A 57,671-nucleotide genomic window follows, 5' to 3' on the forward strand; every position below is an offset into this window, starting at 1 on the left:
GGTAGTGGGCTTTGGCTCTTCGGCACCAGGCATATCGCTCGTGGGCGGTGTTATTGATGCTACGTTGCTCACCAACTTCGCGTTCGTCGCACCACGCGCCGGGACCATCACATCGCTCTCCGGCTTCTTTAGCAATACAGTAGGCCTGGCACTTATAGGCACATCGCTCAATATACAGGCTCAATTGTTTTCAGCACCGGTAGGAAGTAATTCATTTTCGCCTGTGCCCGGTGCGGTTGTAAACCTTGCACCGGCACTTTCAGGTATTTTGTCAGTTGGCTTTACTGCCAGCGGAACGACAAGCGGGCTCAGTATCCCCGTAACCGCAGGTCAGAGGTTTTTGCTGGTATATTCCGCTACAGCAACCGGAATTGGCCTTATCAATACCGTGACAGGTTACGCGAGTGCAGGTGTCGGCATCGATTAACAGAACGGCCAACGAAACATGGAAAAGGCCCGAAACCGATTGGTTCCGGGCCTTTTCCATGTTTTCGAACAGATTTCTTGCGCATTCACAAATTTCCGTACCGCCAGCTTACGCCCACCTGCCAGCCGATCCAGGACGTAACTTTGTCACTGCCCAGGCTGATAGATGGGTAGCCGCTAATAGGAAAAGATTTGTATCCTGCCTTCTGCTCTACGCCGTCACTATCATAAATGGTGTATGAAGGCCCTCCGAACAGCAGGAAACGTTTGCCAAGCTTGTAAGTGGCCGCAATTTGCAGACGATAAGTGGAAGGCATCTCCTCCCAATTACCCTGATAAATATTCTGGTTCAGGATTTCTACGAAAAAGCCTGCTTTTTTAAATGGATAAAACTCCCGCCCGATCCCGGCACCGAATGTTTGCACCTTCTTTTCACCATTGAAACCTGTTCCTGCTACCAATATGCTGTAAAATTGATGTGTACCCATTTTCCAGGCCACATTGAGTGATGCTATTTCTGTAGCATACACCGAGATATTGGAAGTACTTTTCCGAATGAGATTGAAAAGGCCGATGCTTACACCGGAAGAACTATCGGCGATATTGACGATTCCAATCTGTACGCCCCGCATTCGCCTGGCATAATTGAATGGTGCGAGCTGCAATCCTTTGATGTTTCTCGCCATATTAAGGCCACCAGCGATCTGTGTTGCCTTGACCGAGTCGCGGGCGTTATTGGCCGCACCGGCAATCTGTACGCCTTCATACGTCCCGCGCACCTGGTTGTAGCCACCTGATATCTGCGCACCATGTCCGCCGTTACGGATCAGCCCGATTGCACCGGATACCTGAGCGCCTGCCATGACACCGCCTGTCCTGCTCAGAAAACCGCTCACCTGTACACCGTCTACCCGTTTCCGGACCATTCCGCTAAACCCGGAGACCTGCACGCCATTCAGGGAATCGAGCACATTGTTGCTGAAACCCGCCACCTGCACGCCGCTGACATGCCCCGATACCACATTAAATGCCCCCGCCAGTTGCACGTAGCGCACATTTTCTTTGGAAATATTAAAACCACCCGCAATTTCGACACCATTGACACCGGCGGTATAACCTCCTGCGAGGTTAAGGGAAAACTTGTTCACCACCTGCCCGCTCATGCGTCCGTGCGTGCCCAACCCGGGCGTCAGCGAAGCCTGGTAAGGCAATGCCACAAAAAAGCGGCCGATATTCCGGCTTTGCGCACGCAAGCGTCGGGAAAGGAAAAGACGACCCAGCCAGGTCGTTTCGCCTTCCGCATAACGGACGATCAGCGGGTCGAGGTCCACGGCTTTTTGCTGGATGCGCATGATGCGGTCTGCTTCGTCGGCCTCACCGATGACCATCGTGGTATCGCCATACCCGACTTTACTGATGGTCAGGTGAACAGGAAATGCACGGTCTTTGATCCGCAGCCTGAAAGCACCATCGTCCGCCGAAAGTGTCGACACCAGCAACTGCTGCGAATACACGCTGACATAATCTACCGGCTGGCCGGTTTCATCGTCCAAAATGTGGCCGGTAACGTGAAATGACCTTTCTTTTGCGACCGGCAGGATAATCAGATAATCCCCTTTTTCCTTGTACTGAAATTGATGGTTAAATAGTTGTTCGAGCACCTGCCTCACCGGCTGCCGGCTTACATTTAAAGTAACCAGACTATCGCCGGAAATCAGATTGCTGTTATAGGAAAAATAGAACTTCCCCTGCTCGCTCATCGACTTCAAAACGCCGGAAACCGGTTGTCCCTTTACAGAGATATCAACCGGTTTGTTCAGGATCTGCTGCGCAAAACACCCCCAAGGGACCATTATCCAAATCACAGCAAGCCTTATTACACTACGGAATATAGAATTCTGATTCATCCCGAAAGATAAGGCTATTTCAAAATGATTTGCCCGCCATGGCGTTCGACTTTGAGTGAAAGGGTTTCGCTGATGACGCCCAAAATACTTTCCAGAGAACTCTGGTGGAATGTCGTATTGATCGGCAGCTCCGCTAATCGTTCGTTTCCGATGACGATGTCGGCCTCATATGCTTCGTTGAGGATTTCGACCAACCGCCATAGCGGCGTTCCATCACAAAACAGTCGCCGGGTCCTGTAATAGTTATAAAATTCGTCTCCTGTCCTGCCCTTCTGCATTTCCGAGCTTGCTTTTACAACCGTTGCTTCTTCATGTGGTGTAATGCGCACCTTCTGATCCGCTCTTGAAACCTCGACAATGCCTGTCTCCACGATCACCTCCGTTTTACTCGCATTGTCCTTTACATTAAATGACGTACCCACTACTTTCACCGTCACGTCATTGACCGAGATCAGAAACGGCTTGGTTTTATCAGGCTTTACATCAAAAAACGCCTCACCTGTAAGCTGTACCGGACGTACCTTCCCTTTAAATTCCTCCGGATAGGTGATACTTGATTTTTTGTTAAGCGTAACCACTGAGCCATCCGGCAATGTGTCGGTCAGCGTCTGCATGCCCGAGTACACGGTCAGCATTTCCGGAGAAGCGTTTCGCGTCGCGGCGAGGTAACCCAGCCAGCCCACACCGGCCGTCATGAGCACCATCGCTACCATACGCAATATCCTGAACACAGGTTTCGGATACATCGGAATAATTTCCGGTTCAGTAATCCTTGTTCTGGCTTTAAAACGCTCCCAGGCTGCATTTTCATCCACGGTACTCACCTGCGCAAAGTGTTTGCTTTCATTCCAGATCAGTTCGAAATGCTCGTAATACTGCTGGTGATCATCGTCGTCGAGGAGCCATTGTTTGACTTCGATCTGCTCCGCAATGCTGGCTTCGTCGAGCATCGACTTTACCAGTAATTCATCTATGTTGGGATTGTGTTCTGTTTTCATGACTGATCAGCTGAGGAAAAAAAGTAAAATGGACGCCGGAAGGAAATCGACCAGTTTGACCCTGAGAAGCCGCAATGCCTTTCCCATCTGATTTTCGACCGTTTTGACCGGCAATTGGAGGCGATCGGCGATTTCCTGGTATTTCAATTCTTCGAACCGGCTCATCTGGAATATCGTACGGCATTTTTCGGGCAGCTCCCGCAATGCGATATCCAGGCGGGTTTCGAGCTCCGACAGTTCGAGGGCATGCGAAGCGTGGGCGCTCTGCTGCTCCTGGTGCATCACATAAGTCTGGTGCGCCTCCCGAACTTTCAGATGTTTGAGATAATTCAGACTTTCGTGGTAAACCGACCGATAGAGATACCCGCTGACTGACTCCCGGATATCGATATGGTCCGTCTTTTCCCACAACCTGCAAAACACATTCTGGACCATTTCTTCGGCCATGATATCGTCTTTCAAGATCGTACAGGCATAGGCATGCAGCCCTTTGAAATGTTTCTTGAAAACGTTCTCGAACTCCGATTCTCTGTCCCTGCTCAAAACCGTTACGTGGTTATCCGCTAAGGCTGCATTCATTGCACCGACTAGTTTATGTAAAAAATAAGCGCCCGACTCGGGTTGTACAATGAATTGACAACCGGTCGGGCGCTTACCCTAAACTTTTCCTAAAAATATTCGGAGCTATGTTCCTGACAACTACTTCTTCTTGGGAGCTTTTGTGGTGTCGGCTTTTGTTGCATCAGCCTTGTTCGCTTTGTAACGCTTGTCAGGCGTGCCGTCTTTTTTGAGGTGTTTGTTCTCTTTATAGCGCTTGTCGGGCGTGCCATCCTTTTTCACTTTGGCCTCCGTCTTCTGTTTTTCCGCCGCAGTCTGCGCAAAGATCGGCGTTGCCACAGCCATCAAAGCCAGGAGCATCCATGCTTTCAGGTTCTTCATAGTTGATAAAATTAATGTGAGTGATAGTTTAAAGTAAGGCTAAGTTACAATTCCTGAGGGAAATGCAATAGCCAGAATCTTTGAAGAAGGAAGTTTAATGATGATTTAATGCTACTACAAGTTGTTACCTGTTTCAAGGAGCTTCGTATAAGAGGAATGTATCACGCAAAAACATTCTTCAAGCACGCAAAAATCAGAAGCTTTTTGTTAACGAACAGGAGATTAGCGTCCTAAGCCGCGATAATGGGGAATTTATCTCATTGACGGACATTGCACGCCAGAAAAATGCCGCCACCGGCCTTGTGATCTCTCACTGGCTGAGCACCAGATTCACCATCGAATTCAACGGGCTCTGGGAGCAACTGCACAATCCTGATTTTAATCTTACCGAATTCGGTAACATTAAAAATGAAGCCGGACATAACAGCTATGTTCTCACATCCAAGCAATGGATAGAAAAAACCAATGCAATCGGTCTGATAGCAAAAACAGGGCGATATAATGGCGGCACATTTACGCACCGGGACATCGCCTTTGAATTTGCTTCCTGGATATCAGCGTCTTTCAAACTTTATCTGATTAAAGAATTCCAGCGACTAAAAGATGAGGAAAACAAGCGATTAGAACTGGATTGGGATTTACGACGCAGTTTATCCAAAATCAACTATACCATCCACACCGATGCCATCAAGGAAAATCTGATTCCTAAAGAGCTGGACCCGATTGCAGTAAACAGAATTTACGCAGAAGAGGCTGACATTTTAAACGTGGCACTATTTGGTCTGACTGCCCGGGACTGGAATAAAAACAACGAAAACCGAGGCAATCTTCGCGATTCCGCGACCATGGAACAGCTCGTTGTCCTTTCCAACCTTGAAAGTATCAATGCCATGCTGATCGGGCGCGGGTTGCTGGCATCCGAGCGGATATTTGAACTGAATAGGATTGCAATCATTCAGATGAAGTCCCTGCTTAATGGTCAGGTCTTAATGAAAGGTTCAATAGGAATAGATCAATCAAAATGATAATTTCTATTTTTGCATAAAGAAAATTTATTAACAGCATGAATATCCAGCAACTGGAATACATCGTCGCCGTCGACAACTACCGCCATTTCGTCCATGCGGCCGAGCATTGCAACGTCACCCAACCCACACTTTCTATGATGATCAGGAAACTGGAAGAAGAGCTTTCGGTGAAAATTTTCGACCGGACTAAGCAGCCTATCGTTCCCACGGGCGTCGGGCGGGAGATCATCGACCAAGCCAAAACCATTCTTCGGGAGACATCACGGATCAACGAGATCGCCAAGCATTTCAATGGCGACTTATCGGGGGAGCTACGCGTGGGAGTCATTCCAACCATCGCACCTTACCTGCTTCCGCATTTTGTAAACCCGTTTATTTCAAGCTATCCGGATATCAAACTGCACGTCTCGGAAATGATCACCGACAGGATCATTTCTGAGCTAAAAATAGGCAACCTGGATGTAGGTATTATCGCGTCGGTTTCGGAAGAAAACAGTTTGCAGGAGATACCATTGTACAAAGAGCGTTTCTATGCCTACGTCTCGGAAAAAACCGATCTGTACGCGAAGCAGTATATTCTGCCGACAGACATCGAACCCAACGAACTTTGGCTGCTGGAAGAAGGCCATTGCTTTCGCACGCAAATCCAACGCCTGTGCGAGTTGAGCCGCAACAGTCAGTTTGGAAGCAGTTTCAGTTACCGGTCGGGCAGCATCGAAACGCTCATCCGCATGGTCGAACGCAATGGTGGTATCACTATTCTTCCCGAAATGGCTGTGATGGAGCTTTCCGGAGAGCGGCAGAAGCATATCCGCCACTTCCGTTTCCCCGAACCTGCCCGTGAAGTATGCCTGGTCGTCAACCGCGAGCAAATGAAGGCCCGGCTGATCGATGCATTGCGGGAGGGCATTACAGCACATTTACCAGAGGGAATTTTGAATAAAGAGTTGGAGGTAAGGGTGTTTTAATTTTTTGTTGTTGAATTGATGAAGGGAGGTTATTGAAGAAAACCTCCCCAGATAAAGCCTTCGAATAACCTTACCGGGTGTCGGCCCACCACAAACGCTTCGGTAATTCCCAGATTCTTTGCCAACGATTCCGTCCCCTTCAAATCGGCCTCTGTTCCGGTCTCTTTTACTTCAAAACACCGCTTTTGGTTCACGATAAAGTCGATTTCCCTGCCGCTCTTTAATTGATAGTAGGCAACCTCGCCACCATGCATCAACTGATTAAAGACCGCATTTTCAAATTTTGATCCGCTGCTAAGTTCGCCCGCGAGCGAAGCAATGCCGTTATCCAGGAAGTATATTTTCTTTGCCTTAACTATTTCGCGATCCGGGCTATTTGAGAGTACCGGTATTGTCTTCACCAGATAGCTCTTTTCCAGCAGGTCCAGATAATTCTCAACAGTTTGACGCGCCATTCCCGTCAGGCTTGTAAGCTTGGAAATATCCAGCTTCGTACCGATTCGAACAGATAACAATTTGACAAGCTTATATAAATTGGTAGGATTGCGAATGTCCGACAGGAATGTCAGATCAAAATTGATATACGAACTCATAATATCACTAATCAGGTCGCGTTTGTCCTCCGCCGAATCTGCCAGCACAACTTCCGGAAAGCCGCCAAAATCAATGTACTCGTCATAGTAACCTTTGAGTCGCTCATATTCCGACGGGATAAACCTGGACGCCTCCCGAATGTCTGAACTCGTTGCCTTAATTCCTTTGAAAGCAAGCAGCTCTCCGAAGGTCAGAGGATGGATCTCAAAGATTTTCTTCCGGCCCGCTAATGATTCTGAAAACTGGTTCTTCATGTAATATGCACTCGAACCAGTGACGATAAATTTAATATCGTAACTATCATACAGGTATTTCAGTACGCTTGGCAGATTGGGTACCAGTTGGATTTCGTCGATGCATATCAATACCTTTTTCGAGAAGTCCGTTCCTTGCCGACTCAGCGCTTGCACGATAGTTTCGTAGTTCGGCTCGGAGAAAAGCACGCGCACATCGATCCGTTCAAGGTCAAAATAATGCTTCTGTGGAATGTCACATTGCGTCATCAATTGCTTCAACAACGTGGTTTTCCCCGTCCGTCTCATTCCGGTGAGTACGGTGATTTGCTTTTTGGTTGAATGCGCAAGCAGCTCTGGATAAATGTACCGCGAAACGAACATTGTTTACTATTTTATAAGTGCACTGTAAAAATAGCAATACTATTTTATAAGCACACTATAAAAATAGTAATACTATTTCATAACGACACTTTAAAAATCGTCATAAAGCCTTCGAAGCCCGCACTTTCAGATAATCCTCTATCTGCCCCAAATCCAATGCATTAAAGGTCATATCCTTCGTCAATCCGCCCTTCCTTGCATTGGCGACACCGTAATGCATGTCGAGATAACCTTCTTTGGCATGTGCGTCGGGATTGATGCTGAGCATGACGCCTTTTTCCATACAGTAGGAGATCCAGCGCCAGTCGAGGTCGAGGCGCCAGGGAGAGGCATTAATCTCGATGACAACCCCGTTGGCGGCACAGGCGTCGATAATGGCCTGGTGATCGATCGGGTACCCTTCGCGAGAGAGGAGCAAGCGGCCTGTGGGATGGCCTAATATGGTTGTGTAGGGATTTTCAATGGCTTTGAGCAAACGAGCTGTGGCCTTTTCGAGCGTCATCGATAAGTTGCTGTGCACTGAGGCTACGATATAGTCAAAAGAAGCCAGGACATCAGCCGGGTAGTCAAGCGATCCGTCGCCTAGAATGTCGGATTCGATGCCCTTCAGAATTTTGAATGGTTTTGCAGGGTTTTCAATCGCAAAACGCGCATTGAGCCTCGCGATTTCTTCATGCTGGCGGATAACCTCTTCTACTTTCAACCCTTGCGCATAAGTGGCGGTTTGCGAATGGTCGGCGATGCCGAGGTATTCAAAACCAAGATCGCGACAATGCACGGCCATCTGTTCGAGCGTGTGCTGGCCGTCGGAATAAGTACTGTGATTATGCAGAATGCCTTTGAGATCATCCCAGGTCACAAGCTGGTCGGGCGTGCGGGTTTCGGCCCAGGCAATCTCCCCCGCCCCTTCGCGCATTTCAGGGACGATGTAGGGCAGGCCGGCCTTTTCGTAAATGCTATGCTCGGTATTGGCCGTGTCATAATAGGCATGTCGCCAGATTGTGCTTCCTGATGTTCCGCTCAGTCCGAGGTGGTCGACGCCCGCGGTTTCAAGAAACAATTCATTCACCAGCCGCTCCGGCTTCACCGCCACGATCTCGATCGCAACGGCAACATCCTGTACATTCCCTCGCCAAACGAATGGCGACGATATCTTTTCATTCTGCACCAAAAGTTCGATTTCACCGACAGTGTTCTGTAAAAGCGCCGGAGAATCCGTCCCTACCAGAACGCGGATCGTCTCCACAACCTCCGATTTCCTGCGCACTTCTCCTGCTACTTCTACCTGATCGAAAGTCTTTTTCAATTCATTCGCAATCAGCTGCGCCACAGCCTCGGCCTTGTCCATGCGGAGCTTCCCGGCCTGGTCTTTCAGGAATGCCAGCGAATCAAGGATCTTTTGCTGCGTATTGCCGCCGAAGCCTTTTACTTTGGCAACCGTGCCATTGAGGCAAGCCAGTTCCAGTTCATGCAGGTTATCGATTCCAAGTTCCTGCCACAGCACAGCGATCTTCTTCGGACCAATACCTTTAATATTGAACATTTCCATCACACCCAGTGGTGTGTTGGCGATCAGTTCTTCCAATTCCGGAAATGTGCCCGTTTTGGCAATTAGCGCAATTTTGGTAGCTGTACTTTTCCCAACCCCCTGCAATTTGGTCAGTTCCTGCTCGGTCATGAATTGCAGTTCACCTTCCTTGTATTTATCCAGATAAAAAGCCGCTACCGAATAGCCTTTGATCTTAAAAGGGTCGGCATTGTGCAGTTCCAGCAGTTTGGCGGTCAGTTCGAGGACCTCTACGATTTCGGGATTGCTCATGGGATTGGGATTGATGAATTCTTCGCGAATTACGAAGTATGCGCCAGCATTTGCAAATCATCGGGACATGCCGGTATCTAAATCGCGTCAAGTAGTTATGTCCGTGCCCTGTCTTAACTAGAAAAAACCAAGCTATGGAACCCAAAATTATCACTCCTTTTTCACGCCGCGATTTCCTCGTTGGCAGTGCCGGAATGCTTACGGCATCGATATTTTCACCAAATGTCTTTGCGTTGTCTAAACCCAAAGACCGCCTCGGTGTCGCGTTGGTAGGGCTTGGCTATTACAGTACCGACCTGCTCGCGCCTGCATTGCAAAAGACCAAAAACTGCTTTCTGGCAGGCATCGTAACAGGCTCGCCCGAGAAAGCAGATACCTGGAAGAAAAAGTACAATATTCCAGATAAAAACATTTATAGTTATAAAACCTTCGATCAGATAGCCAATAACCCGGACATCGACGTAATATATGTGGTGCTGCCGCCTTCGATGCACAAGGAATACACGATACGGGCTGCCAAGGCGGGGAAGCATGTTTTTTGCGAAAAACCAATGGCCATGACGGTCCAGGAATGCGAGGATATGATCAAGGCCTGCAAGGACAACAAGCAAAGCCTTTCGATCGGTTACCGCTGCCAGCACGACCCTAATACCCAGGAATTTATGCGCATTGCGAAAGAGCAGACACTAGGGAAAGTACAGCTAATTTCCTGCGCGGCCGGTTACAAGGAAAGCCGGGCCGGAAACTGGAAAGTCCAGCGGGCAATGGGTGGGGGCGCGATGTACGATATGGGCGTGTACGCATTACAGGGTGCACGGCTGGCGGCCGGAGAAGAACCCTTGTCGCTTACGGCGCAGCATGTGGTGAACCGGCCGGAGATTTTCAAGGACGCCGATGAGATCACGCATTTCCAGCTGCATTTCCCGAGTGGCGCGGTGGCCAACTGCACCGGTAGCCATGGCATTAACACCAATTTTTTGAAAGTAAATTACGACAAGGGCTCATTGCATATGGATAATTTCTCTGCCTACAATAGTAACCGGGGATCAAGTACGCTGGGAGAGATCAACTTCCCGGTCGAGAACCAGCAGGCCAAACAAATGGACGAGGACGCATTGGCCATTATGCAAAACAAACCTCAACTCGTTCCCGGTGAGGAAGGCCTGCGTGATATCCGCATCGTGCAGGCGATTTACGAAGCCGCTAAAACGGGCAAAACCATTAAACTGACTTAGCTTTTAAATACATATCCTTTAACCATTTCAAAACTCTGACCATTTCTTAAACCAATGAATGTAGATCAATTGAAAAGCTACCGCGAGGAAATCCGCCAGCATTTAACAACCGAATTGCTTCCTTTCTGGGAAAATCGTTGTGTGGACAAGGAAAACGGCGGTTTTATCACCCATTTCGACAATGCAGGCAATGATTCGGGAGAAGACGAAAAGTCGCTGATCGCCCAGACGCGCACGGTTTTCACTTTCTCTTCCGCACATCGTGCGGGTTACGGCGAAGGGCGTTATGCCGACATTGCGAGGCACGGAGTGGATTTTCTGATCGACAAGATGTGGGACGATGAATATGGGGGGTTCTATTGGCTCATGGATCGCAAAGGCAACGTCAAAATCGACGAAAAGATCGTCTACGGGCTCAGTTTCGCGATTTATAGCCTTTCGGAATACACATTGGCCACCGGCGATCCACGCGGGTTGGAATATGCCGAAAAGGTCTTTGATCTATTACAAAAACATGGTGCGGATACTTATTACGGAGGTTATTTCGAAATGTTCCACCGTAATTGGGACCTGAAGGGTCCCGGTGCAGCAGGCGGCGATCGCAAGACGCTCGATGCCCATATGCACTTAATGGAGGCATTTACTACCTTATATGAAGCATCCGGAAAACAGGTTCACCGCCGTAAGCTTATTGAAATTATCCGGTTGCTGATTAACAAGATCATGCATCCGCAATATAAAACAGGCATACCGCAGTTCTGGGAAGACTGGACCGTGGCACCGCAGATCAAGTTCGACATTATCTGGGGCTGGGACCGGTTCACCGAAGATGGGCTGAAAAGCGCCGCTGAAGATAATACCAGCTACGGCCACAACGTCGAGTTCGCGTGGCTCCTCATGCACGCGCTCGACATCGCGGGCATTCCATATGACGAATACCACGACCAGTTCAAAGCTTCTTACGATCATGCTGTCGAGCACGGTATTGACTGGGAATTTGGAGGAGTGTATGTGGAAGGCTCTCATGCTGGTGATGTGTACGACCGGGAGAAGGAATTCTGGCAACAGGCCGAAGTGATCATCGGGATGCTCGACGCCTACCGCGTTTATGGCGACGAAAAGTATTTGAAAGCTTACGATGCCACGCACCGCTTTGTTTTTGACAAAATGATCCACCATTCCGTAGGCGAATGGCTTCCGCTATTGACACGCCAGGGTGAGCCAATCTGGAAACATATGAGCCACTCGTGGAAAGTCAACTATCATTCGGTGCGCTCGATGGTGCAGGGTATCGTTCGATTGGACAAGCTGATCGGGCGACACAATGCCTAAGGAATTTGCAAGATTTTGGACGTTTCGTGTAAAAATTTGCTCATCGGTTCGTGCTGAAATGCGCTTGGAAGCATTCACGGCGATGGAACGGTTCTTGAGAGTAGTAATGCAATAAGCGCCCACAAAGGCGTCATTACAAACCAAAAAACCACACAATCATGAGCGCATTCACACAACAAGTAAAAGGTAACTGGAACGAAATCAAAGGTAAGTTCAAGCAACAATATGCTGACCTGACTGATGACGACCTGCTTTATGAAGAAGGAAAAGAAGACGAACTTCTTGGAAAAATTCAGAAGCGGATAGGTAAAACCAGAGAAGAGGTGGAAAGTGAAGTTGATAGCTGGTCGCGCTAGATCCGACGTAGGTCGATATAAAGCCCTGGAATCGTTGATTCCGGGGCTTTTTTTGTAGTAACCAATGGTCAGAAATCGCTTTAACCATTATATTTCCTGCAACAAATCCTAAATCCGTCTTCTCAAATGAATCCAAACGAAATACCCGTCGGCATTGTTGGCCTTGGTTTAATGGGTTGCAGCATTGTGACTTGTTTGCTTATCGCCGGCCACCAGGTTGCGGCCGTGGCCCCGATTTCCGCCGACCTGGATCATGCCGAGCGCCGCATCCGGGAGCATTTGCAGAATGCCTGGCAAAACGGCATTGTCGAGAACGAGCCAGAATTTTATCTCCGGCGACTGATTATCACGGAAGATTATTCAGTGCTGTATCCCTGTAAACTGGTGAATGAATGCACGATCGAGAACATCGATATCAAAAATGCAGTGTATCAAAAGATCGAAAAGGAGATTTCGGCCGACGCTCTTCTGACCAGCAACACTTCCGCCATTCCGATCAGCCAACTCCAAAAACTGACGCAACATCCGGAACGCTTCCTGGGCTTGCATTGGACCGAACCAGCCCATACGACCCGCTTCCTGGAAATCATCTGCGGCGATGATACGGATATTAAAAATGGCGAATACCTGTACGAGCTATCGCATTTGTGGGGCAAAGAGCCCATTCTGGTCAGGAAGGACATTGCGGGCTTCATCACCAATCGTCTGATGTATGCCATGTACCGCGAGGCAATCAGCCTGGTCGAGAACGGCTACGCTACCATCGAAGATGTGGACCGCTCGTGCCGGAACAATGCCGGTTACTTCATGACACTCGTGGGCGTGTTCCGCTGGATGGACCTTACAGGCGTTCCGGCTTATCACACCGTGATGAAAAACCTGCTTCCTACCCTCAACAACAGCACGGAAGTGCCCGAGCTGATCGACAAAGTCGTGCGTGAAGGCGGCAAAGGCGTACTCAACTCCCACGGATTTTATGAGTATGAACCCGGCGAAGCAGAAGTTTGGGAAGAGACTTTTAAAGAATTCACTTACGACATCCGGGAGCTGGCTTTGAAATATCCCGGGGATATCGTGAAACGGCGGTTGGCTGAGAAAAATAACCTGAAATCTTAATCACTCCCAACCCATTTCTTTACGAAACTCGTCATAACTAATCGTTTCACCTTTGTCGTGCTTTTCAATGATTTCCAGAAGAAGCAAATCTTGTAGGTTTTGATCCTCCAAATCTAAGTTTTCTTCCATTTCTAACAGATTTGTATTATTTGCCATCCTTCAAAAACTCCGTAGTCCCGGAGACTCCGTCGCTATCCTTTAAATAGAAGAATGCATACTTATAACCGCCTGCTGGAACGGGCTGTATGATTGTTTGTGTATCCTTATTAATAGTGACAGGACTATGCTGCCAGACCCGGTGCTCATTATCGGAGGTTACATCATTCGTGTAATAAAATTCGGCGGAGGCTATGTTCTTACCCGTGACGGATTTCAGGTGAGCTGTTAGTTGGTTGTCTTCCAAAGTGATGTACTTCAATCCCACAAATGGCCACGGATTACCATTCAATGCCCCGTCGAAAAATGTCTTGATCTCTGCTGGTGCCCAACCGTCTTGGTGACTATGTGGCATATCGGGGATAATGCAGACCTGCTTGTTCCTGCTCATGCCATAAGTTTTGATATAAGGCGCCACATTATAGTGTTTGTCTTTGTTTCCATTGATGAAAAACATAAATGGCTTTGCATACCATAGGTAGCTCGACGGGTCAAAGTAGGTGATCCACAATTTCCGGTTGCTGGCAGAGAGGGCATTAAGCGGCTCTTTAAAAACGTCGGATTCGATATAATACCCACAACCATAAACCGGCGCGGCCGCGATAAACCGGTTATCCAGACTGGCCACCATGCAGGTAAGATACCCGCCCCAGCTGATACCCGTCACACCAGTTTTGATCGGGTCGATTTCGGGGAAGCTGAGCAGCAGCGAATGCGCCAGGATGGAACTCGCAACGGCATGGTATGTCCATACGTCCCGGAGGTTACTCTTTTCAATCTTTTTAAATTTGTTGTCATTGGACTGCTCAGGCCCGGGATGTGCGACCTTCTGGCCGTCGGGACCATTACCCGAAAGGTCCATTGCTATGGCTGCATAACCTTCCTTTGCCCATTTCTCTACCCATTCGCGGAATGCCTTTCCGCCACCTCCGTGGATCAGTACCAGCCCGGGAAATTTTTGCTTGCTTGCCGGCTTACCTGCAATGATATCCGGGTTGGAATAGTACGCGAAAACCTCGGTAGGCTTGCCTTCATAGTCCACGCTTTGGTATAACAATGATCGGACAGGTCCCGCATTGTCGAGCCAGCGGAATTGAGGTGCATTACTAAGATCTTTCAAATCCCACAAAAGGCTGTCGGCACAGAGGTCTTTGGTATCGATCAACCATGGTTGGCTGTATTGCGCATGGGCAGCGGGCGCCAGCAACAGCAGAATGGCAATGATTTTTTTCACCTTGTGTATTGATGTTTTGTCCTATAATTATTTCTGAACAAAAAATAGTCAAAAGCCGATCATTTTACTAAAAATGATGGTTCTTCTAAAAAGTCTTGACTAGTTTTGGACTACCCTTTGGCAGGCTGTTCCTAACCCGGAAAACGATATTTTTTCAGTAAATCTATTCCCATGAACGACTTCATTGCCGCCAGATCCCAAATGGCCCTCTCCCTGGGGTTTCATATCATATTTTCCTGTATCGGGATGGTCATGCCCTTCTTTATGGCCGTAGCCCACTTTTACTATCTCAGAACCGGGCAGGCTGTTTATAAGAATGTTACAAAAGCATGGAGTAAAGGCGTAGCCATTTTTTTTGCTACCGGCGCAGTGTCCGGTACAGTGCTATCCTTTGAGCTAGGGCTTTTGTGGCCGGAGTTTATGAAACATGCCGGACCCATTTTCGGAATGCCGTTTTCCCTCGAAGGAACGGCATTTTTTATTGAAGCGATCGCGCTGGGGTTCTTTCTTTACGGCTGGGACCGGTTCAATCCCTGGTTTCACTGGTTCACGGGGGTGGTCGTTGGCGTGAGTGGACTGGCGTCGGGCATCCTGGTGGTAGCCGCCAATGCATGGATGAACAGTCCGGCCGGTTTTGATTTCCTGAATGGCCAATATCTGAACATCGATCCCATTGCCGCTATGTTCAACAAAGCCTGGTTTTCGCAGGCTTTGCATATGACAATCGCCGCATTCTGCGCGACCGGTTTCGCGGTTGCCGGGGTGCATGCTTTCATGATCCTGCGCGGGAGCAATGTGCCTTTTCATACCAAATCATTTACCATTGCCGCGATTTTCGGCTGTGTGGCTGCGCTGGTGCAGCCATTGAGTGGCGATATTTCTGCAAAAGACGTCGCCATCCGGCAACCTGCGAAGCTTGCTGCCATGGAAGCCCATTTCCACACCGAAAAGTCGGCGTCCCTTCTGGTAGGGGGTATTCCAAATGAAGAAAAGAAGGAGGTCGATTATGCAATTAAATTGCCGGGCTTTCTGAGTTTTCTGGCCCATGGCAACTTCGAAGCCGAAGTAACCGGCCTCGACCGTATTCCCGAAGAGAACCATCCGCCTGTCGCTATTACCCATTATGCATTTCAGATTATGGTCGGAATGGGAATGGCTATGATGCTCATTGCCGTCCTTTATTTCGCCGCCTTGTGGAAAAAACGAAAATGGTTGCAGGAACCTTGGCTGTTAAAACTCTTCGCATTGGCCACGCCGCTGGGCTTCATAGCCGTTGAAGCGGGTTGGACCGTCACCGAAGTAGGGCGGCAACCCTGGATCATCTACGGCATTATGCGCACCGCCGACGCCGTCACACCCATGCCCGGCATCGCTTACTCATTCTATCTGTTTACCGCCATTTACGCTTCGCTGGCTGTTTTTGTCGTGTTTATGCTTTACCGGCAAATTAAGATGGTGGGGGTGCTTTATGATGCGACTGCCGACCACTGACGGCCGATTGCTGTATAGTGACGGTGCGGTGATGACGATAGACCATAGACCATAGACCATAGACCATAGACCATAGACCAATCGTCTGCCACGTAACAAACGTTCAAAAACAAAACTAAAAAAAAAGATGGTCTATGGTCCATCGTCCATGGTCGTCAAGCCATCGGCGGTCAGCCGTCAGCCGTCAGCCGTCGGCGGTCAATATTCACTCATTCACTCATTCAAAGTTAAAAATGCTCTACATCGTCATCACATACCTCTGGGCGTCTATCCTGCTGTATTTGCTCCTCGGCGGGGCGGATTTTGGGGCGGGGATTATCGAACTTTTTACTTCAAAAAAGAACAAGCAAGTTACCCGTAAGACGCTCTATTCAGCCATTGGGCCTATTTGGGAAGCCAATCACATGTGGCTCATCATCGCCATCGTGATCCTTTTCGTGGGGTTTCCGGTGATCTATTCGACCATGTCGGTGAACATGCATATTCCGCTGACGATGCTGCTGATCGGCATCATCGCCCGGGGAACAGCGTTTACGTTCAGGCATTACGATGCGGTGGTGGATGATATGCAGTATCTTTACAATTCCATTTTTGCCATTTCGAGTTTCACTACGCCACTCTTTCTTGGAATCATCGCGGGAAGTGCCGTATCAGGTCATATCGATCCGCAGGCTGACACATTTGTCGATGCCTATATCTTCAGCTGGCTGCATTGGTTTGCGATTACCGTGGGACTATTTACGGTTTCCATATGCGGGTTTCTGGCGTCAGTCTACCTGATCGGGGAAACAAAAGTAGAGCATGAGCGCCTGCGCTTTGCGCATAAAGCGCAATTCTTCAACATCGCGGCGGTGATTTGCGGCGCGCTGGTTTTTGTAGCAGCCTGGTTTGAGCACATTCCCCTGTTCGACTGGGTATTCGGCAACTGGGTGGGACGGATCGCGATCTTGTCGGCTACGCTTTCCCTTATCTGGATGTGGGCTTTATTGTATCAGGGCAAAATTGACTGGCTGCGTCCACTCGCCGGATTTCAGGTTACAATGATCTTGTTAACAACCACTTACAAGCATTTTCCCAACATCGTTCTTCTGAAAGATGGAGGTTATCTGTCATTGACCGAACATGCCGGACAAGAAAAAACCATTGAAGCCCTCGCCTGGGCATTGCTATCAGGCAGCATTCTGATTCTGCCTGCGCTTTTTTATCTGATTTATAGCTTTCAAAAAAATCCGCTCAACTACGGAAATGAGGCACATTAACTTAAATGCCGTTGTCAAGCCCGTAAACTAATTCTTTTTCGGTCCTTTTCCATTCAATAACCATTTGGTGCCACACGGACATCGGAATGAGCTCGACTGTGCCTGTTATCATACTTTGTGGAAAAATCGCGGCGGCGGAGCTGCTTTTCAAAAAGTGATTTAAACACTACATCCACAATGATCAAAGCGCTAATCATCGACGACGAGCCTAAGGCCCGCAGTGTTTTACACCAGTTCATCATCAGTTTTGTGCCAGAAATCACGGAGGCGCGAATGGCCGCATCTGTGGAGGAAGCCCGGGGAATTCTGCAGGTATTCAAGCCCGACCTCGTATTTCTGGATGTAGAAATGCCGCATCAAAACGGTTTTGACTTTTTGCTCCTGCCTAACATGCCCGATTTTGACGTGATCTTCACCACAGCCTATAATCAGTACGCCATACAGGCAATACGGTTCAGTGCATTGGATTTTCTCCTGAAACCGATTAGCCCGGAGGACCTGCGTGCGGCCGTCAAACGGCATTTTTCCAAAGGGGAAAGCTTTCGACAGCGAAAGCTGCTTTTCGACAATCTGGCGGCCAATATCGACAAAAGGGATGTCAAAGATTTCCGGTTGGCGGTGCCCTCGAGCGAAGGGGTTTTCTTTTTTATGATCCATGAAATACTCCGCCTCGAAGCAGACCGTAATTATACGATCATCCACCTGATCGGTAAGCGGCCGTTCATTGCGAGCAAAACGTTGAAGCATTTTGAAGATATGCTGATCAAATTCAGGTTTGTCCGCACGCACAAATCCCACCTGGTTAATCTCGACCATATTATCCGGATCAGCAACAACAACGAATTTATTATTCTTTCGGACGGCTCACGCATCGAAGTGTCGCGCCGCAAAAAGGACGAGGTCCAGCGACAGCTCAACATCCACTGATCTGCCTTTGCAAAACAATGTGTGGAAACATTTATGAGGAAAACACGTATTTCCCCGTAAAAAAATATAATTCCTTTGCATTGTTTTGTTTTACTTTACAGCCGTTCCTGCATCTAATTATACTAACCTTTATGACCGATCGTAAGACGCGGCTGGCTGTCATTCTCATCACGTCACTGTTTTTTCTCTGGGGTTTCGCCCTCAACCTGAACCCAATCCTGATCCCGCATTTAAAGAAAGCCTGTCAGCTCAGCGACTTCCAGTCGGCGCTCATCGACTCCGCATCTTACATCGCGTATTTCCTCATCGCATTGCCGGCGGGGCTTTTCATGAAAAAATATGGGTACAAGGCTGGTATCGCCTTTGGATTGCTGCTTTTCGCTGCCGGCTCATTTCTATTTTATCCGGCTGCAGAGATGCGGCATTTCGGCTTTTTCCTTTTCGCATTGTTTGTGATTGCCAGCGGGCTTACCATGCTCGAAACCGCTGCAAATCCCTACATTACTGTGCTTGGCGATGCAGATTCGGCCACGCAGAGGCTCAACTTTGCTCAGTCCTTCAACGGCCTGGCAGCATTTCTGGCGCCGCTGATGGGTGGAAAATTCATTCTTTCTGGTAAAACTCTTACCGAGGCACAGCAGCAAGCCATGTCGCCCGGCGAGCTCGACGCTTATCTGAACACCGAAGCTTCGTCGGTGCAGATTCCGTTTATACTAATTGGCTTGGTAGTACTATTTGTTGCCGTCATGATCTGGCGTACTTCCCTTCCTGAGATCAAGGAAGAAGAGGAAGTTGAACAAAAAGCCAGCGGCTCTATCTGGGGAGAAAAAAATCTCATCCTTGGCACCATCGCCCAGTTTTTCTATGTTGGTGCACAGGTTTGTATCAGCAGCTTTTTTATCCGTTTTGCCGACCATGTCGCGGGCGTCGAAGAAAAAACAGCAGCCTATCTGCTCTCGGGCGCATTGCTGGCATTCATGATTGGCCGCTTTATAGGGACCTATTTAATGCGCTTCGTGGCACCACCGCGCTTGCTGGCGATTTACAGCATTGCTAACATCGTGCTCCTCATCGTCGCCGTGCTTACGAATGGCATGTTCTCCGTTTACGCCCTGGTTGGCGTCGAATTCTTCATGTCAATCATGTTCCCGACGATTTTCGCTTTGAGCATCCGCGGATTGGGTGAGAAAACCAAAATCGGTTCTTCGCTCGTCATCATGTCGATTGTCGGCGGTGCTTTTTTCCCGGTGATTATGGGTCAGGTATCGGATATTTCGTCCATTCAAACGGCTTACATAGTCCCTGCGGTCTGTTTTCTGGTAGTACTATACTTCGCGGTCCGTAACAGTTCGGTGAAGAATGTGACGCTGGGCACTTCTCATTAAGATATAAGCAGTTCATTTATAAGTTATTATTTTAATCAATAATGGATTTAAAACTTCAAAATAAGGTAGTCATCGTGACAGGCGGTGCAAAGGGAATTGGCGAAGGCATTGTGCATGTGCTGGCATCCGAAGGAGCGATTCCTGTGATCGTGGGCAGAAATACGGAAGATAACCAAAAGGTAATCGACGCGCTGGCTGCCCAAGGCAAAGAGGCATTTCAGGTAGTAGCCGAATTAACCCACCCCGAGGCATCTGAAAAAGCAGTGAATGACGTACTTGAAAAATACGGCCGGATCGATGGCCTGGTCAATAATGCCGGTGTGAATGATGGTGTAGGACTTGAAAATGGCAGTTACGACGGTTTCATCGCCTCCCTGCATAAAAATGTGGTGCATTACTATCTGATGGCGCATTATGCATTACCGGCATTAAAGGCCTCCAAAGGCTCCATCGTTAATATCAGTTCTAAAACGGCGGATACCGGCCAGGGCGGAACGTCGGCCTATGCCGCTGCTAATGGCGGCCGCAACGCCTTGACCCGCGAATGGGCAGTGGAATTGCTCAAATATGGCATCCGCGTCAACTCAGTGATTGTGGCGGAATGCTGGACGCCACTTTATGAGAAATGGATCGAGACATTGCCGAACCCAAAAGAAAAGCTGGCATCGATTACCGCGAATATCCCATTGGAAAACCGCATGACCACCGCGGAGGAAATCGCGAACATGACCGTTTTCCTGCTTTCGGAAAGATCCAGCCACACAACAGGACAGCTCATTTATGTCGACGGCGGCTACGTCCACCTCGACCGCGCGCTGGCCAATTCCTGAAATATCTGACCATGGAGATACTTGTTTGCAACACCCCCGGCTCATTTTCCTACGAACAAGCCGAAGCACCGGTCGCAACACCGGGACATAGCATTCTTAAAATCAAAAGGATAGGCATCTGCGGTACCGACCTGCATGCATTTGAAGGAACGCAGCCATTCTTTAATTACCCAAGAATCCTGGGGCACGAGCTGGCCGGAGAAATCGTCGAAACCGACGCTCCTGGATTTGTGCCGGGCGAGGCGGTCACTTTTGTACCCTATTTCAACTGCGGCAAATGCGTCGCCTGCCGCAATGGCAAACCCAACTGCTGTACCAGCCTGAAAGTGTCGGGCGTGCATATCGACGGCGGGATGGCCGAATACCTTTCCGTCCCCTCCTATTCACTGGTTCACGGCGACGGCCTGAGCTTCGACGAGCTCGCTCTCGTGGAGCCGCTCGCGATAGGCGCGCACGGCGTGCGTCGAGCGGATGTACGTAAGGACGAATTTGTGCTCGTAGTAGGCGCAGGCCCTATTGGATTGGGAACAATGGAATTCGCACGCATTGCGGGTGGGAAAGTGATTGCATTGGATATCAATGACCAGCGGCTGGCGTTTTGCCGCGACCGCGTTGGCGTGGAGTATACGATCAATGGCCTAACGGAAAATGCCACAGAACGGCTGGCCGAGATCACGGATGGCGACATGCCTACCGTCGTCATCGACGCGACCGGCAACCTGCGTGCCATCAACACCGCTTTTGCCTACCTGGCGCATAGCGGAAAATATGTACTGGTCGGGCTTCAAAAAGGCGAAATCGCATTCAGCCACCCTGAATTTCATAAACGGGAAGCAACACTGATGAGCAGCCGTAACGCTACCCGTGCCGATTTCGAGCACGTGATCCACAGCATGAAAAATGGCCTCGTGGACCCGAAAACATACATCACCCACCGCGTAGCATTCGGGCAGGTGAAGGATGAGTTCGAAAGCTGGCTCGACCCGGCCAACGGCGTCATCAAAGCGATGGTCGAGCTGGATTAGTGGAGAGGATCATGGACCATGGCTGACCGCTGACCGCCGACCGCTGACGGCCGACTGCTCGTTTCGTTTTTCTGCCGTTGTTGGTGTCATCAACCCGGCAGGACGGCCGAAAACCATGGTCCATGGTCATCAAGCATAAATCGGCGGTCAGCCGTCGGCCGTCGGCGGTCACATCTCGTCAATTCGTCTTTTTATAATTCAAAATTGCCCAGCCATTCAATACCACGGCCATCAGGCCTACAATTCCTAAATGTGGTAAAATATCGTTAAAGCTGCTGCCTTTTAGAATAACCATCCGCATCACCTCGATCATATACCGCACCGGATTGAAGCGCGTGATCAGCTTAGCCCAATCAGGCATGCTGTCGATTGAAGTAAACAGACCACCCAGCAGTATGAACAGCATCATAAAAAAGAACATGATGAACATGGCTTGCTGCTGGGTATCACAAAATGTCGAGATCAGCAATCCGAAACCTAAAACGGCGAGCAGGTAAACGGAAATAAACGCATATAAGGTCAGCAGGCTTCCTTCCGGCACGATTCCATACACAAACCTTGCGACGATCAGGCCGATTGTGAATACGACATTGGCCAGCACCCAGAAAGGGATCAGTTTACCCAATATAAAAATGTGCTTTTTAATAGGCGTCACGTTGATCTGTTCGATCGTACCGATCTCTTTCTCCCGTACGATATTCAATGCGGTCAAAAAACCACCTACCATTGTGACCAGGATCGCGAGAATACCCGGCACAATGAAAAACTTGTAATTAAGCAACGGGTTGAACCAGTTAGAAGCCACCACCTCGATCACCGGAAACTGGCTAAACCGCGGTGTGGTAACGAGCTGCATACGGATGTCCGCATTGAAATCCCCGATAATACTGCCCAGATAGGAACCGCCCAGGCTGGCCTTCGTGCCATTGATCGCATTCACGGCAACGAATAGTTTTTCATGGTCCTCCCGGATCAGGTTTCGTTCAAAATTATGCGGGATTTCGAGGATGAGATCTGCCTTATCAGATTCAATGAGGCCAAAAGCTTCCTTGAACGAGGCATTATAGCCCGTCAGCCGGAAGTAGCCCGACGCAATGATCTTGGCGATCAGCTTTTGCGAATAGGGCGATTTGTCATGATCAACGACCGACAAATTGATGTTCCTAACCTCATAGTCGGCTGCTAACGGCATCAAAATGAGCTGTACCATCGGCATGAAAAAAATCAGTGCAACAATGGATTTGTCTCTGAAAATCTGCCGGAATTCTTTGCGTAACAAAAATCGTAACGTTCTCATTGTAACCGGATTTTAAAGCTTTTTAAACTGACCATCAGCAGAAACACGGTCATTCCCAGCAGAATAAGCGTCTCTTTCCAAAGCATAGAAATCCCCAATCCTTTGATCATGATCGACTTCACGATAATATAAAACCATTTCGAAGGGACAATGTTGGAGATAATCTGCAACGGGACAGGCATATTCTCGATCGGGAAAAGGAAACCGCTGAACATCATCGTCGGCAGTAGCATGCCCATGAGCGAAATGAGCATGGCAATCTGCTGGGTTTCGGTTTTGATCGAAATAAAGATCCCCAAAGCCAGACAGGTAATGATGAACAACGTACTTTCCGCAAACAACAATGGTACGCTTCCCTTTACCGGCAGATCCAGCACGAAAACGCTCAGCAACAGGATCGCTACCACATTTACCAACGACAACGCGAGATAGGGAAACGCTTTGGCGAAGATTACCAAAACTGGTTTGAATGGTGACACCAGCAGGATTTCCATGGTGCCTGTTTCCTTTTCGCGGACAATTGAAATCGCCGTCATCATCACCGACACGAGCATTAGTACCAGCGCCATGACACCCGGTACAAACCCATGAGCACCTTTCAGCTGCGGGTTGTAGAGCATCCTCACCTCCGGCGTAATCCGGTAAGGCATTTTCAGCGTCTTGTTAACCTGGTTTTGATAATCCATGATGATCGACGACAGGTAGTTGGTGATCATATTAGCCGTATTCACGTCGGTCGCATCCGCGATGACTTGTATCTGCGCCTTGTTGTGATGGAGCAGATCTTCATTGAAATTCACCGGAAACACTACCACCGCCTTGATCTTACCCTGCCGAAATGTGCTCAGGATCTCCTTATGGTTCAATGCCGCCTGGCGGATCTTGAAATACCGGCTCGAACCAATCTTCGTCAGCAGCTCCTGTGAAGCATTGTCTTTGGCATAGTCCACCACCAGTATTTCCGAATCCTTCACCTCGTTGGTCAGCGCAAAACCAAAGATCAATATCTGGGCGACGGGCATTCCAAAAAGGATCAGCAGTGTACGCTGGTCGCGGAGCACGTGGTAGAATTCTTTCGTCACAAATGCGAGAAACTGTTTCATGGCTAGTCCCCTCTTTTGGCGCCGCGCGCGAGCTGGTAAAAAACTTCATCCATCGAGCGCACATGAAAGCGGTTTTTCAGGTTCGCAGGCGTGTCAAGTACTTCCATTTTGCCATCTACCATAATGGATATACGATTGCAGTACTCGGCCTCGTCCATATAATGTGTCGTTACGAAAACGGTAATGCCACGATCGGACGCTTCGTAGATCAGGTCCCAGAACTGCCGCCTCGTCACCGGGTCGACGCCGCCAGTGGGTTCGTCCAAAAACACGATTTTCGGCTCGTGGAGCACCGCCACCGAAAATGACAGCTTCTGCTTCCAGCCAAGCGGCAAAGAGGCGACCAACTTATTTGCCTCCGATTTTAACCCGAGAACTTGCAGCAATTCTTCGGTTTTAGATTTGATCTTTTGGTCGGAAAGGCCGTAAATGCCACCGAAAAATTCGATATTTTCCCGCACCGTCAGGTTTTCGTAAAGTGAAAACTTCTGGCTCATGTAGCCTATATTCTTCTTGATCTGCTCGGTTTGGGTGTAAACATCATAGCCCGCAATAGTAGCTTTTCCCGAGCTAGGCGAGGAAAGGCCGCAGAGCATCCGCATCGCGGTGGTTTTCCCGGCACCATTCGCGCCCAGGAAGCCGAATATCTCTCCTTTATGTACTTCAAAACTAATTTCATTGGTGGCAATAAAGTCTCCGAAGCGCTTCGTCAGCTTCTCGCAGACTATCACTTTATCGTCCTGCATCATCATCATAGCTATGCCGGTTTTTTTAATGTAATAATTTGATAAATGAATCCTCGATCGTCGCACGCGCTGCCAGCACTTCCACGCCCGAAAGCCCGTGTGCATGCAGGTACGATTCCAATGCCTCGGGCTGCATTTGCCCATTAGCAAAAACGGCATGTGCATATTCGCCAAATGCGTAGCTATTGAGCATGTCCGGATGCTTTTCCAGGACTTTCAGCAGCCGGTACATCTGGTCGGCCTTGACGGCGAGCAGGGTATCCGGATAGCCGTTCACAATATTGTCGGGCTTGTCGATCGAGAGGATTTTCCCTCCCTGGATCAATGCAATGCGGTCGCAGAGCGAGGCCTCGTCCATGTAGGGCGTCGAAACCAGGATGGTAATGTTCTGCTCTTTCAATCGTTTGAGCATCTCCCAGAATTCCTTCCGAGATACGGGGTCCACACCAGTAGTCGGTTCGTCCAGGAATAACGTCGTCGGTTGGTGTATCAGCGCGCAGCATAAGGCCAGTTTCTGCTTCATACCGCCCGATAACTTGCCTGCCCGACGGCTTTTAAATGGCTCAATCTGGACATAGATGTCTTTAATCAGATGATAATTCTCTTCAATGGTCGTCCCGAAAACCGTCGCGAAGAAATGCAGGTTCTCTTCAATCGTAAGGTCCTGATAAAGCGAGAACTTGCCGGGCATATACCCTACTGAACTCCTTATTGCCCTGAAATCCTTTACAATATCATGGCCATCCACGCTTGCCGAACCGCCGTCCGGCAGCAGCAGGGTCGTCAGCATACGGAAAATGCTCGTCTTACCCGCGCCATCCGGCCCTATCAGCCCGAAAAGCTCGCCCTGGTTCACTGAAAACGATACGTCGTCCACAGCCACCGTTTGCTCTTTCCCGTAGGTTTTCGTCAGATTTTTTACGACAACCGCTTCCATTATTTGAATGCTACTTCACCGTACATGCCTATTTTCAGGTAGCCGTCATTCTTCACACGGATTTTCACCGCGTACACCAGGTTAGCACGCTCATCCTTGGTTTGGATGGTTTTGGGCGTAAATTCAGCCTTATTGCTGATCCATTCGATCGTTCCCTGCGACTCGCGGTATTTGCCATTGACGTCATCCACCAGCACTTTCACCTGCTGGTTCAGTTTAATGCCCGTCAACTGATCGCCCGTCACATAAGCGCGCAGGATGATGGTAGAAAGGTCAGCAATTTTATATAAAGGCTTTCCGGCCGTTGCAACCTCATTAGCCTCTGCATATTTAGTAAGCACTGTCCCTCCGACCTCGTTAATGATTCTTGACTTCGCCAACTGGTCATTAATCTGCTCGATCTGCACGTACAATGGCAGCACATCCGCCCGCAATCCCGAGGTCTGCGTTTTCAGCACCGACGTCTGCGCCGCATCCTGTTTGCGGATCACTTCCAGTTGCTTTTGCAACTCTTCCACCTGTGCGTTGATGTCGTCCAGTTGCTTCGGCGTGGCGGCATCGGCTTTCAACAGGTTCTGAATGCGTTTTTGTTCATGAATAAGATTATCGAGACGCACTTGCGAGACGGCGATCTGCTGTTTGTAGACGTTCGTTTGCGCTACAATGTCGGGCACCCGGCTTCCTGTGGCCCTGATCTGCGCTTCTAGTTGTTTTTTGCGCAAATACAATTGCAGACTATCGATATAACCCACTGTTTGCCCGGCCGTCAGTTGCTGGCCTTCTTCCAGGTTCAATACCATAATGCGGCCCGTGGCCTCGGCGGATACGATGGTTTCGACCGCCTCAAATGTGCCGGAGGCGTCGTAAGGATTTTCCTTGCCGTTGCATGCTGTCAACACGGCAACCATTATGATCAGATAAGAATATGTTTTCATGATTTTGTGGTTAATGCTTTATTCGATGTTGGTCCCCAATGTGTTTTCGAGATTGTATTGAGACATGAGCAACTGGGTACCGTGGAGTATCTTGCTCTGGCGGGCCGTGTCTTCGGCATTAACTTCCCGCAAAAAATCATTGGTGTTGATCACGCCGTTTTCCAGTTGAGCGGCAGCCGCCGTTTTAATGCTTTCTCGGAGATTGATGATCTCGTCGTCGGTCACCAGCAACTGGCGGAAACGGTCGAGTTCCGCACTCTGCTGCCTGGCTGTCAGGTTTGTATTAAAAAGGAAGGTCTCCTTTTGTAGCTGAATGGCATCCCGGTTGTTCCGCACAAGTTCGTGGTCCTTTTTCGCCGTATAAAATCCTGAAAGTGACCAGTTCAGCCGTACGCCGGTGATGTAATAAGGATCAAAACCATTGCTGAGGATATTCAATGCAGGCCTGCCGTAACCTCCTTGGAAGAAAAAGTTAAGCTTGGGACGATTCCGTACATCGATCATTTGAGATTGAATATCGAGACTGCGGTGCTGGGCGTCGTACAATTTAAGTTCGGGCCTGTGGATCACACCGCCTGCCGCCAGCTCTATCGGCCGTTCCAGCACCGCCGAATCTCCCAGCGGTTGACCTGTGAGCAGGCCCAGCATTTCGACATAAGCTTTCCGGCTGGCATTGAGGTCGATCGTCCGCTGGTCGGCTTTCAGCAATTCCGCTTTCAGGGTATTTGCATTGCTTTTGAATGCCGTGCCGTTGTCGATCAGCGCCTGTACTTTTTTGATACCCAGATTGATATCATTTTTCAGTAACTCATTTTGTTTGAGCTGCTCATCCTGCATCAGCACGCCAAAAAACAACTGATTGACGCGTTCATTGAGTTTGTAAAGCTCCACTTCCAGCTTTTGTGTTTCCACCAGCGCATTCGCCTCGTGCGAACGGACCTGTGTGCGAACATTCCCGCCGTCGTAAATGACCTGGTTCACTTCGCCCAGCACCTTGTACTGATCTTTATTGATCGTCGGAAATTCCACGCCGGGAATGGAAACGGGCAGTTTGAACTCCGTCACTGCCGATTGGTAGGTTGCTTGCCCCTGCACGGAGAATTGGGGCAAATAGCCTTTGGCCGCATTGCTTATCGAATAATCCCGCGTCTTTTCGATCAAACCGAGCTGCCGGATCATCGGGTAGTTTTTACGGGCCAGCTGGTATGCCTCCCGGATCGTAAGCTGCTTTTGCTGCGCTTGCGTAGGCAAAGTCACCAACCATAAGCAACCGATTAAAGCTATTTTAACTTCATTAATCATTTTATTTATTCGTTTTATTTAATCATTTGATTAATTGTAGAGCAAAAAAATTCCCGGGTTTACGGGACTATTCAGGTGTGATCAAGCATGAGCTTCATCCAGACTGGTACCAGTTTCTTGCGTTGCTCCATCAACTGCCGGTAAGCCTCTTCATTTCCCACGATCGGTTGTAAAACAGGCTTTGCGACAAATGGGAACAGGTTCATACCCAACAAGTTCATCAGAAAGTGAAATGGGTTAATATCGCTTCTGCGTTCGATCAGCTGTTTGATAAAAACCGACTCCGTCAGGTTTCTGCGGGCCTGGAACCGGTTGGAAAGCTGCTCGGGATTATTCCGGATCTCGCTCAGCACGAAAATCGGCAGGTCGGGATGTTCGAGCAGCATATTAATATAGCTCTCTGTGATCTTTTCCAGTTTTTCGTCCAACGTTGTCGACCCATCGTTAAGGATCGGGCCCAGTACGCCGAAAAGCTTGTCGATGCGCTCGGCCATGATAATCTGAAAAAGCTTCTCCTTACTGCGGAAATAGTAATTGAGTAATGCGAGGTTAATTCCAGCTTCTTCCGCAATGTCCCTTGTACGCGCGTTGCCGTATCCTTTTTTGGTAAATACAATGCTCGCGGCCTCCTTGATCTTCTCTTCGGTACTCAAATCCAATGCTTCCTTTTTTGCCTTCGCCATCTTCCGTTTTCAGTTTGATGTCCCAAAGGTATAAGTGATTTTTAATTTAACCAAAATATTTAATCAAATGATTAAATATTTTGGTTAATGCCTTTTAAAACACGGTCTTTCGTCGCAATAAACCGTCCTTTTTTTTAGGCAATATTTTTTCTTAACTTTTGAAAAGACATTTGTAAACCACGCTTTTGTTATAACTACTCAGGTTCCATGACTCCCTTCCAGGCAAGGAAATGGCTGCCGGGCATTCTGTTTCTGTCGGCGCAGCTTATCAATACTGTTTATGAACTTACCCTGGACACGCGCACAATCTCCTGGGCACCCCACACTACGCAGGTATATTACACGATCGAGGCATTTCAGAATGGCGTTGCGTGGGACAAACAGACTATCGAAGCGCGGTACGGCATTGCCCAATCTCATTGGGAGGCTCATTCCCAGGGCAATTTGCGACGCCTGGTTTTGGCTGTGGAAACAACAAAACCAGGGAATCCCGACAGCGTCCGGATCCACTATCGCAGAAATGCAGCGCCTGAGCAGACCTATATATGGAAAGCAAGCAGGTAAATCAGATGCAGCTACACTTAAACCCATTCTATATCAAAGAAAAACCGGTTGTACCGGAGTTAGTGCTGGCAATCCGGCTGCTGGCCTCCTATTTATTGCTGACCCGCGAATTTCCGTTCAATGGTAACCAAGGTACGGGCCGCTTTTTCCCACTGGTCGATTTTCTAAGCTACATCGGTACCGACGATCAGTTCGATCTGGGCGTCCGGATTGTCTTTCTGGCAGGAATTGCGGTCATTCTTTTCTCACGCTGCATTAGGCTGGGCGCGTCGCTGGTCGGGTTGAGCTTTGTTACCGGATTGCTTTCCTGTCAGATATGTATTTCAGTAGCCCATCTTTTCACGGCATGTGTATTTCTCTGCACCGCATTGAGCAACCTCGTAACAGGTACCGATCTGATCCGTTTCCAGTTGGTGGTGCTTTATCTCGGGGCTGACCTTAACAAGATTTTCGATATTGATTGGTGGACAGGCGCGAGTATAGAGACACTCCTGGTTTCGAGGCACCACATTGCCCCCTACATGGCGGCGGCCGACATTTTCCCACCGCTTTTTCTTTCACAAATAACCGGCATTGGCGTGATCGTGCTGCAAATGGGCATTGCGATATTGCTTATTAACCGGAAAACGATTCCTTATGCGATGTTCCTGGCCCTGGGCCTGCATTTGCCGATGGTCGTACTCATGCAAATCACATTCGGACCCTTTCTATTTGCGCTCGTGGTGGCCTACGGGTCGCTGCTGACGTGGCCGCGGCAACTGATCTGCAACGCCCGCCTGCATAGCCCGATGCTTGTGAAATGGCTGAAGAAACTGGATTTTAATGAGCAGGTCGTTCCCTGTTCAGAGCCAGCGGGTGAATCTTTCGCCCGCTGGCTCCGGACCGGCCTCGGTTTTATATCTCATCCCGTGATGCTTCTTTCAGCTACGTTGCTGGCCGTCGCATTGATCCGCTACGGAAAGTTTATTTTATTATCCATGGTGGTCATTCTGGCAGTTTCCATTTATGCATGGCCGCAACACGGTCGCTCGCGGGCAAAACCGTCCTCTGGAAGCTGATCCCTGTCCTTTCAGCTTTTAGTTTGAAGTTCTCTCCGAAAACCTGTTGAAATATTAATTACCCTCTTAATTTTGTGGTTGCTTTGACCTGAACTATATATTCAAAGCATTGGAATAGGAACTACTTTCATGAAGAAAATCCGTAATTTTTGCATTATTGCCCATATTGACCACGGGAAAAGTACCCTGGCGGACCGGTTGCTGGAGTTTACCAAAACAGTATCCCACCGTGACATGCAGGCACAACTCCTGGACAATATGGACCTGGAACGCGAACGAGGCATTACCATCAAGAGCCACGCGATCCAGATGAACTATGTATATCAAGGAGAAGAATATATACTGAACCTGATCGACACACCGGGGCACGTCGACTTTTCGTATGAAGTTTCCCGTTCCATTGCGGCCTGCGAAGGCGCCTTGCTGCTGGTAGACGCGTCGCAGGGCACAGAGGCACAAACGATCTCCAACCTGTACCTGGCCATCAACCACGACCTGGTGATTATCCCGGTATTGAACAAGATCGACCTTCCTGGCGCGATGCCGGAGGAGATCAAGGACGAAATGGTGGACCTGCTGGGGTGTGAACGCGCCGACATCATCCCTGCGAGCGGTAAAGAAGGAATTGGCATTGAAGACATCCTGAATGCTATTATAGAGCGCATTCCTGCGCCAGTAGGCGATCCGGAAGGCCCGTTGCAAGCATTAATCTTCGACTCCGTTTTCAACTCATACCGCGGTATCGAAGTTATTTTCCGGGTTAAAAACGGCAGCATCAAAAAGGGCGACAGGGTCAAGTTCATGGCGACTGGCAAGGAATACATTGCCGATGAGATCGGTACATTGGGCTTAGCGCAGATCCCAAAACAAGTGGTGGAATGCGGCGATGTTGGTTACCTGATTTCGGGGATCAAAGTGGCGAAGGAGGTGAAAGTCGGTGATACATTCACACACATCGACCGTCCTGCGAGTGAAGCTATCGTAGGTTTCTCGGAAGTAAAACCAATGGTTTTTGCCGGTATTTACCCGGTCGACACCAGCGAGTTCGAAGAGCTTCGCGAGGCTATGGAAAAATTGCAGCTGAATGACGCGGCACTCGTTTGGGAACCTGAAACGTCGGCGGCACTTGGCTTCGGTTTCCGTTGCGGCTTCCTGGGAATGCTGCATATGGAGATCGTGCAGGAACGTCTGGAACGCGAATTCGACATGACGGTGATCACCACCGTTCCATCGGTACAGTTCCGGGTACTTACCACTAAGGATAACTTATTGAATATCAGCGCTCCGTCCGAAATGCCCGAGCCGAACCATATCAAATACATCGAGGAGCCTTACATCAATGCACAGATCATCACGAAATCGGACTATATCGGGCCGATCCTGAATTTGTGTATGGATAAGCGGGGTATCCTCAAAAACCAGATTTACCTCACCTCCGAACGCGTGGAACTGCAATTCCTGATCCCGCTGGCAGAAGTGGTTTTTGATTTTTTTGACAAACTCAAAACCATTTCACGCGGCTACGCTTCGCTGGACTATGAACTGGCAGGCTACCAGGAATCCGACATGGTGAAACTGGACGTGATGCTTAACGGCGAGGCTGTGGATGCATTGTCGGCCATCGTGCACCGCTCGAAATCATACGAATGGGGCAAAAAACTTTGCGAAAAACTCCGCGAGCTGATCCCCCGCCAGATGTTCGAGATTGCCATTCAGGCGGCTATCGGACAGAAAATCATTGCGCGGGAAACCGTGAAGGCGATGCGGAAAGACGTTTTGGCCAAGTGCTACGGCGGTGATATTTCCCGGAAACGCAAGCTTCTTGAAAAACAGAAAAAAGGAAAGAAAAGAATGCGTCAGGTTGGCAACGTAGAAATTCCACAGGAAGCATTTATGGCTGTGTTGAAAATCAACTAAATAGCATTATATGAGCGCAAGATACCGGCAATACTACCTTCCAGGGATGTTGTCGGTATTTTTGCTTTATCATGCCCCCACTATTTTGCTTGGCCAGCAAGCATTCTTTAATGCATTCGATTCACTGGATTCCTTCGTGGTATGGTACCGAACCGTGACCCAGCAGGGCTATGCCTGGGCGCCACCCTCTGCGATCGTGGAACCATTCATGGGTGGCGTCCCGAAATTCACGCTGGTCAGCACCTATAACATTTATTACTGGCTCAACCTGGTGCTGCCGACATTTGAAGCATATCAGCTTTACGGTATTTTCATCAGCGGTATAGCGCTGACTGGTATGTGGCTGCTTTGTAGGCGGCATCTCAATCTCAATGAACCAGCTTCGGCCTTTATTGCACTTTCATTTGCATTCACCCCTTTTTTACCGACCTGGGGACTCAGTATTGCAGGACAGCCGCTGCTTTTGTTCACCATACTAAACCTCAGGAGGCCAAAGCCCGCAACCTGGAACTGGCTGATCCTGGCCGCTTTCCCTTTCACTTCCAATTTTCAGTCTGCCGGCGTCTTTATCCTTTCTGCATTGGCATTACTGATCGTCCATGATGTGACCAGGAAAAAGTCTTATCGACGCCTGCTGATGGCTTTCGTAGTGCTGCTCGCAGTTTACCTGATCACGAAGGTCGATTTGATACAAAACTTGCTGGGCGGCGAGGGATTTGTTTCCCATCGGATGGAAATGCGCCGTTTTCCGACTTCCATCGGCATTTGCCTAAAGATTTTTGCAAGGTATTTTTTGCTGGGTAATATCGATGTAGCATTGTCGCTTCACACTTTCGTGCTACTGCCTTTCGTATGTGGGGTTTATAGTGTTTATCTCTTCCGAAATAAAAGGCTGCCCTCTGCACTGACATTTACGTTAACGGCTATTGTGTTGATTTGCCTGTACATAGGCATTTTACATTGGGGGCCTATCGTAAACCTTCGGAACGAGTCGGATTTGCTACGGATGTTCAGCCTCGAAAGGTTTCATATTTTCCTTCAACTTTTGTGGCATGTTGCTGCTGCACAGGCGATATTGCTTATTCCAGCTGTGTATCGCAACCGGGCCGTCGGTATTATTGCTGCCCTGCAACTGGTACTTTGTTTTGCCTATCAACCGACTTACTACGAGCGTTTCGTCAAGAAATTCGTAACCATTGTCCCTTACCACTACATTTTCACCTACGAAGATTATTATGCCGAACGAATGTTCAGCAGCATCAAGGCGAGCATACCGGAACCGGTGCAATCCTATCGTGTAGCGAGTATCGGTATTCCGCCGGCCATTGCCCAGTACAACGGTTTCCGAACTATCGATGGCTATTCGAGCAACTATCCGCTTTCCTACAAACACAAATTCAGGGCGATCATTTCGGAAGAACTTTCAAAAAATGAAACAAACCGGGGCTTTTTCGATTTCTGGGGTAGCCAGTGCCTGATCGTGTACGACCAGCAGCTCCCCTATTTTGAAACACATATGACCCGCCGTATGGCTCCTGCCAGCAGGCCGATCGCGCTTTCGCACCAGGCTTTACTGAATTTGCATTGCGACTATATTCTGTCCGCTGAAAACATCGAAAGCCCGGAAAAATCCGGATTGCGGAAACTGGCCATTTTCAGTTCCGCATTATGGCGCGTCAATTTGTACGAAGTCATTCAAGGCCAGTGACGTATACCAGTGATATAACTATGCCGTACGGTTAAAAAGTAGTAGTATAAATTAGTTGCACTGCGACACATTTTCCTTTATATTCAATGCCGTAAGAACCAGCCCCTTCCTATGAGCATTGTCGTTTCGAACATCAAGTTTCACAACAATCAGCAGCTCGACTATTTCGGGCAAAAGATCAAGCAGACGATGATACCGGTTTCGTCGCCTTATGTGCGCAGGCATGTGAAGGAGGTTATCGATTTTGCCGGCATCAAAAAGACCGACCGGATTATCGACGTGGCTTGCGGGATGGGAAAATATACGCTCAGTTTCCTTTCGCAGGGTTACAAAGTGGAAGGGCTCGATCTGTCGCCATTTCTTTTGCAACAACTTCTTATTTATAATGACAACAGATTTCCAGTAAAACTGCATGCCGCAGACATCCTGGATGCCCCTGAGGAGCTGAATGAGCAGTTCGATGTCGTCATGGGTTTTATGGCATTGCATCACTTTCACAGCCTCCATGCATGCTTTCAGGCCATGTACCGGATCGCGAAGCCAGGTGCAAAACTGGTTTTTCTTGAACCTAATGCTTATAACCCGCTCTATTATTTACAGATAGCATTTACACCGGGCATGTCGTGGGAAGGCGACAAAGGCGTGGCCGATATGACGAAAACGAAGTTGTATGATGCGATGGAATATGCCGGGTGGAAGAATTTAAAAATCAAAAGATTCGGCTTTTATCCGCCATTTTTGTCCAACACCCCTTTCGGCCAAAAAAGCGAACCGATACTTGAAAAAGTCCCAGGCCTGAATACTTTTTTACCATTCCAAATCATCACGGGAGAAAAACAATAATGGGAGACAACAGGGAAAACTGGATCGTTTCATATCCCGACGACGGCAATTCGGTGTGTTTTGACATGGAGGACATTTCATTCTGGTATCAGCATCGGAACGAATGCCTCATAGAAGCCATGAAGGCCAACCATTTCCCGAAGGATTTTTTGGACATTGGCGGCGGAAACGGCATTACCGCTCTGGCTATGCAAAACGCAGGTTATGACGTCACACTGGTAGAACCTTACCTGAGTGGCATCGAGAATGCGAAGAGGCGGGGCATCAGGTCGACCATTCAGAGCACACTGGAAGATTATGTAAAACAGGCGACCGGAACGGCTCCGGCAGCCGGATTTTTCGATGTAATGGAGCACATTAAAAATGACAGGGCTTTTCTGGAAAATGTTAATTCCTTGCTGGTGCCAAATGGACAAATTATGCTGACAGTGCCTGCTTTCAGTAGCCTCTGGTCTGAAAATGACGTGCAGCTGGGGCATTTCCGAAGATATACATTAGGCCAGCTTACCGATTTGCTGACAAAGACAGGCTTTGAGGTCACCTATAAAACTTACTTCTTCTCGCTGGTGTGGGTGCCAATGTGGTTCGCCCGCGTTTTGCCCGAGAAGTTTGGGATCAAAAAGAATAACACCCCTGAAAAAAAACGGAACGAGCATATGGTGGGACGTCCCGGCACAGCGCGCATCTTGCGGAAGTTGCTGAGTTGGGAAGCCAAAGCCATTCGAAGTAAATCCCGGATACCTTTTGGTACCAGTTGCCTGATCGTCGCACGTAAAACCAGAGACTTGTGAGCCAACTTTTACGCCAAACAGACCATTTCCAGCTATTCCTGTTCACTACGGACCCGGCAGTGGTCAAGAAAGCCGTTTCTGCCGGTGTGGACGGAATCATCGTAGATTGGGAAAACCAGGGCAAGAAACTGCGGCAGGAAAATTTCGACACGCAGATCAACTTTGATACTTATGACGATCTGTGCCGTGTTCGGGACGTCACGCCAGAAGGAAAGCTGATATGCAGGATCAACGGGTTTTCCGGTGAACATACCTTAAAAGAAGTTGAAATGGCATTGCAGGCAGGCGCGGACGAAATTTTCCTGCCTATGGTCCGCAACGTCGACGAAGCCCGTCGGACATTTGATATGATCGCAGGCCGTACAGGTTTCAGCATTTTGATCGAAACCGCTTCGGCACTTGAATGCATGAGCGAGCTGAGCCAGCTCGCACTTCGTCGGGCCTACATTGGGTTGAACGACCTCCATATTCAGCAAAACAGCAAAAACATATTTGTGCCGTTGATGAACGACACGGCGGTAAATGTCCGCCAGCATTTTAAAGTACCGCTCGGTGCAGGTGGCGTTACTTACCCACCCAGCGGTATGCCTATCGCCAGCAAGTATCTGATCAATGAATACGCACGGCTCGGCATTGATTTTAGTTTTCTCCGACGAACTTTCATCAGGGACCATGCGCAACACAGCATGGAACACATGGTTCACCACATCCGCGAATCCTATGATGCGGCCGCGAGACGGTCGGGCGAAGAAGTAGCTGCGGATTATCAAAAGTTCCGGCAGCTCGTGGATAGCTGGACCACCAATCCGGCCCACATATGATCCTGCTGATGTACGAGCCGGTGGAGGCACATTTAGATCGATTAAAACAAATAGCAGCCGGTCGCCACATGGTCGTCGCGCATTCGGAGGAGGAAGCAAAGAAGCTGATCGCTGATGCGGAAATTGTGCTTGGCAACCGCTATTTTATTCAAAGTCTTCCATTCGCCAAGAGGCTTCGATGGATGCAGTCCAATTCGGTGGGCGTCGATCTGATCCTGACTGAAAAAAAGCTGCTGATAGACAAAAATGTAATACTCACTTGCGCCAGGGGCGTCTATGATGCCGAGTTGGCAGAGCATACCATTACGCTTCTGCTCACGCTTTTCCGTCAGATCCACCTGCTCCGGGATGAGCAAAACGAAACCCGCTGGAAGCGCCACAGGCTTCGCACCCTACATGGGAGCCGTTGCCTGATTCTTGGCTGGGGTAGCCTGGCCAAAGAAATAGCGCGACTGGTGTCTGCAATGGGTGCCGATGTTTCGGCTGTAAGAAACCATTCCGACGATTCCACGGAAGGCAATATCACCGTTTTCGGACACCATACCTGGAAAACACAGTTACAGCAAACCGATGCATTGATCATCTGCCTTCCAAAAACTCCTGAAACAAATCATTTCGTAAACCGGCAAATACTCGATCTGTTACCGGCTTCGGCTTTCGTTGTCAATATCGGAAGAGGCGGTACGCTCGATGACGCAGTGCTTTGGGAAATGGTGCACACCGGGCGGCTCGCAGGCGCGGCGCTCGATGTTTTCGAACAGGAACCGCTTCCTGCTTCACATCGAATGTGGAAAGAGCCGAACATTGTGGTGAGCCCGCATGTGGGAAGAAGCCTCGAAGGCCCGGTTTATAAATGGCAGCAGCTCTTCGAAGAAAATCTGGGTCGGTATCTCCGCGGCGAGGCGCTGGTCAATATTGTTAATTATGATAAGGGTTATTAATGATCAGCATTGTCGTTCCCGTATATAAAAGTGCCGCCACGCTCCAAACGCTTCACGAGCGAATAGGCCTGATGGCTGCGAACTCGGATAATGCTTATGAGATCGTCTACGTCAACGACGCCTCTCCTGACCATTCCCTTTCGATACTTCGGGCACTAACGCACACCATTCCCTTCCATATTGTCGACCTGAAAAAGAATGTTGGCCAGAGCGCCGCATTGATTGCAGGCATGGCATTTGCCCAAGGCGAAATCATCGCTACCATGGACGCCGACCTGCAAGACGAACCTGAAAACCTGCCACGACTGGTCCGGGCATTGGGCCCGGGAACAGACGTTGTTTTTGCCAAACGGCAGGGTCATTATGAGTCGCCCGGAAGGCTGGCCACTTCATTTTTTTTTAAGGGGATGGTTCATCTCATCTCCAAACGGCGGATTCCGATAAACGCCGGCCTCTTTATGCTAGTCCGGAAAGACGCGGCCAGGCAGTTTCTCGGCTATCTGAACCAGTCCCCTTATCTCATTGGCCTTATCTCCAAATCAGGGCTCAGATGCACCGGCATTGATGTGGAACGCCCGAAAAATGAGCGCCGGGAAACCTCTTATACCTTCCGTAAACGCGTTCGGGTGGCCATCAGTTTTTTCCGGACTATTCGGCTCTCACACGCAAAAACAGATGAATCGGCACGCGAGTGGCTTAATTCACATCTTTTGGCCGATCATTCATATATTACCGGCAAGTGCTAAACAAGGTGCTCAATACCGCCGTCTACATTCCATTAACTATCCAAAGGCCGCCGTTTGTCCATATAAGACTGATTATCAAGCCCTACCCAGGTGATTGTTTTGCAAAAATCAGAGGACGCCCTCGAGGGGGGCAATTTTATGATATGAAAAATCTCTCCTATTCACCTTTTATTGTAATTTTGACTGAAATCTCAATTTCGACCAAGAACTAAAAATACCTTAACAAGCGATATGGCAGAAGTAATTCGTATGCCCAAAATGAGCGACACCATGGAAGAAGGTGTTATCGCGGAATGGCACAAAAAAGTAGGCGATAAAATTAAATCCGGTGAAGTGATTGCTGAGGTGGAAACCGACAAAGCAACTATGGACCTGGAATCTTATTACGACGGTACCCTTCTCTACATCGGCGTTAATAAAGGCGACGCTGTCCCCATCGATGGTATTATGGCGATCGTTGGCTCGGAAGGTGAAGATTACCAATCCCTGCTCGAAGGTGCCAGCAACGGAAACGGAACACCAGCGGAAGCTGCTCCTGCCAAAGAAGAGGTTAAAACAGAAGCACCTGCCGTAGAGACCATCAAAGCAGACTCTGCTCCTGCCGCTCCCGCTGCTAAACCTGCCGCTTCTACCGAGAAAATTAATGCCGCGGTGGTGCGCATGCCGAAAATGAGCGACACCATGGAAGAAGGAACGCTGGTTTCATGGCAGAAAAAAGTAGGCGATAAAGTAAAATCTGGTGATATCCTGGCCGAAGTCGAGACAGACAAGGCTACGATGGAACTGGAAGCATATGAAGACGGTACCCTTCTTTACATTGGTATCAAAGAAGGCGAAGCAGTACCCGTAGATGGCATTATCGCGGTTATTGGTGAAGAAGGTTCAAATGTTGAAGCATTGCTGGCTCGTGAAAACGGCGAAGCCCCTGCCGAAACCGCTGCACCCGCCCAGTCGGAAACAGCTCCTGCACAAGTGAATGGTTCAGAAAAAACCGTTTCCCAGGCTGATTCCGGTGAACGTGTAAAAGCATCGCCATTGGCAAAACGCCTGGCCGACGAAAAAGGCATTAATCTGAGCGAAGTGGCGGGAAGCGGTGACAACGGACGTATCGTAAAACGCGATGTGGACGAGTTCAAACCTTCTGCTAAAAGCGAGGCTTCCGCGCAGTTAGCCCCTTCGGCTGCTCCCGCTGCACAATCTGCACCTGCTGCCAAGGCAGAAGCGGCTCCTGCGGCACCTGCGACTGGAGATTTCACCGATACGCCAATCTCGCAAATGCGCAAAACCATCGCGCGCCGCCTAAGCGAAAGCTTGTTCACAGCGCCACACTTCTTTGTGACGATGGAAATCACAATGGACAAGGCAATGGCGTTGCGTCCGCAGTTGAACGAAGTGGCTACTGCCAAGATTTCATTCAACGACATGGTGATCAAGGCCTGCGCAATTGCATTGAAACAACACCCTGCTGTAAACTCAGCTTGGCTCGGCGATAAGATCAGAAAATACAATTATGTCAACATCGGTGTGGCCGTAGCAGTAGACGAAGGTCTCCTCGTGCCAGTGATCCGTGATGCCGACAAGAAAACGCTTTCGACCATTTCGGGTGAAGTAAAAGACCTGGCGGGCAAAGCGAAAGATAAAAAGTTGCAACCGAAAGACTGGGAAGGCAACACATTCTCGATATCAAACCTCGGTATGTTTGGTGTAGATGAATTTACGGCGATCATTAACCCGCCGGATTCATGTATCCTGGCAATCGGTACGATCAAGAAAGTAGCAGCTTTCAAAGAGGATGGAACGGTTTATCCAACCAACATCATGAAAGTAACGCTTTCCGCAGATCACCGTGTGGTAGATGGCGCAACCGCAGCCCAGTTCCTTTTGACAGTGAAGAAACTGTTGGAAGAGCCGATGAGCATGTTGGTTTAATCAAAAAATACAAATGCATGAAAAAGTGTCAGGCCCGCAAGGTCTGGCACTTTTGTTTTCAGAGGCGGTTTAAGTGCTTTGCCAAATAACATTGAGTTACTAAACATTAATATGGAGAAAATACACGCTACCACCGTCCTTGGTGTGGTTCATAACGGCACTGTCGCGCTGGGTGCGGATGGCCAGGCTACGATGGGCAATACGGTCGCCAAAAGTAATGTCAAGAAAATCCGTACGCTCCAGGGTGGCAAGATCCTCGTCGGTTTTGCCGGCTCTACCGCCGATGCTTTCACCCTGCTCGACCGCTTCGAAGAAAAGCTGAATGGCTATGGCGGAAATATGAAACGCGCAGCCATTGAACTCGCAAAAGACTGGCGTACGGACCGTTACCTGCGCAAGCTGGAAGCGATGATGATCACTGCTAATAAAGACGAAATACTCGTCATCTCGGGTACAGGAGATGTTCTGGAACCTGAAAATGGCATTGCGTCGATCGGCTCGGGTGGAAACTTCGCATTATCGGCGGCCCAAGCGTTGAAAAAGCATGCAGGTCATCTTTCCGCGGAAGAGATGGTGCGTGAAGGATTAACTATTGCGGCTGATCTTTGCATTTATACCAATCATAATTTGGTGATTGAGAAGGTTGTGCAGTAATAGGTTGATTCAGATGTAAAACGATAATGTCAGTCTGAGCGAACCGCGCCGCAGAGCGGTAGAAAGTAGTTGCGTGATGCCTTTTGCGCGATTGCGGTATGGCTAGGCTTCGACCGCCCTGCGGCCAGGTTCGCTCAGACATTCATATATTGTCGCTATTCTGGACTTTCCATCTTAATGCATTACAACTCCGCCATCAAGGTCATCAACTTCACCAGCGAATCGGAAATTACCCGATTGCTTCCTGGCACATATTTGTGCGCGATGATTGTAAAGCTCAACAAGGCTCCCGATTTTGCATTCACGTAACCCGCAAACGCCCGGGTGCCTTCGATAGAACCGCTCTTCGCATGCACATTACCCGCAGCGCGTGTGCCCTTTCCAAGGTTACGAACGGTGCCATTCTGCCCAAGAATCGCAATGCTTTGATAGAGGTCTTTAAAACTGGCATCCTTATAAGCGAGGTTCATTATGTCAGTAAGATTGCCCGTAGTAATCGAGCCAGACGGTGAAAGGCCGCTGCCATCTTTAATATAAAAACCCCTCAGATCCGCTCCCCTTCCCGACCAGTAGCCTGTAATGGCCGTTGCGGCATCATCAAAACCGGACTTGCCGGAAAGCCGCTTACCCGATTGTTTGAAGAATGCATCTGCAAAGAGGTTAATGCTCCAGAAATTGGTTTGCTGGCAAAGTTCCCTCAGTGGCGGCGACTTATATTCGTCGATGATCTTTTTAGGATTGGGAGTAATTAAATACTGGCTCAACGCAAGTTGCTCGGCTTCCGCCACCACTACGCCATTGCCAGATAATGCATTCTTCAAAGCATAAGCTGCATACCAGGCGGGATCGGGAATGGAGCCTTTGACCGTAAAAACAGGATTTCCTGCCGGCACCGTACCGGTAAGCAACACATTGTTACCCAATGGGCTGCTATAAATGATCGTTTTATCACCGGAGCCGCGTTCGCCCGTGGTGACCTGATTGGTAAATGATAAATAGGGAATCGCCGGTTCGGTGCCAATGACGGTCGTTGGATCACCGACATCCACACCCGGTTTGAATTTAACGCGGTACAAGTTTTCATTAAAATTGAGTCCCTGAACTCCCGCTCCGTAATAGTTACCAATATCCCCCCAGATCCAGGTGCTGGCGACGGCTTCCTTGTCGAAAAATGAGGCATCCGCGAGAACTTTCCCTTTTATGTATTTAATCCCGGACTTCTTTACGGCCGCTACCCACCGGCTGATCATTTCAGGGGCCGCTGGATAACCTTTAAACCGGTCACTTCCCAGGGACGGATCGCCGGTGCCATGAATGTACAAATTGCCCGCGAGTGTATCGCCTCGAAGCATGCCGTCGTACTCGAGAAAAGTCTGGAACCTGAAATCTCCGCCGAAAAGCGCGAGCACTGTGGAAGTCGAAACAAGCTTTAATATAGACGCAGAGGGCAACGACCGTTCCTGATTCAGCGCAAATACATGGGTACCTTCTTTTACAGCCTTGACACTCACAGCCAAAGAACCGCTTCTCATAAACTCGCTGTTTTGTAATTCCAGCACCGCATCGCTGAAACGGATAAGCCTCGCACTATCGATCGATTGCGCGAAGGCACGGACTGTCATTAGAATGCAAATAAAAAGAAGGGTTGCTCTCATCATATCATATATTAGCAGACGCGAAATTCAGGCCGCTTTGTCTAATCTAGTAACTAATGTCCGTTTCTCAGGCTGTTTTTTGGTACTTTTGTAAGATATTAGGCAATCGATTAGTAGTTTACAAAGAAAAGATACAATAGTGATATTGGTTTTTCCGCCAGACGAAAAATACCAATATAGCTTTCACCCCATACTATTTATATGAAATTGACATTTTGGGGGGCATCGCAGCAGGTCACAGGTAGTATGTTCCTACTAGAAACGGACGACTACCGCATCCTGATCGACTGCGGCTCCGATTTTGACCTGGATGAGATCGGGAAGAAAACACGATACGAACAACAAAAAAGCGTGTTTCCGTTTGAACCGAGCCTGATCAACACCGTACTGCTCACACACGCCCACATCGACCATTCCGGCAATATTCCTAATCTTTATAAGGAAGGTTTTGAGGGACGGGTGGTTTGCACGGAGCCTACGATGGCGTTGACGTCGCTTTTACTGAAAGACGCGGCCAATCTGCACCAGAAACGCCTCAATTCCCGCATTAACTCCAAAAAGAAAGGCAAGAAAAAGCGTGAAGTTCCAATGGATTATTATGTTGAAAAGCATGTGATCGAGGCAATGGACAACTTCGTGCCTGTGGCTTTCGGACAGCGTTACCGGATTGCCGATAACGTAACTGTTATCTACTATGCCGCCGGCCATTTACTGGGCGCAGCGCATATTGTGTTGGAAGTGTATGAAAACGGAGAGAAAAAACGGCTCGGCTTCTCGGGGGATATCGGTCGCAGAAACTATCCCCTGCTCATAGATCCGCAGGAAATCCCGCAGGTGGATTACCTGATCTGCGAATCGACTTACGGAAACCGTCTGCACGAAGATCGGGGTGGAACGGTGGAAACGCTCGCCGATGTGATCAAACGCACTTGCATAGACATTCCCGGTAGGCTCATTATCCCTTCTTTTAGTGTCGGACGGACGCAGGCGTTGCTGTATACCCTCAACAAACTCTACCTCGACCGTTCGTTCCCGTTTATTAAGGTCTTTTCCGACAGCCCATTAGCACACAGCAGCACCAAGGTTTACCAAAAACACGTGCGCATGCTGAATAAAGAGGCGCGGGCCTTTCAGGACGACAACGACATGCTGTTCGACTTCGAAAACCTGATCTACCTCGAAAGCTCCGATGCGAGCCGGGCGGTTTCTAATTATAACGAGCCTTGCATCATCATTTCTTCATCCGGAATGGTGCAGGGAGGGCGCGTTGAGGCACATGTGGAGGCTAATATCGGCAATCCTTATGCGACGATCCTGATGATCGGTTACGCATCGGAAGGGACGCTGGGCTGGCGGCTTTTGAACGGACAGGATACGATCTCGATTCGCGGAAAGCAATACCCGGTCTTGGCTAATGTTGAAAAAATTGACGTATTTAGCGGCCATGGAGACCAAAACGACTTAATTCAATTTGTAAAAATGCAGGACCCGGAAAAACTCAAACGCGTTTTCCTCGTCCACGGAGAGCAGCAAAGCATGGCCGAACTCCAAAGTAAAATTCAAGAAATTGGCTATCATTCGGTGGAAACACCGTTAAGAGGCATGACCTACGAACTCTGACCGCTTCTGATTTCGCCCACTAATCACCAGAACCTGAATTATGAGAACATACCTGGATTTTGAAAAGCCTATGGCCGAGCTCGAACGCAAGCTCGAAGAAATGAAAGCATTGGCGCAAGAAAACAATGTAGATTTTTCTGACGCCATTGCGTTGCTGGAAGGCAACATCACCAACCTTCGAAAAGAAATATTTGAAAACCTCACGCGCTGGCAGCGTGTGCAGCTCTCCCGCCACCCCGACCGTCCCTACACGCTTGACTATATCGAACTGATCTGCGACGAATTCATCGAACTGCACGGCGACCGCCAGGTGCGTGATGATCCGGCTATTATCGGTGGCCTGGCAAACGTCGGCGGACAGTCATTCATGCTTATCGGACAGCAAAAAGGACGTAACACCAAGCAGCGCCAGCACCGCAACTTCGGTATGCCCAATCCAGAAGGTTACCGCAAGGCATTACGGCTGATGAAACTTGCCGAGAAGTTCAACAAGCCGATTGTGACGCTGATCGACACACCGGGCGCATTCCCCGGCATGGAGGCCGAAGAACGTGGGCAAGGCGAGGCTATCGCGCGCAACCTGAAAGAGATGTTTATGCTGAAAGTGCCTGTGATCTGCATCGTGATCGGAGAAGGTGCTTCCGGCGGTGCATTGGGTATCGCCATTGGCGATCGCGTGCTGATGCTTGAAAACACCTGGTACTCTGTAATTTCCCCTGAAAACTGCTCGGCGATCCTTTGGCGAAGCTGGGATTTCAAGGAGCAGGCTGCCGAGGCGATGAAAATTACGGCAAAGGATATGACCAACTACAAACTCGTGGACGGCATTATCTCAGAACCGCTTGGTGGCGCCCACCTCGACCATAAGTGGATGGCCGATGAGCTGAAAAGGGTTATCCTTGAAAACATATCCGAGCTGTCTGCTATCGAAAACCAGGACCGGATCGATCAACGTATCGAGAAATTCTGTTCAATGGGCGTGGTTGTCGAAGCATAACAATATCCATGAAAAACGATAAAATCAAGAATATCATTTTCGATCTCGGTGACGTGATCCTCAACATCGACGTTCCCATTGCCTCCAAATCATTTGCCGATCTGAGCGGGCGGGAACAAAGTGAGATCCTCACCATTTTCAAGGAGAACGAACTTTTTCGCCAGTTCGAAACCGGTTTGCTGGATGAGGCTACTTTCCGGAATTACGTGCGCGAAATTCTGAATTTCCCTGATCTGTCGGATGAGGCCATCGATACCGCCTGGAACAGCCTGCTACTCGATCTGCCGCCTGCGCGTGTGGAGTTGCTGAGAAAGCTGGCTACCAAATACCGCATTTTCCTGCTCAGCAATACCAGTTCCATTCACATTACGCAGGTCAACAAAATCCTTGAAGCCTCGACGGGCGTGGAAAAGCTCGAAGATCTGTTCGAAATCGTTTTTCTTTCCTATGAAATGGGCCTGATGAAGCCGGATATCCGCATTTACCAGGATGTACTCGACCGCGCCGGTCTGAAAGCAGAAGAAACGCTTTTTCTCGACGACAATGCGGACAATATCCGCGGCGCGGCGCAGTTAGGCATCGATACCATCCACGTTCAAAAGCCGGTTACCATTCTGGAATACCTTAAAGACTATGCAGTCTAACACAAAAACCCACATCATCCAGGCAGCACTTTTTATCATTACCATCATCACCACGACGATGGCGGGTGCAGAGTGGATGTTTGGAAACATATTTGGCTTTGTTTACGATTTTTTCTTTTTCCTGATCGGCAAACAGGAAGGCCAGCAAATGCCTGCTTCCAACAAGCCAATGGGCTGGGTGGAATTTGTGCAGGGTTTGCAATTTTCTATACCTTTCCTGCTCATTCTCACCATTCATGAGTTTGGGCATTATTTTGTAGCCAAGGCGCATAAAATTAAAGTGACGCTGCCGTACTACATTCCGTTTTGGTTTGGCATTTCACAAAGTATCGGGACGCTCGGTGCATTTATCAGGATTAAAGAGGTGGTCCCCTCGCGCTTAAAGTTCTTTGATATCGGCATTGCGGGACCATTGGCCGGCTTCGTTGCCGCATTGGTTGTTTTGTGGTATGGATTTACTCATTTACCTCCGCCGGAATACATTTTCAATATTCACCCCGAGTACGCGCGTTTCGGGCTCAACTATCCTCAATTTGTTTACGAAAACCCTGCTGGTAACCTTATGCTTGGGGATAATATCCTGTTCTGGTTTTTCAAAAACTATGTAGCAGATCCAGCACGTTTACCACACGCTTACGAGATGTTCCACTATCCTTACCTATTTGCGGGATACCTGGCGTTGTTTTTCACTTCATTGAACCTGATTCCCATCGGTCAACTCGATGGCGGCCACATTCTTTATGGGATGATCGGCAAAAAACGTTTCGATGTAGTGGCTCCCATCCTGTTCGGCATTTTTGCTTTTTACGCGGGTCTGGGTCTTTTCCGCACCGAATCCTTTGCCACCGGCAGCGACGCAATGTTCTACGAGCAGTTGCTTTATCTGGCCATTTACATTTACTTCCTCTACATCTGTTTCAAACGCGCATTCGATAATTCGTCGAATGCCCTAATGATCAGCCTGCTGATCGTCGTGGGGCAATTCGCCGTTTGCTACGTCCGTCCGGATTGGAATGGCTCGGTCAATTTGCTGCCATTTGTACTGATCCTGGGCCGTTTCCTTGGCATTCGTCACCCGGATACGGCGGATAATACTCCACTCGACACCCCACGAATAATATTGGGCGTGGTAGCTTTTCTGATATTCGTGATCTCATTTAGCCCTACGCCGTTTATATTGATTGAGTAAAGGAGATTGCCTTTATTCATGCTTTTTTGTAAAACCAAAGAGGCTCTTATGATAAATGACATCTCCCGCAGACAATTCCTGGCAATCCTGGGCGCAACGCCACTCATCGGTCACGTCAACGCGGCTGAACCACCCTATACCTACTCAGTAAAAGGCAAAATAGCCGTCTCTGAACTTGGTACCGCATTAATTCACGAACACGTCCTGGTTGATTTCATCGGCGCGGATAAAATTTCTTTTGACCGCTGGAAGCACGAAGATGTGATCCGCAAAGTCCTGCCTTACTTGCTGGAAATTAAAACGCGGGGCATTAAAACATTAGTCGAATGCACGCCGGCATTCATCGGGCGGGATGTAGTTTTACTCAAAAAACTATCAGAACAGTCAGGCTTAAATATTCTGACGAACACCGGTTATTACGGCGCTTCCGACAATAAGTATTTACCCAAATGGGCATTTACTGAAACGGCAGAACAGCTTTCGGTGCGCTGGATTAAGGAGTTTGAAAACGGGATTGAGGGCACAAACATTCGTCCTGGTTTTATCAAAACAGGTGTCAATAACGGCAAGCTGTCGGAATTGCATCAAAAACTCATCAAAGCTGCGGCGCTGACGCACTTGAAGACGGGGCTCACTATATGCTCTCACACCGGCCCCGCATTGCCCGCCCGGGAAGAAATTGAGATACTGAAGAAATCGGGCGTGCATCCGTCCGCATTCGTGTGGGTACATGCGAGCGGAAGCGCAGAAGAAATGGAAGATTTGGCCAAAAGCGGTTGCTGGATCAGCCTCGACGGTGTAAATACCGACAATATCGCCAAACACGTAGATCTGATCGCTTCTCTCAAAAATAAAAACCATTTGAAACAAGTCCTCATTTCCCAGGACGCGGGCTGGTACCGGCCCGGCGAACCTGACGGAGGGGAATTTCGTGGCTTTACGGCGATTTCCGACAAGCTGATCCCAGCATTGAAAAACAATGGTTTTACCGATGCGGATATTCATACGTTAATGGTCGATAATCCGGCCAGAGCATTTGCAATAGGCATTCGCAAAGCTTAACTATTGAGATTTCTCTATCCTGAACTCGGTCCAGCCGTCGTGACCGGTTTCCAATGCGAACACAAAGCCGTGGTTGCCGAGTATTTCGCGGGTCAATGTAAGACCGATTCCCTGCCCGTCGCGCTTGGTGCTGAAAAAGGGGTTGAATAACTTCGTACTCACTTCCGAGTCGATAGGTTTTCCATTGTTACGAATCAATATATGGTCCTGCATCGTTACAATTTGCACCTCCTGTCCGCTTTCACACGCCTCGATCGCATTTTTGATGACATTGATCAAAACCTGCTCCATCTGCCCTTTGTCCGCATTCCAGAAAACACCTTCTTCCGCCTTGCTTTGAACACGAATGTTTCGAACTGATGCCGCATTCTGCATAAAAACGGCGACATCCCTTGTCAGCATTCCCATATCCGTCCTTTCAAAAGCGGGTGCAGGTAGCCGCACCACATCCGCAAAATTCCTCATAAAACGGGTGAGTTGCTGATTTCGCTCAGAAGCTACGTGCAATGCATCCTTAATATCACGATAATCGGTGTCGGGCAGCAGGTGGTTCGTTGTCTGCAATATCGAATCGGTGGCGCCCAGCGTATTATTTACTTCGTGCGCCATCATCCTGATCACTTTTCCATAGGCATTCTTTTCCGATTCCAGGATCTCGTTCGTCAATTCTTCAATCATGAGGAAAGACCTTCGGAAACCGCGGTCCATAAAATGCGAGCGCTGCGCTTTGAAGGTGGCAATGCTGTTGGTTTTGATCATCCTTGACTCTCCATCCTGTATGCCAACTAGTTCCGTAAGCAGCGGCAAGCCGGTTTCTTCCAGCTTTTTGCCTGTCAGTTCGGTGCCATTCCGTTCAAACTGACCTTTGGCTTTGCTATTCAACGAGTCTACGCGATCGTCGTAATCCAGGATAATGATAGATATAGGCGAGGCTTCGATGAGTTTTTCCAGAAAAAAATGCTGCTCGTTCAGCTTAATGCGTTCTTCGCGCAACTGGTCGATCATCATGTTGTAGACCTCTATCAGCACGTCGACTTCCCCTTTGCCCGTTGGGACAAATTTGATGGAAAAGTCTTTGTCCTTAATAGCCTCGATTCCGGACTTCACAAATTGGATAGGTTGCATAAAATTGTTGTAGAGAACGATGGACGCACTAGCCGACAACAGCAAAAACACTTCCGAGGCGATGAAAAGCGCCTTGTTTTCAAAAAGCAGCTTGTAAACGAGCAGAATCAGCACCAGGTGCAGAATTGTGATATAGGTAATGTATTTCGTTTTCGTGGATATGCTCATACTTCCTCGGAATCAAACGATATTCCGTATTTTTCCAACCGCCGGTACAATGCAAAACGGGTTATCCCAAGCGAGCGGGCCACCTTGCTGACCTTGTTCTGATGGTGCTGCATGGCCCGCACGATCATCTGATATTCCATTTCATCCAGCGTGATACTGCCCACCTCGGGTACGTTTTTCTGCGTCGGCGCTGCATTGCCCGCATGCAGGTTCCGTTGAAAATCCTCAATATCCAATACATTGTTCGGTGCCAGCAAAACCGTGCGTTCGACAAGGTTTTTCAGCTGACGGATATTGCCTTGCAACGGCAGCATTTTCAACCATTTCAAAGCCGCATTGCTAATTTTCAGCTCAGGCCTGTTGTAAATGACTTTGAGATTATCTGCGAAAAAAGAAGACAGCAGCGGAATATCATCCGGCCGCTCGCGCAATCCCGGCAACTTTACTGTGATGAGGTTAATGCGATAATACAAATCTTCGCGGAATGCGCCCTGGGCTACCATTTCTTCCAGATTCCTGTTCGTAGCGCATATGACCCGCACGTCCACCGTCCTGCTTTTGCTGCTACCTAATGGCTCAAATGTTCGTTCCTGCAACACACGCAGGAGCTTCACCTGGCTCGACAAGTCGAGCTCCCCTATTTCGTCCAGAAAGATCGTACCCCGGTGTGCCATTTCAAAACGGCCGATCCGGTCGGTCTTGGCGTCGGTAAAAGCGCCTCTGACGTGACCGAACAGCTCACTCTCAAACAATGTCGAAGATATTCCGCCCAAATTCACCTTTACAAATGGCCGCACTTTCCGGCGACTGTTGGAATGGATGGCTTCGGCGACCAGCTCTTTGCCTGTCCCGCTCTCGCCTGTGATGAGCACAGGAGCATCCGTAGGCGCAACGCGGCCAATTGTTTCAAGAATATCGAGCAATTTCGCATCTTCTCCGACGATGTTCTCAAAATGATATTGCTGATCCAGCTTTCGACGGCTTCCCGCCTGCTGAGCCGGTTTAGCCAGATTCAGGATCGTGCTGATCGACTGGATGAGGTAATCATTCTGCCAGGGCTTTGTCACAAAGTCAGCCGCCCCTTCCTTCATTCCCCGAACCGCCAGATCGATCGTTCCCCAACCCGTAATAAGAATGACCGGAATCGATGCATTGAACTTCTTGATTCGCTGCAACAAATGCATCCCCTCTTTTCCCGATGTTTCAATTGAAAAATTCAGGTCGAGCAGCACCAGTTCCGGCGTTACAGTTTTCAGTATTTCAAATGTTTCCTCCGGCGATCCCACCCCACGCACATCAAAGCCCTCCTTTTTCAAAAGAAGCATGAGGGATGTACGGATGGCAAGGTCGTCGTCTACGATTAGGAGCATTGGAGGCGTTTTCAGGTTTAATGTACGTTTGTGTGTTTTGACCGCCGACCATTGACCGCCGATCGCATGTTGTTATTGTCGTTGTTTGATTGGGTCATTGACGGTCAGAAATTTTCATGGTCTATGGTCCATCGTCCATGGTCGTCACCGCCACAGCACTCGGCGGTCGGCCGTCGGCGGTCAGCAGCCTCCGGCTGCCTACTCCTCATGCAACGCCACCGCCGGATGAATTCTCGCGGCTTGTTTACTGGGAAACCAGGCGCATAGTGTTACAATGATATAAATTACGACGACGGCGGCAAAGATCGCTATCAGGTATATTTCCTTATCCAGGTCAAAAACATGCATAATCGGGAACTGGACGGCAAAAATAAGCCCAATAATAAGGCTGAATGTGGCCAGCACCCATATTTCACCCAGGAATTGACCGGTTACGCCCGATTCGGTGGCACCCATGGCACGACGCAAGCCTATTTCGCCTTTGCGCTTGGCAATATTCAGATTCAATACACCAAACAGGCCAAGCGCAACGTTCGTCAGCAAGAAACCGCTCACAATCAGAAATATCAAGACCGGAACCAGCGTCAAATTCTCTCGGTTCTTACGCGAATCTTTGAGATAACCCACCTCTACACCCCAACCCGGCAACATCAATGCCATGTCCTTGACCAACTGCGCCTCAAAATTTGCATCCGTCCCCGGTTTGGTTTTGATCAGGATGTTCCCATTCCATCGATCCTTCTTTTCCAGCATCTCGAATAATGCGGGGTTATTGGACATAAACTGCCCTTTTGCCTTGAATTTATCAACTATGCCGACCACTTTGTACATCGTCTTGTCGTCCCGCTTGATGACTTTGTTTAATCCGGATTCATTTTGAAAGAGCTTGTCCTCCATGACCTGGTTAATGACGATCGGGATAAACTTACCCACCAGATCAGCGTCAGTATACCATCTGCCTTTTTTGAGCGGTAGTTCCAGCACCTTATGGAGCTCTGTATCAGTATAGTAAAAGTCAGCGCCTACATCGACCTTATTGTAAGTCACCGAATTCCCGATCTGATTAGCCGAGAACGGCGTATTGCTGCTCATCCTGCTGGCTGCTACCACCTCCGGATAGGATTTTACCCGTTGCACTGCCCTTTGCAGTTTTGCCGCGATCTCGGTGGTATCCTGATTGGTCGCCAGTTCCAGGTTCCAGACATTCTCGTATTGGAAACCAATGGGCTGCAGATAATTACGCAGGTTGAAGACAATGAGCGTCAGTACACCGAAAAGTACCATAAAAGCGGCCCACACCTCGATAATTAGGAGAGAATGGGTGCCTTTTTTATTCCATATCAATTTAAAAAGATGTCGTAGCATGGCTAAGCTGGATTTATAATGAGGATTTCAACACGGAGGGTCAGACTTTAAGCGCTTCCGCGATCTTCAACCTGGACATCCTGAATGCGGGCAGCACGCCGGACAACAGTCCGAAAACCAGGCACACCAGTATGCTGGTCAGGAACACAGGCAGGTTGATCGTGAGATCCGCGTAGGCGATCCAGCCACTGGCATTGATGAAATGAATGACGATCAAGGTGAGCAGCAATGCGAAAGAGCCACCGATAAAAGTGATGAAGATGTTTTCAATAATAAACTGCCACAAAAGAGCCTTCGACGGAGCACCAAATGCTTTCCTTACCCCGATCTCCGACGCCCTTTCAAGTATCCGGCTTACGTTCACATTCACCAGGTTCACAGCAGGCAGTCCCATGATCATTAGCAGCACCAGCCCCACGATCGCATAGAACGTTACCCGATCCTTTTCACTCCGTGTGAAGGTGTTCAGGAAATGATCAAAATAGGTATCTGCCTTTACGATCAGGATGTTGTAACGATTGTCTCCGTAATCCGAACGCGGAATACGTGCGACGTGACTATCGAACTCGGCTTGTACGGCAGGAATATCAGCAGGCTTTCTGGCCAGGACAATGGCCACGAAGCGTCCACGCATCCCCTTTTCCTCGTAATTACTTTTTGGAGCTGTATAAGGAAAATACACATCCGAATAAGTGTAAACCCTCGTCGGCGGGCTGCCTTTCACTACGCCGATCACGCGATAGTTGATGTTTTCGATATCGATCGTCTTGCCCACAACGGTTTCCGTATCCTTCCCAAAATACTGGTCGCGCAGCGCGTCGGTGATCACCGCCACGTGGTCGGCATTGCGGAGGTTTGTTTCGTCATAAGGTTTGCCTTCTAGGAAGTCAAAGTCGGTCACCGACCAGAATTCGACATCGGTGTATTTCGTGTTCAGTTTGATCCGCTTCCCGTTCACGTAGGCATTCGAGAAACCGAAATTGTTCATTACCGCCACGCGCTCAGCCGTTTTGAGCGTTTTGGCATACTTCTTCAAAAAATCGAAAGAAGCCGGTCCCGACGACATCGTCGTGTTAGCCGAATCGGTTTGAATAATGGTCGCAATGTACAGCGAACGGTCGCGGTTCGTTTCAGGATAATGCGCCCCGAAAAGGTGATCTAAAAAAGAAGTCACTACCATCAGGACCGTCAGCGTAAGCGTAATCCCGAACAGCGTGATGAAAGTATAGAAAGGATGCCGCAGCAACACTTTCCAGGCGATTTTGATGTAGTTGGTGAGCATGGCGTTGGGGGTAATGTGTTAGCGTTTGGTTGTTAGACCGCCGACCGCCGACGACCGACCGACGATTGCATATTTTTCCCTTTTGTGCCGGCGGTCAGCGGTCGGCCGTCGGCGGTCATTAACTAACCTGCACCCCATCAAACAGCCTTATCAACCGGTCCGTTTTCTTCGCCATGGCTTCGTCGTGGGTGACCATGACGATGGTGGTGCCGTTGGAGTTTAGTTTTTGCAGGATACCCAGGATCTCGTTGCCCATGGCGCTATCCAGGTTACCCGTCGGTTCATCGGCGAGGATAATTTCGGGATTGCCGACGATCGCCCTGGCGATGGCCACGCGTTGCTTTTGGCCGCCGGAAAGTTGTTTCGGAAAATGCTTCATCCGGTTGCTCAATCCCACTTTTTCCAAAGCCTCCTGTGCTGCATCGCGGCGTTGCTTCGCGGACGAATTCCTGTAAAGCAGTGGAATTTCGACGTTATCTATCACCGATAGATCATTGATCAGGTGAAAGCTCTGAAAAATAAAGCCCAGCTTGCGGTTGCGCAGTTCGGCTAAATGCTTGTCGGTATAGCGCTCCACCGGCGAGCCATCGATCTCGATATGTCCTTTGGAAGGCGCATCCAGCAGCCCGATAATGTTGAGCAATGTACTCTTTCCACAACCCGACGGCCCCATAATCGAAACAAACTCCCCTTTTTTCACATCCAAATTGATGTTGTTAAGGGCCAATGTCTCAATCGAGCTGGTACGGTAAACTTTTTCGACGTTTTGTAATTTGATCATGGCATGCTGGTATGTTGTACGTTTTTGTTTTTTGACCATGGACGACAGACCATGGACCATGTTTCTTTTTTATTGTCATTTAGAGACTAGTTGTTTGCCGTTAACGACCGCAGACGGCCGTGGCCAGCCGCAGGCGATGGTCTGTCGTCCATGGTCGCCGGTCAATAGCTAATCTTCCTCCCCTGCTGAAAATCATACAGCGTCAGCAGCCGCAGACTGTAATATGCCTGCCAGTAATCTCTGAGCGCCAGAATGTAATCCCGGCGGGCGATGTCTTTTTCCTGGGTGGCGATGCCGAGGTCGGTTACGCTTAGGTCGCTGAGGATGAACCGCTCTTTGGCGATCTGGTAACGGTCGGCGGCGATTCCGTCTGCTACTTGTGTGAGCTTTACCTGCTTCTGGAGCATTTGTAAAAGGGTTACCTGCGTGAAAATTTCCTGTTCAAAAGTAAGCTTATCCTGCTCCACCGACTGCTGGGCGAACTCCTGGGCGGCGCGGGCTACCTCCGTCCTGGCTTTGTTGCGGCCCCAGGTGAGGATAGGCAACGTCAGTTGCAGCTCCACAAACTCGCGGTCCTGCGGGCTCATGTACACATCGCGTGGGAGGCTGCCCTGATTTGAGAGACCGAATGTCGCGTTTAGCGTGGCATTCAGGCCATTATCCTTCCTCGCCTGTTGCACGTCCCGCTCGGCTTCGAGCAGTCGCCTGCGAAATGCAACCGAGGCCGACCGATTGGCAAAAGCTTCGTCCAGCGCCATTTGCGGATCGATCGCAAATTCCGCCGCTTCGGCGGGAATGCCCAGTTCAAGCCCCCGTTCGTCGCGCATTCCCATATACATTTTCAGTTTCAGTGAAGCCACCGCTGCGCTTTGCTGGGCTGAGGCCAGGTCCTTTTGCGCGGTAAGCAGCCCCATTTGCAGCTGTAAAAGGTCGTTTTGTGAAATTTTACCGAGTTGCAGCTTATGCCCTGCTATTTTAAACAGGGTATCGTTGTTGCTCCGGTTTTTTTCGGCAATCTGCAAATTCACCTGTGCTACCAGCAAATCAAAGTAAAAGCCCGTGGCATTCAATGCGACTTCTTCCAGCGCCTGAATGTACTGCTGGGCTCCTTCCTGGTATTTCAATGGCTGGATCTTCCGGTCCCATTTCAGGGGGTTGAACTGAAACAATGGCTGTTTGATACCTATTTCAAACGGAATACCATTATACCGCGTCACATCGCGTTGGAAATCGTCGAAACGCTGCATTTGCTGTTGCGCATAAATGGTACCACCGGTCATGGCGATGCTCTGGCTCAGCGAAAGGTTCAGCATCGAGTTGTTATTCGAGACTGGCTGAAATGACACCGTACCATCTGGCTGCACGACTTCAATATACGAGCGGGTGAAGCCCGGAACGGTGCCCAGCAGGCTAAGTTGCGGCTTATAATCTGCCAGGAAGGACCGATATTGCCAGTAATTTGTCTTTTTTTGCGTCACAGCTTGTTTGGACGCAATGGATTGCTCTCTGGACTGCTGTACAACTTCTTCGAGCGTCAGCTTGCGGATTTGCGCCGAAACAGGCCGGCTCAGGAGCGATATCAAGATACAGATGAAGAGCTTTCTCATATCGGTCATTGGATCGTAAGCTCTTCAAGATGTTCATAATCATTCATATTGATCAGAATGACCTTTTCGCCAGGTTTCAAGCCACTTTTGATTTCTACAAAATCAAAGTTGGAAAGACCGGTTTCAACTTCCCGCCGGTGCGCCTTCCCGTTTTCCAGCACATATACATATTGCTTACGCTTGCCATTGAACGCAGGACCGTTTGGCACGCGGAGCGTTTTGGCACTTTTGCTTGTTACCACATACACCTCCACCTTCATGTTCGGCCGCAGCGACTCATTCTTCGCATTATCGAGCTGAATGGTGAAACCAATCACACCATCCTTCACCGCTGGCTTTACCTGCGTAATCACACCCCTTAATTGTACTTCATTGATCTTCACAATCGCCGAAAGTCCCGCCTTGACCTGATCGGCATAGACATCCGAACAACTACCCTCGACCCGAAAACTGCCCAGATCGGCCACTTTGGCCAGCATTTCGCCCTCGTTCACTGACGAGCCGATATTCTCGTTTACCCACGTTAGTACACCCGGCCTATCGGCGATGATATCGGCCATTTTGAGCTTATGCTGCAATTCCTGCAAGTTCTTGCCTTCAATCTGCGCCCCCAGTTCGGTTTCGCGCAAACTGGCCCCCATTGATTCCCGGTTGTATTTCAGGTCATTTTCGAGTTGGTTCTTTTCAAGTTGTGAGATCTTTAATGCATTCTCGGCCCGGGTAATATCTTCAACGGTACCACCGCCGACCTTTTGCAAACGTTTGGCATCTTCGAAATCAGCTTTTAGTTTGTTGATATTCAAAGATTTGATCTTGTCATTGATCTCGGCATCGTACAAATCCTTATTCAGCTTCATCCGTAACTGATCGATGCCGTTCTTTTTTAGTTCGAGCTGATCTTCGTAACGTTCAAATTCGATTTCGGTCAAAGACTTATCGAGTTCTACAATGGGCTGACCAGGTTTTACGCGTGTTCCGGGTGTCAGCAGGATACGCTTGATACTCGCACGGATGGGACTGGCGAAGATCTGCTCGTAGGCTGGTATGATCTCCCCAGAGGCCGTAAGGGTATTCTCTACATCGCCGGTTTCGACGACGCCAGTCCTGATACGGGCACTTTCAAGCGTGCTGGAAAGCGATTGTCTGAAAAAATAAAGAAGGACCGCCACGACTACCACGATGATCCCGATAACGAGCCATCGGCGGTTCCTGGTCTGCGTAACGTATTCCGGTGCAATTTCACGATCCATGTGGGTTTAATTGGAGATTTTATGTTGAAAAAATTCATGGCTAATACCACTTCATTTATCCGAAATCTGTGCCAATTATTAACACACTATAAATCAGCAATTTACTGACTTTATAAAAACAAAAAACCGTGCGATAACGCACGGCTGGTGTGATTTCAAACGCTGTTAAGTTTCCGGTCAGGTTTTAAGTTTTTTCTTTTTAGCTGCTGGAAAAAGGATATTGTTCAGGATCAAACGGTAACCTGCGGAGTTCGGATGCAGGTTCAGATCGGTAGGTTCCTCACCTACGCGATGCTGGTAATCCTCGGGATCGTGACCACCGTAGAAAGTAAAGAAGCCTTTACCGTGTGTGCTATGGATGTAGCGCGCCTCCTTTGCATTTTTATTCTCTGCCAGGATGATCACTTCCGGTTTGATCAGACGGTTTTTAAATGCGGTAGTTTGTCCCAGGAAGCCTTTGATAATGGCCTGGTGATTTTGCGTCAGCATGCTGGGTACCGGGTCCCATTTGGCAGAAAACTGGAACAATGAAAAGAAGTCATTCGATTCCACCAGACCACGCTCGTCGGGCTGGTTGTCGATGTCCGAAAATTCTATTTCGTAAGGATATGGTATTGTTTTAAAATCGCGGAATGCGAATGCATTGTCGTAATTCAGCTTGCCATTTGCGGTCGGGTCGGCGGGTGTGCCGTCATACATCGCATCTACAATATCCACACCATCGGCAGCGAGTGCGATATCAAAAGTGTCCGTCGCATTGCACATTGCGAACATATAACCTCCTCCTGTCACGAATTCAGAGATTCTTTTCGCGACGGCCAGCTTCATTTGCGGCACATTGTTGAACTGGAATTTCGTAGCGGTTTCTTCGGCTTCCTTTTTCTGTTCACGGTACCAGGGATAATCTTTGTATTGAAAGAACTTACCGAACTGGCCTGT

Annotated in this window: 53 protein-coding genes (2 of these 53 only partly in view); 29 read left to right on the forward strand and 24 right to left on the reverse strand. The window is 49.0% G+C overall.

Annotated elements, in window-relative coordinates:
• Positions 1–427 carry the 3' portion of an exosporium glycoprotein BclB-related protein gene (locus LZD49_RS35715; protein WP_304488709.1) on the forward strand. It extends 395 nt beyond the left edge of the window, so only the last 427 of its 822 coding nucleotides appear in the window; the start codon falls outside the window, past its left edge; it ends in the stop codon at positions 425–427.
• Positions 428–512: 85 nt separating this feature from the next.
• Here the strand turns inward: LZD49_RS35715 and LZD49_RS10890 are convergent, their stop codons facing one another.
• The 4 genes from LZD49_RS10890 to LZD49_RS10905 form a co-directional block, all read right to left on the reverse strand.
• The gene (locus tag LZD49_RS10890; protein WP_234667380.1) at positions 513–2,291 is read right to left on the reverse strand and encodes an STN and carboxypeptidase regulatory-like domain-containing protein; all 1,779 of its coding nucleotides are present in this window, start codon (positions 2,289–2,291) and stop codon (positions 513–515) included.
• Positions 2,292–2,347: 56 nt separating this feature from the next.
• Positions 2,348–3,331 (reverse strand): FecR family protein, encoded by a 984-nt coding sequence (locus tag LZD49_RS10895; RefSeq protein WP_234667381.1) that lies wholly within the window; start codon positions 3,329–3,331, stop codon positions 2,348–2,350.
• 6 nt (positions 3,332–3,337) lie between these two features.
• A complete protein-coding gene (locus LZD49_RS10900) occupies positions 3,338–3,910 on the reverse strand; it encodes an RNA polymerase sigma-70 factor (RefSeq protein WP_234667382.1) in 573 nt (190 codons plus the stop codon).
• Positions 3,911–4,030: 120 nt separating this feature from the next.
• Positions 4,031–4,270: a hypothetical protein gene (locus LZD49_RS10905; RefSeq protein ID WP_234667383.1), complete on the reverse strand. Its 240-nt coding sequence runs from the start codon at positions 4,268–4,270 to the stop codon at positions 4,031–4,033.
• 173 nt (positions 4,271–4,443) lie between these two features.
• Here LZD49_RS10905 and LZD49_RS10910 point away from each other — a divergent pair, with 173 nt between their 5' ends.
• Entirely contained in the window at positions 4,444–5,295 is an 852-nt protein-coding gene (locus tag LZD49_RS10910; RefSeq protein WP_234667746.1) for a KilA-N domain-containing protein, read from the forward strand.
• A 38-nt stretch (positions 5,296–5,333) separates the two neighbouring features.
• A complete protein-coding gene (locus tag LZD49_RS10915; protein WP_234667384.1) occupies positions 5,334–6,266 on the forward strand; it encodes a hydrogen peroxide-inducible genes activator in 933 nt (310 codons plus the stop codon).
• Positions 6,267–6,295: 29 nt separating this feature from the next.
• Here LZD49_RS10915 and LZD49_RS10920 read toward each other — a convergent pair whose 3' ends face one another.
• On the reverse strand, positions 6,296–7,477 hold the full coding sequence (locus tag LZD49_RS10920) for an ATP-binding protein (protein WP_234667385.1): 1,182 nt from the start codon (positions 7,475–7,477) through the stop codon (positions 6,296–6,298).
• A 100-nt stretch (positions 7,478–7,577) separates the two neighbouring features.
• Positions 7,578–9,296 (reverse strand): DNA polymerase/3'-5' exonuclease PolX, encoded by a 1,719-nt coding sequence (locus LZD49_RS10925; protein WP_234667386.1) that lies wholly within the window; start codon positions 9,294–9,296, stop codon positions 7,578–7,580.
• 134 nt (positions 9,297–9,430) lie between these two features.
• Here LZD49_RS10925 and LZD49_RS10930 point away from each other — a divergent pair, with 134 nt between their 5' ends.
• The 4 genes from LZD49_RS10930 to LZD49_RS10945 all read left to right on the forward strand — a co-directional run bounded on the left by LZD49_RS10930 (position 9,431) and on the right by LZD49_RS10945 (position 13,335).
• Entirely contained in the window at positions 9,431–10,531 is a 1,101-nt protein-coding gene (locus LZD49_RS10930; protein WP_409021316.1) for a Gfo/Idh/MocA family protein, read from the forward strand.
• Between the two features lie 54 nt (positions 10,532–10,585).
• Positions 10,586–11,863 carry an AGE family epimerase/isomerase gene (locus tag LZD49_RS10935; RefSeq protein WP_234667387.1) on the forward strand — a complete coding sequence of 426 codons (1,278 nt, stop codon included), beginning with the start codon at positions 10,586–10,588 and terminating at the stop codon, positions 11,861–11,863.
• 158 nt (positions 11,864–12,021) lie between these two features.
• On the forward strand, positions 12,022–12,219 hold the full coding sequence (locus tag LZD49_RS10940; protein WP_234667388.1) for a CsbD family protein: 198 nt from the start codon (positions 12,022–12,024) through the stop codon (positions 12,217–12,219).
• A gap of 126 nt (positions 12,220–12,345) precedes the next feature.
• On the forward strand, positions 12,346–13,335 hold the full coding sequence (locus tag LZD49_RS10945) for a 3-hydroxyacyl-CoA dehydrogenase family protein (protein ID WP_234667389.1): 990 nt from the start codon (positions 12,346–12,348) through the stop codon (positions 13,333–13,335).
• Here LZD49_RS10945 and LZD49_RS35520 read toward each other — a convergent pair whose 3' ends face one another.
• Together LZD49_RS35520 and LZD49_RS10950 are read right to left on the reverse strand one after the other, a co-directional pair.
• Positions 13,336–13,464 (reverse strand): hypothetical protein, encoded by a 129-nt coding sequence (locus LZD49_RS35520; RefSeq protein ID WP_255720988.1) that lies wholly within the window; start codon positions 13,462–13,464, stop codon positions 13,336–13,338.
• A 16-nt stretch (positions 13,465–13,480) separates the two neighbouring features.
• Positions 13,481–14,725 carry a S9 family peptidase gene (locus tag LZD49_RS10950; RefSeq protein ID WP_234667390.1) on the reverse strand — a complete coding sequence of 415 codons (1,245 nt, stop codon included), beginning with the start codon at positions 14,723–14,725 and terminating at the stop codon, positions 13,481–13,483.
• A 171-nt stretch (positions 14,726–14,896) separates the two neighbouring features.
• Between LZD49_RS10950 and LZD49_RS10955 the strand changes: the two genes are divergently transcribed.
• From LZD49_RS10955 to LZD49_RS10980, 6 genes are all read left to right on the forward strand, one after another.
• Entirely contained in the window at positions 14,897–16,216 is a 1,320-nt protein-coding gene (locus LZD49_RS10955; RefSeq protein ID WP_234667391.1) for a cytochrome ubiquinol oxidase subunit I, read from the forward strand.
• A 233-nt stretch (positions 16,217–16,449) separates the two neighbouring features.
• Complete coding sequence (locus LZD49_RS10960) at positions 16,450–17,475, forward strand: cytochrome d ubiquinol oxidase subunit II (RefSeq protein WP_234667392.1); 1,026 nt, start codon at positions 16,450–16,452, stop codon at positions 17,473–17,475.
• Positions 17,476–17,652: 177 nt separating this feature from the next.
• Positions 17,653–18,402 carry a LytTR family DNA-binding domain-containing protein gene (locus LZD49_RS10965; protein ID WP_234667393.1) on the forward strand — a complete coding sequence of 250 codons (750 nt, stop codon included), beginning with the start codon at positions 17,653–17,655 and terminating at the stop codon, positions 18,400–18,402.
• 131 nt (positions 18,403–18,533) lie between these two features.
• Positions 18,534–19,787, forward strand: coding sequence for an L-fucose:H+ symporter permease (gene fucP / locus LZD49_RS10970; RefSeq protein ID WP_234667394.1), 1,254 nt, complete (start codon positions 18,534–18,536; stop codon positions 19,785–19,787).
• A 41-nt stretch (positions 19,788–19,828) separates the two neighbouring features.
• Complete coding sequence (locus LZD49_RS10975; protein ID WP_234667395.1) at positions 19,829–20,617, forward strand: SDR family oxidoreductase; 789 nt, start codon at positions 19,829–19,831, stop codon at positions 20,615–20,617.
• A gap of 11 nt (positions 20,618–20,628) precedes the next feature.
• Positions 20,629–21,642: a zinc-binding alcohol dehydrogenase family protein gene (locus LZD49_RS10980; protein ID WP_234667396.1), complete on the forward strand. Its 1,014-nt coding sequence runs from the start codon at positions 20,629–20,631 to the stop codon at positions 21,640–21,642.
• Between the two features lie 178 nt (positions 21,643–21,820).
• Here LZD49_RS10980 and LZD49_RS10985 read toward each other — a convergent pair whose 3' ends face one another.
• From LZD49_RS10985 to LZD49_RS11015, 7 genes are all read right to left on the reverse strand, one after another.
• Positions 21,821–22,939 (reverse strand): ABC transporter permease, encoded by a 1,119-nt coding sequence (locus tag LZD49_RS10985; protein ID WP_234667397.1) that lies wholly within the window; start codon positions 22,937–22,939, stop codon positions 21,821–21,823.
• Entirely contained in the window at positions 22,936–24,042 is a 1,107-nt protein-coding gene (locus LZD49_RS10990; RefSeq protein ID WP_234667398.1) for an ABC transporter permease, read from the reverse strand. Before LZD49_RS10990 ends, LZD49_RS10985 begins: the two co-directional genes overlap by 4 nt.
• 2 nt (positions 24,043–24,044) lie before the next feature.
• Positions 24,045–24,791 carry an ABC transporter ATP-binding protein gene (locus LZD49_RS10995; RefSeq protein ID WP_234667751.1) on the reverse strand — a complete coding sequence of 249 codons (747 nt, stop codon included), beginning with the start codon at positions 24,789–24,791 and terminating at the stop codon, positions 24,045–24,047.
• 22 nt (positions 24,792–24,813) lie between these two features.
• Positions 24,814–25,725 (reverse strand): ABC transporter ATP-binding protein, encoded by a 912-nt coding sequence (locus tag LZD49_RS11000; RefSeq protein WP_234667399.1) that lies wholly within the window; start codon positions 25,723–25,725, stop codon positions 24,814–24,816.
• Positions 25,725–26,660 carry an HlyD family secretion protein gene (locus LZD49_RS11005; RefSeq protein ID WP_234667400.1) on the reverse strand — a complete coding sequence of 312 codons (936 nt, stop codon included), beginning with the start codon at positions 26,658–26,660 and terminating at the stop codon, positions 25,725–25,727. Before LZD49_RS11005 ends, LZD49_RS11000 begins: the two co-directional genes overlap by 1 nt.
• 18 nt (positions 26,661–26,678) lie before the next feature.
• Positions 26,679–27,962: a TolC family protein gene (locus LZD49_RS11010; RefSeq protein WP_234667401.1), complete on the reverse strand. Its 1,284-nt coding sequence runs from the start codon at positions 27,960–27,962 to the stop codon at positions 26,679–26,681.
• A gap of 71 nt (positions 27,963–28,033) precedes the next feature.
• On the reverse strand, positions 28,034–28,645 hold the full coding sequence (locus LZD49_RS11015) for a TetR/AcrR family transcriptional regulator (RefSeq protein ID WP_234667402.1): 612 nt from the start codon (positions 28,643–28,645) through the stop codon (positions 28,034–28,036).
• A 207-nt stretch (positions 28,646–28,852) separates the two neighbouring features.
• On the opposite strand from LZD49_RS11015, the gene LZD49_RS11020 reads away from it, so the two are divergent.
• From LZD49_RS11020 to hslV, 11 genes are all read left to right on the forward strand, one after another.
• Complete coding sequence (locus LZD49_RS11020) at positions 28,853–29,209, forward strand: hypothetical protein (protein WP_234667403.1); 357 nt, start codon at positions 28,853–28,855, stop codon at positions 29,207–29,209.
• 5 nt (positions 29,210–29,214) lie between these two features.
• Complete coding sequence (locus tag LZD49_RS11025) at positions 29,215–30,267, forward strand: HTTM domain-containing protein (RefSeq protein WP_234667404.1); 1,053 nt, start codon at positions 29,215–29,217, stop codon at positions 30,265–30,267.
• A gap of 129 nt (positions 30,268–30,396) precedes the next feature.
• Positions 30,397–32,184 carry a translation elongation factor 4 gene (gene lepA, locus LZD49_RS11030; RefSeq protein WP_234667405.1) on the forward strand — a complete coding sequence of 596 codons (1,788 nt, stop codon included), beginning with the start codon at positions 30,397–30,399 and terminating at the stop codon, positions 32,182–32,184.
• Between the two features lie 10 nt (positions 32,185–32,194).
• On the forward strand, positions 32,195–33,892 hold the full coding sequence (locus tag LZD49_RS11035) for a DUF6044 family protein (RefSeq protein ID WP_234667406.1): 1,698 nt from the start codon (positions 32,195–32,197) through the stop codon (positions 33,890–33,892).
• A gap of 111 nt (positions 33,893–34,003) precedes the next feature.
• The gene (locus LZD49_RS11040; protein ID WP_234667407.1) at positions 34,004–34,735 is read left to right on the forward strand and encodes a class I SAM-dependent methyltransferase; all 732 of its coding nucleotides are present in this window, start codon (positions 34,004–34,006) and stop codon (positions 34,733–34,735) included.
• The gene (locus tag LZD49_RS11045; RefSeq protein ID WP_234667408.1) at positions 34,735–35,526 is read left to right on the forward strand and encodes a class I SAM-dependent methyltransferase; all 792 of its coding nucleotides are present in this window, start codon (positions 34,735–34,737) and stop codon (positions 35,524–35,526) included. The genes LZD49_RS11040 and LZD49_RS11045 overlap by 1 nt, the downstream gene beginning before the upstream one ends.
• A complete protein-coding gene (locus LZD49_RS11050) occupies positions 35,523–36,347 on the forward strand; it encodes an aldolase/citrate lyase family protein (RefSeq protein ID WP_234667409.1) in 825 nt (274 codons plus the stop codon). The genes LZD49_RS11045 and LZD49_RS11050 overlap by 4 nt, the downstream gene beginning before the upstream one ends.
• Positions 36,344–37,288, forward strand: coding sequence for a D-2-hydroxyacid dehydrogenase (locus LZD49_RS11055; protein WP_234667410.1), 945 nt, complete (start codon positions 36,344–36,346; stop codon positions 37,286–37,288). Before LZD49_RS11050 ends, LZD49_RS11055 begins: the two co-directional genes overlap by 4 nt.
• Entirely contained in the window at positions 37,288–38,034 is a 747-nt protein-coding gene (locus tag LZD49_RS11060; RefSeq protein ID WP_234667411.1) for a glycosyltransferase family 2 protein, read from the forward strand. Before LZD49_RS11055 ends, LZD49_RS11060 begins: the two co-directional genes overlap by 1 nt.
• A 231-nt stretch (positions 38,035–38,265) precedes the next feature.
• Positions 38,266–39,963, forward strand: coding sequence for a pyruvate dehydrogenase complex dihydrolipoamide acetyltransferase (locus tag LZD49_RS11065; protein ID WP_234667412.1), 1,698 nt, complete (start codon positions 38,266–38,268; stop codon positions 39,961–39,963).
• 111 nt (positions 39,964–40,074) lie between these two features.
• Entirely contained in the window at positions 40,075–40,617 is a 543-nt protein-coding gene (gene hslV, locus LZD49_RS11070; RefSeq protein ID WP_234667413.1) for an ATP-dependent protease subunit HslV, read from the forward strand.
• A 182-nt stretch (positions 40,618–40,799) separates the two neighbouring features.
• On the opposite strand, the gene dacB is transcribed toward hslV, so the two are convergent.
• Positions 40,800–42,239 carry a D-alanyl-D-alanine carboxypeptidase/D-alanyl-D-alanine-endopeptidase gene (dacB, locus tag LZD49_RS11075; protein ID WP_234667414.1) on the reverse strand — a complete coding sequence of 480 codons (1,440 nt, stop codon included), beginning with the start codon at positions 42,237–42,239 and terminating at the stop codon, positions 40,800–40,802.
• A gap of 234 nt (positions 42,240–42,473) precedes the next feature.
• On the opposite strand from dacB, the gene LZD49_RS11080 reads away from it, so the two are divergent.
• Genes LZD49_RS11080 through LZD49_RS11100 form a run of 5 tightly spaced genes read left to right on the forward strand, consistent with a single transcriptional unit; the run spans position 42,474 to position 47,784 of the window.
• A complete protein-coding gene (locus tag LZD49_RS11080) occupies positions 42,474–43,892 on the forward strand; it encodes an MBL fold metallo-hydrolase RNA specificity domain-containing protein (RefSeq protein WP_234667415.1) in 1,419 nt (472 codons plus the stop codon).
• Between the two features lie 40 nt (positions 43,893–43,932).
• Positions 43,933–44,889, forward strand: a complete 957-nt coding sequence (locus LZD49_RS11085) for an acetyl-CoA carboxylase carboxyltransferase subunit alpha (protein WP_234667416.1) — start codon at positions 43,933–43,935, stop codon at positions 44,887–44,889.
• 8 nt (positions 44,890–44,897) lie between these two features.
• Positions 44,898–45,533 carry an HAD family phosphatase gene (locus LZD49_RS11090; RefSeq protein WP_234667417.1) on the forward strand — a complete coding sequence of 212 codons (636 nt, stop codon included), beginning with the start codon at positions 44,898–44,900 and terminating at the stop codon, positions 45,531–45,533.
• Positions 45,523–46,722: a site-2 protease family protein gene (locus tag LZD49_RS11095; protein WP_234667418.1), complete on the forward strand. Its 1,200-nt coding sequence runs from the start codon at positions 45,523–45,525 to the stop codon at positions 46,720–46,722. The genes LZD49_RS11090 and LZD49_RS11095 overlap by 11 nt, the downstream gene beginning before the upstream one ends.
• A gap of 48 nt (positions 46,723–46,770) precedes the next feature.
• Positions 46,771–47,784, forward strand: a complete 1,014-nt coding sequence (locus LZD49_RS11100) for a phosphotriesterase (RefSeq protein ID WP_234667419.1) — start codon at positions 46,771–46,773, stop codon at positions 47,782–47,784.
• Here LZD49_RS11100 and LZD49_RS11105 read toward each other — a convergent pair whose 3' ends face one another.
• From LZD49_RS11105 to LZD49_RS11140, 8 genes are all read right to left on the reverse strand, one after another.
• On the reverse strand, positions 47,785–49,077 hold the full coding sequence (locus LZD49_RS11105; protein ID WP_234667420.1) for a PAS domain-containing sensor histidine kinase: 1,293 nt from the start codon (positions 49,075–49,077) through the stop codon (positions 47,785–47,787).
• Positions 49,074–50,447 (reverse strand): sigma-54 dependent transcriptional regulator, encoded by a 1,374-nt coding sequence (locus LZD49_RS11110; RefSeq protein ID WP_234667421.1) that lies wholly within the window; start codon positions 50,445–50,447, stop codon positions 49,074–49,076. The genes LZD49_RS11105 and LZD49_RS11110 overlap by 4 nt, the downstream gene beginning before the upstream one ends.
• 198 nt (positions 50,448–50,645) lie before the next feature.
• Positions 50,646–51,812: an ABC transporter permease gene (locus LZD49_RS11115; protein WP_234667422.1), complete on the reverse strand. Its 1,167-nt coding sequence runs from the start codon at positions 51,810–51,812 to the stop codon at positions 50,646–50,648.
• A 40-nt stretch (positions 51,813–51,852) separates the two neighbouring features.
• Complete coding sequence (locus LZD49_RS11120; protein WP_234667423.1) at positions 51,853–53,094, reverse strand: ABC transporter permease; 1,242 nt, start codon at positions 53,092–53,094, stop codon at positions 51,853–51,855.
• 118 nt (positions 53,095–53,212) lie between these two features.
• Complete coding sequence (locus tag LZD49_RS11125; protein WP_234667424.1) at positions 53,213–53,875, reverse strand: ABC transporter ATP-binding protein; 663 nt, start codon at positions 53,873–53,875, stop codon at positions 53,213–53,215.
• Positions 53,876–54,036: 161 nt separating this feature from the next.
• Positions 54,037–55,482, reverse strand: coding sequence for a TolC family protein (locus tag LZD49_RS11130; RefSeq protein WP_409021317.1), 1,446 nt, complete (start codon positions 55,480–55,482; stop codon positions 54,037–54,039).
• Positions 55,483–55,487: 5 nt separating this feature from the next.
• On the reverse strand, positions 55,488–56,732 hold the full coding sequence (locus tag LZD49_RS11135) for an efflux RND transporter periplasmic adaptor subunit (protein ID WP_234667426.1): 1,245 nt from the start codon (positions 56,730–56,732) through the stop codon (positions 55,488–55,490).
• Between the two features lie 177 nt (positions 56,733–56,909).
• Positions 56,910–57,671: the 3' portion of an asparagine synthetase B gene (locus LZD49_RS11140; protein WP_409021318.1), read on the reverse strand. Its footprint extends 501 nt past the window's final position; only the last 762 of its 1,263 coding nucleotides appear in the window; the start codon falls outside the window, past its right edge — the gene reads right to left on this strand; its stop codon occupies positions 56,910–56,912.

It is taken from the genome of Dyadobacter sp. CY261 (assembly GCF_021440085.1).
Taxonomy (GTDB): domain Bacteria; phylum Bacteroidota; class Bacteroidia; order Cytophagales; family Spirosomataceae; genus Dyadobacter.

What these genes read in the sequence shown, in the direction of transcription:
- LZD49_RS10895 (WP_234667381.1), bottom strand. Translation starts at nt 3,331, where the DNA reads ATGAAAACAGAACACAATCCCAACATAGATGAATTACTGGTAAAGTCG.
- LZD49_RS10900 (WP_234667382.1), bottom strand. Translation starts at nt 3,910, where the DNA reads ATGAATGCAGCCTTAGCGGATAACCACGTAACGGTTTTGAGCAGGGAC.
- LZD49_RS10905 (WP_234667383.1), bottom strand. Translation starts at nt 4,270, where the DNA reads ATGAAGAACCTGAAAGCATGGATGCTCCTGGCTTTGATGGCTGTGGCA.
- LZD49_RS10915 (WP_234667384.1), top strand. Translation starts at nt 5,334, where the DNA reads ATGAATATCCAGCAACTGGAATACATCGTCGCCGTCGACAACTACCGC.
- LZD49_RS10920 (WP_234667385.1), bottom strand. Translation starts at nt 7,477, where the DNA reads ATGTTCGTTTCGCGGTACATTTATCCAGAGCTGCTTGCGCATTCAACC.
- LZD49_RS10925 (WP_234667386.1), bottom strand. Translation starts at nt 9,296, where the DNA reads ATGAGCAATCCCGAAATCGTAGAGGTCCTCGAACTGACCGCCAAACTG.
- LZD49_RS10930 (WP_409021316.1), top strand. Translation starts at nt 9,431, where the DNA reads ATGGAACCCAAAATTATCACTCCTTTTTCACGCCGCGATTTCCTCGTT.
- LZD49_RS10935 (WP_234667387.1), top strand. Translation starts at nt 10,586, where the DNA reads ATGAATGTAGATCAATTGAAAAGCTACCGCGAGGAAATCCGCCAGCAT.
- LZD49_RS10940 (WP_234667388.1), top strand. Translation starts at nt 12,022, where the DNA reads ATGAGCGCATTCACACAACAAGTAAAAGGTAACTGGAACGAAATCAAA.
- LZD49_RS10945 (WP_234667389.1), top strand. Translation starts at nt 12,346, where the DNA reads ATGAATCCAAACGAAATACCCGTCGGCATTGTTGGCCTTGGTTTAATG.
- LZD49_RS35520 (WP_255720988.1), bottom strand. Translation starts at nt 13,464, where the DNA reads ATGGAAGAAAACTTAGATTTGGAGGATCAAAACCTACAAGATTTGCTT.
- LZD49_RS10955 (WP_234667391.1), top strand. Translation starts at nt 14,897, where the DNA reads ATGAACGACTTCATTGCCGCCAGATCCCAAATGGCCCTCTCCCTGGGG.
- LZD49_RS10960 (WP_234667392.1), top strand. Translation starts at nt 16,450, where the DNA reads ATGCTCTACATCGTCATCACATACCTCTGGGCGTCTATCCTGCTGTAT.
- LZD49_RS10965 (WP_234667393.1), top strand. Translation starts at nt 17,653, where the DNA reads ATGATCAAAGCGCTAATCATCGACGACGAGCCTAAGGCCCGCAGTGTT.
- fucP (WP_234667394.1), top strand. Translation starts at nt 18,534, where the DNA reads ATGACCGATCGTAAGACGCGGCTGGCTGTCATTCTCATCACGTCACTG.
- LZD49_RS10975 (WP_234667395.1), top strand. Translation starts at nt 19,829, where the DNA reads ATGGATTTAAAACTTCAAAATAAGGTAGTCATCGTGACAGGCGGTGCA.
- LZD49_RS10980 (WP_234667396.1), top strand. Translation starts at nt 20,629, where the DNA reads ATGGAGATACTTGTTTGCAACACCCCCGGCTCATTTTCCTACGAACAA.
- LZD49_RS10985 (WP_234667397.1), bottom strand. Translation starts at nt 22,939, where the DNA reads ATGAGAACGTTACGATTTTTGTTACGCAAAGAATTCCGGCAGATTTTC.
- LZD49_RS10990 (WP_234667398.1), bottom strand. Translation starts at nt 24,042, where the DNA reads ATGAAACAGTTTCTCGCATTTGTGACGAAAGAATTCTACCACGTGCTC.
- LZD49_RS10995 (WP_234667751.1), bottom strand. Translation starts at nt 24,791, where the DNA reads ATGATGCAGGACGATAAAGTGATAGTCTGCGAGAAGCTGACGAAGCGC.
- LZD49_RS11000 (WP_234667399.1), bottom strand. Translation starts at nt 25,725, where the DNA reads ATGGAAGCGGTTGTCGTAAAAAATCTGACGAAAACCTACGGGAAAGAG.
- LZD49_RS11005 (WP_234667400.1), bottom strand. Translation starts at nt 26,660, where the DNA reads ATGAAAACATATTCTTATCTGATCATAATGGTTGCCGTGTTGACAGCA.
- LZD49_RS11010 (WP_234667401.1), bottom strand. Translation starts at nt 27,962, where the DNA reads ATGATTAATGAAGTTAAAATAGCTTTAATCGGTTGCTTATGGTTGGTG.
- LZD49_RS11015 (WP_234667402.1), bottom strand. Translation starts at nt 28,645, where the DNA reads ATGGCGAAGGCAAAAAAGGAAGCATTGGATTTGAGTACCGAAGAGAAG.
- LZD49_RS11020 (WP_234667403.1), top strand. Translation starts at nt 28,853, where the DNA reads ATGACTCCCTTCCAGGCAAGGAAATGGCTGCCGGGCATTCTGTTTCTG.
- LZD49_RS11025 (WP_234667404.1), top strand. Translation starts at nt 29,215, where the DNA reads ATGCAGCTACACTTAAACCCATTCTATATCAAAGAAAAACCGGTTGTA.
- lepA (WP_234667405.1), top strand. Translation starts at nt 30,397, where the DNA reads ATGAAGAAAATCCGTAATTTTTGCATTATTGCCCATATTGACCACGGG.
- LZD49_RS11035 (WP_234667406.1), top strand. Translation starts at nt 32,195, where the DNA reads ATGAGCGCAAGATACCGGCAATACTACCTTCCAGGGATGTTGTCGGTA.
- LZD49_RS11040 (WP_234667407.1), top strand. Translation starts at nt 34,004, where the DNA reads ATGAGCATTGTCGTTTCGAACATCAAGTTTCACAACAATCAGCAGCTC.
- LZD49_RS11045 (WP_234667408.1), top strand. Translation starts at nt 34,735, where the DNA reads ATGGGAGACAACAGGGAAAACTGGATCGTTTCATATCCCGACGACGGC.
- LZD49_RS11055 (WP_234667410.1), top strand. Translation starts at nt 36,344, where the DNA reads ATGATCCTGCTGATGTACGAGCCGGTGGAGGCACATTTAGATCGATTA.
- LZD49_RS11060 (WP_234667411.1), top strand. Translation starts at nt 37,288, where the DNA reads ATGATCAGCATTGTCGTTCCCGTATATAAAAGTGCCGCCACGCTCCAA.
- LZD49_RS11065 (WP_234667412.1), top strand. Translation starts at nt 38,266, where the DNA reads ATGGCAGAAGTAATTCGTATGCCCAAAATGAGCGACACCATGGAAGAA.
- hslV (WP_234667413.1), top strand. Translation starts at nt 40,075, where the DNA reads ATGGAGAAAATACACGCTACCACCGTCCTTGGTGTGGTTCATAACGGC.
- dacB (WP_234667414.1), bottom strand. Translation starts at nt 42,239, where the DNA reads ATGACAGTCCGTGCCTTCGCGCAATCGATCGATAGTGCGAGGCTTATC.
- LZD49_RS11080 (WP_234667415.1), top strand. Translation starts at nt 42,474, where the DNA reads ATGAAATTGACATTTTGGGGGGCATCGCAGCAGGTCACAGGTAGTATG.
- LZD49_RS11085 (WP_234667416.1), top strand. Translation starts at nt 43,933, where the DNA reads ATGAGAACATACCTGGATTTTGAAAAGCCTATGGCCGAGCTCGAACGC.
- LZD49_RS11090 (WP_234667417.1), top strand. Translation starts at nt 44,898, where the DNA reads ATGAAAAACGATAAAATCAAGAATATCATTTTCGATCTCGGTGACGTG.
- LZD49_RS11095 (WP_234667418.1), top strand. Translation starts at nt 45,523, where the DNA reads ATGCAGTCTAACACAAAAACCCACATCATCCAGGCAGCACTTTTTATC.
- LZD49_RS11100 (WP_234667419.1), top strand. Translation starts at nt 46,771, where the DNA reads ATGATAAATGACATCTCCCGCAGACAATTCCTGGCAATCCTGGGCGCA.
- LZD49_RS11105 (WP_234667420.1), bottom strand. Translation starts at nt 49,077, where the DNA reads ATGAGCATATCCACGAAAACGAAATACATTACCTATATCACAATTCTG.
- LZD49_RS11110 (WP_234667421.1), bottom strand. Translation starts at nt 50,447, where the DNA reads ATGCTCCTAATCGTAGACGACGACCTTGCCATCCGTACATCCCTCATG.
- LZD49_RS11115 (WP_234667422.1), bottom strand. Translation starts at nt 51,812, where the DNA reads ATGCTACGACATCTTTTTAAATTGATATGGAATAAAAAAGGCACCCAT.
- LZD49_RS11120 (WP_234667423.1), bottom strand. Translation starts at nt 53,094, where the DNA reads ATGCTCACCAACTACATCAAAATCGCCTGGAAAGTGTTGCTGCGGCAT.
- LZD49_RS11125 (WP_234667424.1), bottom strand. Translation starts at nt 53,875, where the DNA reads ATGATCAAATTACAAAACGTCGAAAAAGTTTACCGTACCAGCTCGATT.
- LZD49_RS11130 (WP_409021317.1), bottom strand. Translation starts at nt 55,482, where the DNA reads ATGAGAAAGCTCTTCATCTGTATCTTGATATCGCTCCTGAGCCGGCCT.
- LZD49_RS11135 (WP_234667426.1), bottom strand. Translation starts at nt 56,732, where the DNA reads ATGGATCGTGAAATTGCACCGGAATACGTTACGCAGACCAGGAACCGC.